Origin of the sequence: Pseudomonas mandelii (assembly GCF_006438925.1) — a bacterium.
Classification (GTDB): Bacteria; Pseudomonadota; Gammaproteobacteria; order Pseudomonadales; family Pseudomonadaceae; genus Aquipseudomonas; species Aquipseudomonas mandelii_C.
Genome location: NZ_RCZA01000011.1, coordinates 1 through 55,047, shown reverse-complemented (window position 1 = coordinate 55,047; position 55,047 = coordinate 1). Strand labels below are relative to the sequence as shown.

Here is a 55,047-nt window from a genome sequence, read left to right as displayed (position 1 = left end):
GTTGTGCTGATTGAATCAGGTCGCTGGATTGGCTCATGTCAGAAATCGTATAGCCTGATGAAAAGGCGGCGATTATAACGGTAATGATCGAAACCCTCACGCAAGTTTGTCGCGCTTTGCCATTCCTTGTTACCGAATTCCACTGAATGGATGCTTTTAGCCTGTCATGTTCCTCAACATGGCCCGGCTTGGGCCTTGGGCGCTTGGCCTTTGCAGTGATATAGTTCGCCGCCAGTTCGGCCTGCCCGGGATGTATGTGCTTTCGCCAGAAAGTCAGGCGTCCGAGTGAGAGGCTGCATCGCAAGGAGTTTAGATGAGTGCCGATAAAGCCTACGCGGTCGAGCTGAAGGGACTGACCTTCAAGCGCGGAACGCGCAGCATTTTCAATAACGTCGATATACGTATCCCGCGCGGCAAGGTCACCGGCATCATGGGGCCTTCCGGGTGTGGCAAGACTACGCTGTTGCGGCTGATGGGCGCACAGTTGCGGCCCACCAAAGGCGAAGTCTGGGTCAATGGACAGAACCTGCCAAAACTGTCGCGCAGTGATCTGTTCGATGCGCGAAAGCACATGGGCGTGCTGTTTCAGAGTGGTGCACTGTTCACCGATCTTGATGTGTTCGAGAACGTCGCCTTTCCGCTACGCGTTCATACCGAACTGCCGGAAGAAATGATCCGGGACATTGTCCTGCTCAAATTGCAGGCCGTGGGATTGCGTGGCGCCATCGACCTGATGCCTGACGAGTTGTCCGGCGGCATGAAGCGTCGTGTCGCTCTGGCCCGGGCGATTGCCCTCGATCCGCAGATCCTCATGTATGACGAGCCCTTTGTCGGCCAGGATCCCATCGCCATGGGTGTGCTGGTGCGTCTGATCCGCCTGCTCAACGATGCGCTGGGCATCACCAGTATCGTGGTCTCCCACGACCTGGCCGAGACTGCGAGCATCGCCGATTACATCTATGTCGTCGGCGAAGGCCAGGTGTTGGGGCAGGGCACTCCCGAGGAGCTGATGAACTCGCAGGAGCCACGCATCCGTCAATTCATGACAGGCGAGCCTGACGGTCCGGTCGCCTATCACTTTCCAGCGACGGATTACCGCGCAGATCTTCTGGGGCAGCGTTGATGCGCAAGATTTCACTAATAGAACGGGTTCGCCGGTTCGGCCACGCTGGCATCGACGTGCTGGGGGTATTCGGTCGTTCGGCGATATTCCTGTTTCATGCTTTGCTTGGCCGTGGCGGCATTGGCGGCGGTTTTGGCTTGCTGATCAAGCAACTGCATTCGGTGGGCGTAATGTCCCTGGTGATCATCGTGGTCTCCGGGGTATTCATCGGCATGGTGCTGGCGCTGCAGGGCTTTAACATTCTGTCCAGCTACGGTTCGGAGCAGGCCGTCGGGCAGATGGTTGCGCTGACGCTGTTGCGTGAACTGGGTCCGGTGGTCACGGCCTTGCTGTTCGCCGGCCGCGCGGGTTCTGCCCTGACCGCCGAAATCGGCAACATGAAGTCCACCGAGCAGTTGTCCAGTCTGGAAATGATTGGTGTCGACCCGCTCAAGTACATCATTGCCCCGCGCCTGTGGGCCGGCTTCATTTCCCTGCCGGTGCTGGCGATGATCTTCAGCGTGGTAGGTATCTGGGGTGGTTCATGGGTGGCTGTCGACTGGCTGGGTGTCTATGAAGGTTCCTACTGGTCCAATATGCAGAACAGCGTGACGTTCACTGATGATGTGCTCAACGGCATCATCAAAAGCATCGTTTTCGCCTTTGTCGTGACCTGGATCGCCGTATTCCAAGGCTATGACTGCGAGCCCACTTCCGAGGGGATCAGTCGTGCCACTACCAAGACCGTGGTGTATGCCTCTTTGGCTGTACTCGGCCTGGACTTTATTCTGACCGCCTTGATGTTTGGAGATTTCTGATGCAAAACCGCACCCTGGAAATCGGTGTCGGCCTTTTCTTGCTGGCTGGCATCCTGGCTTTGCTGTTGCTGGCGTTGCGGGTAAGTGGCCTGTCCCCGAGCGCAACCACCGACACTTATAAACTTTATGCGTATTTCGACAATATCGCCGGTTTGACGGTCAGAGCTAAAGTGACCATGGCCGGTGTGACCATCGGCAAGGTCACGGCGATCGATCTGGATCGCGACAGTTTCACCGGTCGAGTGACCATGCAGCTGGAAAAACGCGTAGATAATCTGCCGACTGACTCCACTGCATCTATCCTGACCGCTGGCCTGTTGGGCGAGAAGTACATCGGTCTCAGCGTGGGCGGGGAAGAAGCCTTGCTCAAGGAGGGTTCAACCATCCACGACACGCAGTCGTCGCTGGTACTTGAGGACCTGATCGGTAAATTTCTGCTCAATACCGTTAGTAAAGACGCCAAATGAGGAGCTTTTGAATGATATCTACCTTGCGACGTGGCCTGTTGGTACTACTCGCGGCCCTGCCGTTGATGGCTAACGCCGTGGCAGCGCCCTCGGCGCACGATATCGTGCAGGACACCACCAGTCGGTTACTTGCCGATCTGTCGGCCAACAAAGAGAAGTACAAGCAAGACCCGCAAGACTTCTATACGGCGCTGAACACCATCGTCGGGCCTGTGGTGGATGCCGAGGGCATTTCCAAGAGCATCATGACGGTCAAGTATTCACGCAAAGCCACGCCTGCGCAGATGAAGACCTTTGAAGAAAACTTCAAAAAGGGTCTGTTTCAATTCTATGGCAACGCTTTGCTTGAGTACAACAATCAGGGGATCGTCGTCGATCCAGCCAAGGACGAGTCGGGAGACCGTACAAGCGTTGCCATGACGGTCAAAGGCACCAACGGCGCGATCTATCCTGTGTCCTACACACTCGAAAAGATCAATGGCGAGTGGAAACTGCGCAACGTGATCATCAATGGCATTAACATCGGCAAGCTGTTCCGTGATCAGTTCGCTGATGCGATGCAGCGCAATGGCAACGACCTGGACAAGACCATCAATGGTTGGGCCGGGGAAGTTGCCAAAGCCAAGGAAGCCAGCCAGAAGCAAACTCCTGAGAAGCAAGCTCAATGAGTGTGTCGGCCATTCGCATGAGCGAATCCGGCGAGCTGGCACTTAGCGGCATGCTGGATTACCGCACTGGCCCCGGTTTGCGCAAGCAGGGGCAGGCGCTGATCAAATCCAGCAAGGCCGCGGCACTGGTGGTCGATTGCTCGGCAGTGTTGAAGTCCAGCAGTGTCGGCTTGTCGCTGCTGCTGTGCTTCATGCGTGATGCGGAGGCGGCCGGCAAGGCGTTGAGCATCCGCGGAATGCCAGAAGACATGCGCGAAATCGCTCAGGTCAGCGAATTGACCGAGCTGTTGGCGCATCCCTAACCGCATCTATAAAGAAGCCCCCCGTCAGAGTCCTGCTTCGCGGGGTTCGCAGGCGCGGGGCTTTTTTGTATGATGTCCGACCCGCGCGCACAGGGCGCCGATTGAGGTTGAGCATGCAGGCCGTAGAAGTGAAGAGCTTCCTTGAAGGAAAGCTGCCAGGAACCCTAGTAGAAGTCGAGGGTGAAGGCTGCAACTTTCAGCTGAACGTGATTAGCGATGAACTGGCGGCGTTGAGCCCGGTGAAGCGTCAGCAGCAGATCTATGCCCATTTGAACCCATGGATCACCGATGGCAGCATCCATGCGGTCACTATGAAATTTTTCAGCAGCGCGGCCTGGGCCGAGCGCACCTGAGCCCAAGGGCGTCGAGATTCTTATGGATAAATTGATAATTACCGGTGGCGTTCGTCTTGATGGCGAAATCCGCATCTCCGGGGCAAAGAACTCTGCCCTGCCGATCCTGGCTGCAACGCTGCTGTGCGATGGCCCGGTGACCGTGGCCAACCTGCCACACCTGCACGACATCACCACCATGATCGAGCTGTTCGGTCGTATGGGCATCGAGCCGGTGATCGACGAGAAACTCAGCGTCGAAATCGATCCGCGCACCATCAAGACCCTGATCGCTCCGTACGAACTGGTGAAAACCATGCGTGCGTCGATCCTGGTGCTGGGCCCGATGGTTGCGCGTTTTGGTGAAGCCGAAGTTGCACTGCCCGGCGGTTGCGCCATTGGTTCGCGTCCGGTTGACCTGCACATTCGTGGCCTCGAAGCCATGGGCGCGGTCATCGACGTCGAAGGCGGCTACATCAAGGCCAAGGCGCCTGAAGGTGGCCTTCGCGGTGCGCACTTCTTCTTCGACACCGTCAGTGTGACCGGTACCGAAAACATCATGATGGCGGCCGCTCTGGCCAAGGGCCGCAGCGTTCTGGCAAACGCCGCTCGCGAGCCTGAAGTCATCGACCTGGCGAATTTCCTGATCGCCATGGGCGCCAAGATCACTGGCGCAGGCACTGACACCATCACCATCGATGGCGTCGAGCGTCTGCACCCTACCACTTACAAAGTGATGCCTGACCGTATCGAGACCGGCACTTACCTGGTCGCAGCTGCTGTGACCGGCGGTCGTGTGAAGGTCAAGGACACCGATCCGACCATCCTCGAAGCCGTTCTTGAGAAACTCAAGGAATCGGGTGCCGAAATCACCTGCGGCGAAGACTGGATCGAGCTGAACATGCATGGCAAGCGGCCAAAAGCCGTTAACGTGCGCACCGCTCCGTACCCGGCATTCCCGACCGACATGCAAGCGCAGTTCATCTCCCTCAACGCCATTGCCGAAGGCACCGGCGCGGTGATCGAGACGATCTTCGAAAACCGCTTCATGCACGTGTACGAACTGCACCGCATGGGCGCCAAGATCCAGGTTGAAGGCAACACCGCCATCGTCACTGGCACCGAAACGCTGAAGGGCGCGCCAGTTATGGCCACCGACCTGCGTGCATCGGCCAGCCTGGTGATCTCGGCGCTGATCGCCGAAGGCGACACCCTGATCGATCGCATCTACCACATCGACCGTGGTTACGAGTGCATCGAAGAGAAACTGCAGATGCTCGGCGCGAAGATCCGCCGCGTACCGGGCTAGTTTCTGCTGCATGGGCGCAGGGACGCGCCCGTTGAATTCGTTTCAAATCGGGGCTGTCTTTTCATTATTGAGAAAGCCTCGAAGTGTGTCCGGCGCCATTTGCGACCGGGCATGAGTACCTTGATAAGGACTGACGTTTCCCATGTTGACCATCGCACTGTCCAAGGGCCGCATCCTTGACGACACCCTGCCGCTTCTGGCTGAAGCGGGCATCGTGCCGACCGAGAATCCGGACAAGAGCCGCAAGCTGATCATCCCCACGACTCAGGCCGATGTACGTCTGCTGATCGTGCGCGCCACCGATGTGCCGACTTACGTCGAACATGGTGCCGCTGACCTGGGCGTCGCCGGTAAAGATGTGCTGATGGAATATGGCGGCCAGGGTTTGTACGAGCCGTTGGACCTGCGAATTGCCCTCTGCAAGCTGATGACCGCCGGCCGTGTCGGCGATGTCGAGCCCAAGGGCCGCCTGCGTGTGGCGACCAAATTCGTCAACGTTGCCAAGCGCTACTACGCCGAACAGGGTCGTCAGGTTGACATCATCAAGCTCTATGGCTCGATGGAACTGGCGCCGCTGATCGGTCTGGCAGACAAGATCATCGACGTAGTCGACACCGGCAACACCCTGCGCGCCAATGGTCTGGAACCCCAGGATTTCATTGCCGACATCAGCTCCCGGCTGATCGTGAACAAAGCTTCGATGAAAATGCAGCACGCCCGTATCCAGGCGTTGATCGACACCCTGCGCAAGGCAGTGGAGTCTCGACACCGCGGCTGATTTACCTGCGCGACCTTGAGTCGCGCCCGTCTATCCGCCTCATAGCCAGAATTCTCAGGTGCCCAAGCGGATCGATGGTAGCTTCGGGCGCCTGAGTTTTTTGCCAATCCTATGAGGCTCTCGCTATGACCGCACCGACTGCAATTCGCCGACTCAACGCTGCTGACCCGGATTTCGCACATCATCTGGATCATCTGCTGAGCTGGGAAAGTGTGTCTGACGACTCGGTCAATCAGCGGGTGCTGGATATCATCAAGGCCGTGCGCGAGCGTGGCGATGCGGCGCTGGTGGAATTCACCCAGAAGTTCGACGGCCTGCAGGTCGCGTCCATGGCGGACCTGATCCTGCCACGCGAGCGCCTGGAACTGGCCCTGACCCGAATCACCGTGCCTCAGCGTGAAGCGCTGGAAAAAGCCGCGTCCCGAGTACGCAGCTACCACGAGAAACAGAAGCAGGATTCCTGGAGCTACACCGAAGCCGACGGCACCGTGCTGGGCCAGAAAGTTACTCCGTTGGATCGCGCCGGCCTGTATGTACCGGGCGGCAAGGCGTCTTATCCGTCCTCGGTGCTGATGAACGCGATTCCGGCCAAGGTGGCCGGCGTGACCGAAGTGGTCATGGTGGTGCCGACGCCTCGTGGCGAAATCAACGAACTGGTGCTGGCCGCAGCCTGCATCGCCGGCGTCGACCGCGTGTTCACCATCGGTGGCGCTCAAGCGGTCGCCGCGCTGGCTTACGGTACCGAAAGCGTGCCGAAGGTCGACAAGGTGGTCGGCCCGGGCAACATCTATGTCGCCACCGCCAAGCGCCACGTATTCGGCCAGGTCGGTATCGACATGATCGCCGGCCCCTCCGAGATCCTGGTGGTCTGCGACGGCCAGACCGATCCGGACTGGATCGCCATGGACCTGTTCTCCCAAGCCGAGCACGACGAAGACGCCCAGGCGATTCTGGTCAGCCCGGACGCCGAGTTCCTCGACAAGGTCGCCGCCAGCATTGCCAAACTGCTGCCGACCATGGAACGCGCCGAGATCATCGAAACATCGATCAATGGCCGTGGTGCTCTGATCAAGGTCCGCGACATGGACCAAGCCATCGAAGTGGCCAACCGCATCGCACCGGAACACCTTGAGTTGTCCGTTGCTGATCCGCAGGCCTGGCTGCCGAAGATTCGCCACGCTGGCGCGATCTTCATGGGCCGTCACACCTGCGAAGCCTTGGGCGACTACTGCGCAGGTCCCAACCACGTGTTGCCAACCTCCGGCACCGCGCGTTTCTCCTCGCCGCTGGGTGTGTACGACTTCCAGAAGCGTTCGTCGATCATCTTCTGCTCCGAGCAGGGTGCGTCGGAACTGGGCAAAACCGCTTCCGTGCTGGCCCGTGGCGAGTCGCTGACCGCCCACGCCCGCAGCGCTGAATACCGCATCGTCGACGACAAGCAGGGGAACTGAAGATGAGTAAATTCTGGAGCCCGTTCGTCAAGAATCTGGTGCCTTACGTGCCGGGCGAACAGCCGAAACTGGCGAAGCTGGTGAAGCTCAACACCAACGAAAACCCGTACGGACCATCGCCAAAAGCCTTGGCGGCGATGCAGACCGAACTGAATGACAATTTGCGTCTGTACCCGGACCCGAACAGTGATGTGCTCAAGCAAGCGGTCGCCAAGTACTACGGCGTGCAGAGCAATCAGGTGTTTCTCGGCAACGGTTCCGATGAAGTCCTGGCGCACATCTTTCACGGTTTGCTGCAACACGATCAGCCGCTGCTGTTCCCGGACATCAGCTACAGCTTCTATCCGGTTTACTGCGGGTTGTACGGCATCGCCTTCGACGCGGTGCCGCTGGACGAGCAGTTCCAGATCAACCCGGCGGACTACGCCAAGCCGAACGGCGGGATCATCTTCCCTAACCCGAACGCACCGACCGGTTGCCTGTTGGCGCTGGACGCCGTGGAGCAAATCCTCAAGGCCAGCCCGGACTCGGTGGTCGTGGTAGATGAGGCTTACATCGACTTTGGCGGTGAGACGGCGATCAGTCTGGTGGATCGTTATCCGAACCTGCTGGTGACCCAGACCCTGTCCAAGTCCCGTTCGCTGGCCGGCCTGCGTGTGGGGCTGGCGGTGGGGCATCCGGACTTGATCGAGGCGCTGGAGCGGATCAAGAACAGCTTCAACTCCTATCCGCTGGATCGTCTGGCGATTGTGGGAGCTGCGGCGGCGTTCGAGGATCGTGAGCACTTCGACAAGACATGCCGATGGGTGATCGAGAGTCGCAACAAGGTGATCGGGCAGCTGGAAGCGAAGGGCTTTGAAGTCCTGCCGTCGGCGGCGAACTTCATCTTCGCCCGTCATCCGAAACACGATGCGGCAGGGCTGGCGGCGAAGTTGCGTGAGCAAGGCGTGATCGTTCGGCACTTCAAGCAGGAAAGGATTGCCCAGTTCCTGCGGATTTCGATTGGCACGCCGGAGCAGAATCAGGCGTTGATCGACGGCCTGGGCGACCTCTAAAGCAACACTGATCCTGTGGGAGCGAGCCTGCTCGCGAAAGCGTCGGCACATTCAACATGAATATGTCAGGGAAACCGCTTTCGCGAGCAGGCTCGCTCCCACAAGGTTTTGTGTTGGCTGCTTACTCTTCTTCTTTCTCTTTGACCGGCGCAGGCGGTGGCCGCAAACCGATCTCGGCGGTGAGCTTGAGCTCTTTGCCGTTGCGCATCACCTGGATCGTGACCTTGTCGGTCGGCTTGATCCGCGCGACCTGGTTCATCGAACGACGACCATCGCCGGCCGGTTCGCCGTCGATGCTGAGGATCACGTCACCCAGTTGCAGGCCGGCCTTCTGCGCCGGGCCGTCACGGAAAATCCCCGCGACCACAATGCCCGGGCGCCCCGACAGGCCAAACGATTCCGCCAGTTCCTGGCTCAACGGCTGCACTTCGATACCGAGCCAACCGCGAATCACCTGGCCGTGCTCGATAATTGACTTCATCACTTCCATGGCCAGTTTCACCGGGATTGCAAAACCGATGCCCTGCGAACCGCCGGACTTGGAGAAGATCGCCGTGTTGATGCCGGTCAGGTTGCCGTTTGCATCCACCAGCGCACCGCCGGAGTTGCCGGGGTTGATCGCAGCATCGGTCTGGATGAAGTCTTCGTAGTTGTTCAGGCCCAGCTGATTGCGCCCGGTGGCACTGATGATGCCCATGGTCACGGTCTGGCCGACGCCGAACGGGTTGCCGATGGCGAGGGCCACGTCGCCGATGCGGATGTTGTCGGAGCGCCCGACAGTGATCGAAGGTAAGTTCTTCAGATCGATTTTCAATACTGCAAGGTCGGTTTCCGGATCGCTGCCGATCACTCGGGCCAGGGTTTCACGACCGTCCTTGAGCGCCACCACGATCTGGTCGGCACCGCTGGTCACATGGTTGTTAGTCAGCAGGTAACCTTCCGGGCTCATGATCACGCCGGAGCCGAGGCTCGACTCCATGCGCTTCTGTTTGGGCGAGTTGTCGCCGAAGAAGCGGCGGAACTGCGGATCCTCGAACAGCGGGTGGTTCGGTTTGTTGATGACTTTGGTGGTGTACAGGTTGACCACCGACGGTGCGGCCGTGGTCACCGCGTCGGCATAGGACACCGGACCCTGTTGCATGGTGGTGGATTGCGGGGCTTGTTGCATGTTGACGTCAAGGCTTGGGAGCCCGACCCACTGCGGGTAACGCTGGATGATTAACAGGGCAATAAGCACGCCGGCCAACAGCGGCCAGCCGGAAAAACGCAGCGCCTTGAGCATTAAGCACGTCCTGAGAGGTTGCAGGCGGTATGAGACCGCCCATAATGTCGCGCATTATACGAGGCGAAGCGTGCCTCTGAACGGGATATTTAGGAGTCTTTTATGGCCGTCGCCTTGAGCACCCTGGTCGAAGAAGCCGACCGTTACCTTAACAGTGCAAAGATTGCCGATTACTGCCCCAACGGGTTGCAGGTCGAAGGCCGGCCGCAGGTCATGCGCATCGTCAGTGGCGTCACCGCCAGCCAGGCGTTGCTCGACGCCGCTGTGGAAGCCAGTGCCGATCTGATACTGGTGCATCACGGCTATTTCTGGAAAGGCGAGAACCCGTGCATCACCGGCATGAAGCAGCGTAGGTTGAAAACCCTGCTCAAGCACGATATCAGCCTGTTGTCCTACCATCTGCCGCTGGATCTGCACCCGGAAGTGGGCAATAACGTTCAGCTGGCACGTCAGCTCGATATCACTGTGGAAGGCCCATTGGATCCGGACAATCTCAAAGTTGTCGGCCTGGTCGGTTCATTGAACGAGCCGGTGACGGCCCGCGATTTTGCCCGTCGCGTACAAGAAGTCATGGGCCGCGAGCCGTTGCTGATCGAAGGCAGCGAGATGATTCGTCGCGTTGGCTGGTGCACCGGTGGCGGTCAGGGGTACATCGATCAGGCCGTGCTGGCGGGCGTCGACTTGTACCTCAGCGGTGAGGCGTCCGAGCAGACCTTCCACAGCGCCCGGGAAAACGACATCAGCTTCATCGCCGCCGGCCATCACGCCACCGAGCGCTACGGCGTGCAGGCGTTGGGCGACTATCTTGCCCGGCGCTTTGCCCTCGAGCACATCTTCATCGATTGCCCGAATCCCATCTGAATCACCCCCCCTATCCACTGTGGGAGCGAGCCTGCTCGCGATGGCTGCGTCACATTCGACATTGATGTGACTGACACACCGCTATCGCGAGCAGGCTCACTCCCACAGGACCCAGTACACCCGAACAGGCAGGTATATTCATATACCCTTTCGATCTAGTCGACGTCCTGATTAGAAGAGGTCGCTGTGCTAGGATTCCCCGCTCGAACACGGCCCGCTGGCCGTCCATAAGATCGTTTTCGTGAGTAGCCATGGTCGACAAACTGACGCATCTGAAACAGCTGGAGGCCGAAAGCATCCACATCATCCGCGAGGTCGCCGCCGAGTTCGATAACCCGGTGATGCTGTACTCCGTCGGTAAAGACTCCGCCGTGATGCTGCACCTTGCGCGCAAGGCATTCTTCCCGGGCAAACTGCCGTTCCCGGTGATGCACGTCGACACCCGGTGGAAGTTCAAGGAAATGTACGCGTTCCGCGACCGCATGGTCGAAGAACTGGGCCTGGACCTGCTGGTGCACGTGAATCCCGAGGGTGTTGCGCAGGGTATCAACCCGCTCACCCACGGCAGCGCCAAGCACACCGATATCATGAAAACCGAAGGCCTCAAGCAGGCCCTCGACAAGTACGGTTTCGACGCTGCTTTCGGTGGTGCCCGTCGCGACGAAGAGAAGTCCCGTGCCAAAGAGCGCGTGTATTCCTTCCGCGATACCAAGCACCGCTGGGACCCGAAAAACCAGCGTCCCGAGTTGTGGAACGTCTACAACGGCAAGGTCAACAAGGGTGAATCGATCCGTGTTTTCCCGTTGTCGAACTGGACCGAACTGGACATCTGGCAGTACATCTACCTCGAAGGCATCCCGATTGTGCCGCTGTATTTCGCCGCCGAGCGCGACGTTATCGAGATGAATGGCACCTGGATCATGATCGACGACGAACGCCTGCTCAATCACCTGAGCGATGAAGACAAGGCGCGCATCGTCAAGAAGAAGGTCCGCTTCCGCACACTCGGCGACTACCCGCTGACCGGTGCGGTCGAGTCCGAGGCCACCAGCCTGACCGACATCATTCAGGAAATGCTCCTGACGCGAACTTCCGAACGCCAGGGCCGGGTCATCGATCACGATGGCGCAGGCTCGATGGAAGAAAAGAAACGTCAGGGTTATTTCTAAGGGGTTGTCATGTCGCACGCATCTGATTTGATCAGCGAGGACATCCTCGCCTACCTGGGCCAGCACGAACGCAAGGAAATGCTGCGCTTTCTGACCTGTGGCAATGTCGACGATGGCAAGAGCACCCTGATCGGGCGCCTGCTGCACGACTCCAAAATGATCTACGAAGATCACCTGGAAGCCATTACCCGCGACTCGAAAAAAGTCGGCACCACCGGCGATGACATCGACCTGGCATTGCTGGTCGACGGCCTGCAGGCCGAGCGTGAGCAGGGCATCACCATCGATGTCGCTTACCGCTACTTCTCCACCGCCAAGCGCAAATTCATCATCGCCGACACCCCTGGCCATGAGCAGTACACCCGCAACATGGCCACCGGTGCATCCACCTGTGACCTGGCGATCATCCTGGTCGACGCCCGTTACGGCGTGCAGACCCAGACCCGTCGCCACAGCTTCATTGCCTCGTTGCTCGGCATCAAACACATCGTTGTCGCCATCAACAAGATGGACCTCAACGGTTTCGACGAAACAGTCTTCGAGTCGATCAAGGCCGATTACCTGAAGTTCGCCGAAGGCATCGCGTTCAAGCCGACCACCATGGCCTTCGTACCGATGTCGGCACTGAAGGGCGACAACGTGGTGAACAAATCCGAGCGCTCGCCGTGGTACACCGGCCAGTCGCTGATGGAAATTCTTGAAACCGTCGAAATCGCCAGCGACCGCAACTACACCGACCTGCGTTTCCCGGTGCAGTACGTCAACCGTCCGAACCTGAACTTCCGTGGTTTCGCCGGCACCCTGGCCAGCGGCGTCGTGCACAAGGGCGACGAAGTCGTTGTGCTGCCGTCGGGCAAGAGCAGTCGCGTGAAGTCCATTGTCACCTTCGAAGGTGAGCTGGAGCACGCCGGTCCTGGTCAAGCGGTGACGCTGACCATGGAAGACGAGATCGACATCTCCCGCGGCGACTTGCTGGTGCATGCCGACAACCAGCCGCAAGTGACTGATGCCTTCGACGCCATGCTGGTGTGGATGGCCGAAGAACCGATGCTGCCGGGCAAGAAATACGACATCAAGCGCGCTACCAGTTACGTGCCGGGTTCGATCACCAGCATCGTCAACCGCGTTGACGTGAACACCCTGGAAGAAGGTCCGGCCAGTTCGCTGAACCTGAACGAGATCGGCCGGGTCAAGATCAGCCTCGACGCGGCCATCGCGCTGGACGGCTACGCGAGCAATCGCACCACCGGTTCGTTCATCGTCATCGATCGTCTGACCAATGGCACCGTCGCGGCCGGCATGATCATCGCTCAGCCGTTGAGCCATGGCACCAGCACGCATCACGGCAAACTGGCGCACGTCGCCACCGAAGAGCGCGCCCAGCGTTTCGGCCAGCAACCGGCCACCGTGTTGTTCAGCGGCTTGTCGGGCGCCGGCAAAAGCACCCTGGCTTACGCGGTTGAACGCAAGCTGTTCGACATGGGCCGTGCGGTGTTCGTACTCGATGGCCAGAACCTGCGTCACGACCTGAACAAAGGTCTGCCACAGGATCGCGCCGGGCGTACCGAGAACTGGCGTCGTGCGGCACACGTTGCGCGTCAGTTCAACGAAGCGGGTCTGCTGACGCTGGCAGCCTTCGTTGCGCCGAGTGCCGAAGGTCGTGAGCAGGCCAGGGAACTGATCGGCAAGGAGCGTCTGCTGACGGTCTACGTCCAGGCTTCTCCGACGGTCTGTGCCGAGCGTGACCCGCAAGGCCTGTACGCGGCGGCCGGGGATAACATCCCGGGTGATTCCTTCCCGTACGACGTGCCGCTGGACGCCGACCTCGTGGTCGATACCCAGTCGCTGTCGCTGGAAGAAAGCGTCAAGCAAGTGCTGGATCTGCTGCGCAAGCGTGGCGCGATCTAAGCGTTAGCCGTTAATAAAAAACCCGCCGATGAGTGATCATCGGCGGGTTTTTTTGTGTCCCTGAAACCGCCTTCGCGAGCAGGCTCGCTCCCACAAGTTCAGTGTTCGCCGAAGATCCACTGTGGGAGCGAGCCTGCTCGCGAAGGGGCCGGTACGGGCGACTCAAGACTTCGCTGGATACTCGCGATGCATCTGCGCAAGCAACGCGTCCTTGTCCTGCCACAACTGGTTGATCCAGCCCTGAAACTGCAAGCGATACTCGCCGTCCTGATCGTAGTTCTTGCCGATGAACTGCGGCGGAATCTTCAGTTCCTGAAAGTGCACCACTACGTCCTTCACGTTCCCACAGAGCAAATCCCAATAACCGGGACGGCCGGCCGGATAGTGAATGGTCACGTTGACGATGGCTTCCAGCTGCTCACCCATGGCATCCAGCACAAACGCAATGCCGCCAGCCTTCGGTTTGAGCAAATGATGGAACGGCGATTTCTGCTGGGCATGCTTGCCTTCGGTAAAACGCGTGCCTTCGACGAAGTTGAAAATCCCCACCGGGTTATGGCGGAACTTGTCGCAGGTCTTGCGGGTGGTTTCCAGGTCTTTGCCTTTCTTCTCCGGGTGCTTCTCCAGGTAGGCCTTGGAGTAGCGCTTCATGAACGGAAAGCCGAGCGCCCACCACGCCAGACCAATCACCGGCACCCAGATCAGTTCCTGCTTGAGGAAGAACTTCAGCGGACGAATCTTCCGGTTCAGCACGTATTGCAACACCATGATGTCGACCCAGCTCTGGTGGTTGCTGGTGATCAAGTACGAGTGCTGATAGTCCAGACCTTCCAGGCCGCTGAGTTTCCAGCGCGTGTGTCCGAGCAAGTCCATCCAGGCCTTGTTGTTGCTGATCCAGGCTTCGTGGATATGGCTCATCAGCCAATCGGTAAAACGTTGGGCGGCGGGGAAGGGCAATAGCAGTTTGAAAATCGCTACGATGAACAGCGGTGTGCAGCAGGCAATCGTGTTCAGCGCCAACAGCAGCGAGGCAATGACGCCTCGCAGCGGTGCAGGTAGGGAATCCAGCATTTAAAGATCCAAAGGTCGGTTGGCAGCTTGAATCGCGGTCAACGCGATGGTGTAGACGATGTCGTCGACTTGCGCGCCGCGCGGCAGGTCGTTCACTGGTTTGCGCAGGCCTTGCAGCATCGGCCCGAGGCTGACGCAGTCGGCGCTGCGCTGCACGGCTTTGTGGGTGGTGTTGCCGGTGTTCAGGTCGGGGAACACGAACACTGTGGCGCGACCGGCGACCTGGCTGTTCGGCGCCAGTTGCCGGGCAACGGTTTCGTTGGCGGCGGCGTCGTATTGCAATGGGCCATCGATCAGCAGCGAGTTCTGTTGCTCATGGGCGAGCAACGTCGCTTCGCGCACCTTCTCGACTTCTTCGCCGCTGGCCGATTCACCGCTGGAGTAGCTGATCATCGCCACGCGCGGGGTGATGCCGAAGGCGGCTGCCGAGTCGGCGCTTTGCAGGGCGATCTCGGCCAGTTCGCTGGCGCTCGGGTGCGGGTTCATCACGCAGTCGCCGTAGACCAGCACTTCCTCGGGGAAGAGCATGAAGAACACTGACGACACCAGCGTGCAGCCCGGCGCGGTCTTGATCAGTTGCAAGGCCGGGCGGATGGTGTTGGCGGTGGAGTGAATGACCCCGGACACCAATCCGTCGACCTCATCCAGCGCCAGCATCATGGTGCCGATCACCACGGTGTCTTCCAGTTGCTGCTCGGCCATCGGCGCGTTGAGGCTTTTGGTTTTGCGCAGGGCGACCATTGGCTCGACGTAACGCTCGCGAATCAGGTCCGGGTCAAGAATTTCCAGTCCCGGAGGAAGTTCGATGCCTTGGGCGCGAGCGACGGCTTCGACGTCCGCCGGTTTCGCCAGCAAGACACAACGGGCGATGCCGCGGGCCTGACAGATCGCTGCGGCTTGCACGGTCAGTGGCTCACTGCCTTCGGGCAGGACGATGCGCTTGTTGGCGGCTTGGGCGCGCTGGATCAATTGATAACGGAACACGGCGGGCGACAGGCGCATTTCCCGTGGCGTACCGCAGCGTTGGTGCAGCCACTTGGCGTCGAGGTGGCTGGCAACGAAATCGGTGATGATTTCCGCGCGCTCGCGGTCGTCGATCGGGATTTCCTTGTTTAAACCGTTCAACTGGTTAGCGGTGTCGTAGGAACCGGTGCTCACCGACAACACCGGCAGGCCCGCCTGCAAGGCGCCACGGCACAGGTCCATGATGCGCGGGTCGGGCAGGGTGTCGCTGGTCAGCAACAGACCGGCCAGCGGCACGCCATTCATGGCCGCGAGGCTGACGGCGAGGATGATGTCGTCGCGATCGCCGGGCGTCACCACCAGCACGCCGGGCTTGAGCAGCTCCACGGTGTTACGCACGGTGCGGGCGCAGATGATGATGTTGGTCATGCGCCGGGTTTCGTAATCACCGGCATTGAGAATTTGCGCGCCCATCAGGTCGGCGACGTCGCGGGTGCGCGGGGCGTTCAGTTCCGGCTGGAACGGGATGCAACCCAGAAGACGGAAATCGCCGCTGCGCAGCAACGGCGAATGCTCTTTCAAGCGCGAGGCGAAGGCCTCCATGCTTTCCTCGGTTTTGACCTTGTTGAGGATCACGCCGAGGACTTTCGGGTCTTTTGGGCCGCCGAACAATTGCGCCTGCAATTCCACTCGGCCGGACAGTTCGGTCAGCACTTCGTTTTCTGGTGCCGAGACCAGGATCACTTCGGCGTCGAGGCTTTTCGCCAAATGCAGATTGACCCGTGCGGCGTAACTGGCGCTGCGGGTCGGGACCATGCCTTCGACGATCAGCACATCCTTGCCGACTGCCGCCTGCTGATAGAGGGTGATGATTTCTTCGAGCAACTCGTCCAGCTGACCGTCGCCGAGCATGCGCTCGACGTGCGCCAGACCAAGCGGCTGAGGCGGTTTCAAACCGTGAGTGCGCGCCACCAGTTCAGTGGACCGTTCAGGCCCGGTGTCACCCGGGTGCGGCTGGGCAATCGGTTTGAAAAAGCCGACTTTGAGGCCGGCCCGCTCAAGGGTACGTACCAGCCCAAGGCTGATGGAGGTCAGACCCACACCAAAATCGGTGGGCGCGATAAAAAAAGTTTGCATGCGGATTCTCTAAAGGTGCATGGCAATGGTGAACGCCTATGACTGGCCTTCTACCGAAATTCAGTCGCCAAGGTTAGCGCTAACCGAGCCTTGTGCGCACCAACCGCAATCAAAGGGCTGGCCTATTTTTTCAATACGTTGCGCGGGGTCCAGCACCCAGGCGCGCGATTGCCACGGTGGCTGGTGGCGCAGGTGCTGGGTGTGACCGCAGGAAAGCTCGGCTACCCAGTGCCCGTCCTCATCTTGATGGAAGCCTGTGACCGTCGAGCCTTTCGCCGTCACCCGTCTGTCCGGGTTGTGTTCGCTTTCGGGCGATTGCTTCGCTAAACTTGGCCATTCTTCATTCTTATGCAAAAGGTCTCGCCCCATGCTGATCGCCGCCAATAAGGCTGTCTCCATCGACTATACCCTGACCAACGACGCTGGTGAGGTCATCGACAGCTCCGCCGGCGGCGCGCCGCTGGTTTACCTGCAAGGCGCAGGTAACATTATTCCGGGCCTGGAAAAGGCTCTGGAAGGCAAAACCGTCGGTGACGAACTGACGGTTGCCGTAGAACCTGAAGATGCCTACGGCGAATACGCTGCCGAACTGGTCAGCACGTTGAGCCGCAGCATGTTCGAAGGCGTCGACGAGCTGGAAGTAGGTATGCAGTTCCACGCATCCGCTCCGGACGGCCAGATGCAGATCGTCACCATTCGCGATCTGGACGGCGACGATGTCACCGTCGACGGCAACCACCCGTTGGCTGGTCAGCGCCTGAATTTCCAGGTCAAGATCATCGACATCCGTGACGCCAGCCAGGAAGAAATCGCTCATGGTCACGTCCATGGCGAAGGTGGCCATCACCACTGATTTTCTGCGCTAAGCTTTCGAGTACTGGAGAGGCGCCCGAGGGGCGCCTTTTTAGTCCGCGGCTGTCCCTGGTGACACCGCCAAGTGGCTGTTTCGAGAAGAACACGGGAATCTGGAGTTCGTCATGAGTGCTTTTCACGACCTTAAATTGACAGGCCTGGATGGTCAGGAGCTACCTCTGGCGCCCTTCAAGGGGCACGTCGTGCTGGTGGTCAACGTCGCCTCCAAATGTGGCTTGACCCCACAGTACGCGGCGCTGGAAAACCTCTACCAGCAATACAAGGACAAAGGCTTCAGCGTGCTGGGCCTGCCGTGTAACCAGTTTGCCGGGCAGGAGCCGGGTACCGAGCAAGAGATCCAGGAGTTTTGCAGCCTCAACTACGGCGTGAGTTTTCCGTTGTCCAGCAAGCTGGAAGTCAACGGTCACGATCGTCATCAGTTGTACCGTCTGCTGGCGGGCGAGGGGGCTGAATTTCCCGGTGACATTACCTGGAACTTCGAAAAATTCCTGCTGGGCAAGGATGGTCGCGTGCTGGCGCGGTTCTCGCCGCGCACGGCGCCGGATGATCCGTCTGTCGTTCATGCGATCGAAAAAGCGCTGAGCTAAAAGAACGTTCAAAAGATCGCAGCCTCGTTTCACTCGACAGCTCCTACATGAACCGCGTACCCGTGTAGGAGCTGTCGAGTGAAACGAGGCTGCGATCTTTTGCTTCTGTCTTTTGATCCTTAATCACCAAAATCAATAGTGCTGTTCAGCACGACCGGCTCTCCATATTATCGCCGTCATAAAGTCATTTCCCGTGGAGCGTCCCATGCCCGTCAAAGCCCTGTTCAAACCGTTCCACCTTGGCACCCTCGAACTGCCGACCCGCGTCGTCATGGCGCCGATGACCCGCTCGTTTTCGCCGGGTGGCGTTCCCAATTCCAAAGTGATCGAATACTACCGTCGTCGCGCCGCTGCGGGTGTGGGTCTGATCATCACCGAAGGCACCACCGTCGGCCACAAGGCTTCCAACGGTTACCCGAACGTACCGCATTTCTACGGTGAAGCGGCGCTGGCCGGCTGGAAGAAAGTTGTCGACGCGGTTCATGCTGAAGGCGGCAAGATCGTTCCTCAGCTGTGGCATGTCGGCAGCGTGCGCCGCATCGGCACCGAGCCGGACGCCAGCGTGCCGGGTTACGGTCCGTCGGAGAAATTGAAGGACGGTCAGGTCGTGGTTCACGGCATGACCCAACAAGATATCCAGGACGTGATCGGCGCATTTGCCCAGGCCGCCAAAGATGCCCAGAGCATTGGCATGGACGGCGTGGAAATTCACGGTGCCCACGGCTACCTGGTGGACCAGTTCTTCTGGGAAGGCAGCAACCAGCGCACCGACGAATACGGCGGCAGCCTGGCTAACCGTTCGCGTTTTGCCATTGAACTGATCCAGGCTGTGCGTGCTGCGGTCGGCGAAGGCTTCCCGATTATTTTCCGTTTCTCTCAATGGAAGCAGCAGGATTACACCGCGCGTCTGGTGCAAACATCCGAAGCGTTGGGCGAATTCCTCAAGCCGTTGTCTGACGCCGGCGTGGATATTTTCCACTGCTCGACGCGTCGTTTCTGGGAGCCGGAGTTCGACGGTTCCGAGCTGAACCTGGCCGGCTGGACCCGTAAGCTCACCGGTAAACCGACCATCACCGTGGGCAGTGTCGGCCTGGATGGCGAGTTCCTGCAGTTCATGGTCAACACCGACAAGATCGCGCAGCCGGCCAGCCTGGAAAAACTGCTGGAGCGTTTGAACAATGATGAGTTCGATCTGGTGGCGGTAGGTCGTGCGCTGCTGGTGGATCCGGACTGGGCGCAGAAAGTGCGTGACGGCCGTGAAGAAGACATCCTGCCGTTCAGCCGTGAGGCGTTGATGACCCTGGTTTAAGCGGCGCTTGGCGGGGCCCTTTCGCGAGCAGGCTCGCTCCCACTTTCAACCGAGTTCTACCTGAAGAATGCGGTCAACTGTGGGAGCGAGCCTGCTCGCGAAGGCGGACTCAAGAACACTGAAGAATCAGAGTGCCGTCGGTGCATTCGGAACCATCTGCTCCCCAGCACAAGCCCCGCGCAACTGCCCTTCAAACTGCTCGATAATCGCTGCCCAGCCCTGACGACTCGCATGTTGACGCGCATTGAGCCGCACGCAGCGCAACGTTTCGCGCTCCTCCAACAGCCAACACGCCGCATCGCAGAACGCCTCTTCGTCCCCCGGCATCGCCAGTACGCCGTTGTAGGCATGGCGGATGTGCTGAGCCGCCGCCGCTTGATCGTAAGCCACCACACCCAAACCCGAAGCCAGTGCCTCAAGCACCACGTTGCCGAAAGTCTCGGTCAGGCTTGGAAACAGAAACACATCCCCCGACGCATAGTGACTGGCCAAGGCCTCGCCGCGTTGAGAGCCACAGAAAATCGCCTCGGGCAGTTCTTTCTCCAGGACCACTCGTTGTGGGCCGTCGCCGATCACGATCAACTTCAGGTTTTTCTGTGGATAAGTCGTACGCAGCCTTTCGAAGCTGCGCCTAAGCAAGCCGAGATTTTTCTCCGGTGCCAAGCGACCTACATGGATGACGGCAATGTCACTGTCGGCCAAACCCCACTGTTCGCGTAGCGACGTCAGCCGCTTGGTCGGGTGAAACAACTGGCTGTCGACCCCACGCGACAGCAACGCCAGGCGCTCGAAATGCCGGCGTTCCAGTTCCATTCGTTGACTCACGCTCGGCACCAGGGTCAGCGTCGAACGATTGTGAAACCAGCGCAGGTAGTGGGTCAGCAATCGCGTCAGCAGTCCAAGCCCATACTGACGGGAGTACTGCTGGAAATTAGTGTGAAAACCGCTCACCACCGAAATCCCCAAGCGCCGCGCCGCGCGCAACGCGGACAATCCCAGCGGTCCTTCCGTGGCGATGTACAGCACGTCCGGCCGATGACGCTTCCAGCGCCGCAGCAGCTTGTGCATCGACGACTGACCCCATTGCAAGCCGGGATAACCCGGTAGCGGCCAGCCCCGGCACAGCAACAACGCATCGTCGCTGCCCCGCTGCTGATCGCAACCCTGACGCGGTCGCACCAATTCCACCTGATGCCCGCGCGCGCGCAAGCCTTCGTACAAGCGGCCGAGGGTATTGGCCACTCCGTTGATTTCGGGAGGGAAGGTTTCGGTGATCAGAGTGATATGCAGAGCTGTCGTCATGACCTCAGTGTCGGCTGAGGCCATGTCGTCAATGTGACGGTGGGATGATGAATTTGTGACCGAGTCAGCGCTGAACCACCAGGTTTTCCGCACCGCGTTCACGCACCCAGAACAAGGTTGCACCCGCCACGGCGGCCGGCATCATCAGGATGTTGACCACCGGAATCAGCAGCACCAGATAAACACTTCCGCCAAAACTCATGCTCTGCCAGCGCTTCTCGCGCAGCCAGGCGAGCATCTCGTTCCAGCCCAGTTTGTGGTTATCCGCCGGGTAGTCGATGTACTGGATCGCCATCATCCACACCCCGAACAGCAGCCACAACGGCGCAGCGATGATGTTCACCACCGGAATGAACGAGAGGATGAACAGCCCGATGGCGCGTGGCAGGAAGTAGCCGAGTTTGCGCATTTCCCGGGCCAGGGTGCGGGGGATCATGGCGATCAGTTCACCCCAGCTGAAGGACGGGAAATCGTCGGTGCCGCGCACCACCACTTCGACTTTTTCCGCGAGGAAACCGTTGAATGGCGCGGCGATGACGTTGGCCAGCATGGTGAAGGTGAAGAACACCATCAACACCACCAGCACCACGAACAACGGCCAGAGCACATAACTGAGAAAACCCAGCCAGTCGGGCAGGGACGGCATCAACGTATCGACCCACAGGCTGAATTGATGGCTGGCCAGGTAGATCAATCCGACGAACAGCACCAGGTTGATCATCAGAGGCAACAGCACGAACAAACGCAGGCTTGGGCTCAGGACCAACTTGAGGCCTTCGCGCAGGTATTGCGGGCCGGACAGAACGGGGGCGGGCATAACGTGCTCCGAGCAAAGGGGAAACGCGCCGACCTTACCGGCTTTGCCTGACGGGCGAAAGCGCGGTAGCAGCATCGACATTAACTGTAACAAAGGCGCCTATGTATCCATCGTGATGGGATAGAGACCGCCTATGAGCTGGATTGTTAAACCGTATTTCCTTAATCTTCGCCCCCTCGATACGCTGCACCCCATACTTTTTACAGGACTGTCGAGCTCAAGCCTTCCCCAAGTGCTTTCAACGGTCCTTTTTTATTCCCGCCGGCAACCCGGCGTTCCGCGCCAGAAGTTTCGGGCCGGTCAACAGGAGCAGGTCATGTCTGAAGTCCGTCATTCGCGAGTGATTATTCTCGGTTCCGGCCCTGCCGGTTACAGCGCCGCGGTCTATGCCGCCCGTGCCAACCTCAAGCCACTGTTGATCACCGGCATGCAAGCCGGCGGTCAACTGACCACCACCACCGAAGTCGATAACTGGCCTGGCGACGTCCACGGCCTGACCGGCCCGGCGCTGATGGACCGCATGAAAGAGCACGCCGAGCGCTTTGAAACCGAAATCGTCTTCGATCACATCAATGCCGTGGACTTCGCTGCCAAGCCGTACACCCTGACCGGCGACAGCGCGACTTACACCTGCGACGCGCTGATCATCGCTACCGGCGCCAGCGCTCGTTACCTGGGCCTGCCGTCGGAAGAAGCGTTCATGGGCAAAGGCGTTTCGGCCTGCGCGACCTGCGATGGTTTCTTCTACCGCAACAAGCCAGTGGCCGTGGTCGGTGGCGGCAACACCGCTGTTGAAGAGGCGCTGTACCTGGCCAACATCGCCAGCAAGGTCACCCTGATCCACCGTCGCGAAACCTTCCGCGCCGAGAAGATCCTGATCGACAAGCTGAATGCCCGGGTTGCCGAAGGCAAGATCGTGTTGAAGCTGAACTCGACTCTGGACGAAGTCCTGGGCGACAACATGGGCGTGACCGGTGCCCGCCTGAAGAACAACGACGGCAGCTTCGACGAGCTGACAGTCGACGGCGTGTTCATCGCCATCGGCCACACCCCGAACACGTCGTTGTTCGAAGGTCAGCTGACCTTGAAAGACGGCTACCTGGTTGTGCAGGGCGGCCGTGACGGTAACGCCACTGCCACCAGCCTCGAAGGTATCTTCGCGGCCGGTGACGTGGCTGACCACGTTTACCGTCAAGCCATCACCTCGGCCGGCGCTGGCTGCATGGCAGCACTGGACGCCGAGCGTTACCTCGACGACCTGCAGAACGCCAAGTTCTGAGAGCGTTGAAATGAAAAAACCGGCTTCGGCCGGTTTTTTTGTGCCCACAGAAGATCCCTGTAGCAGCTGGCGAAGCCTGCGTTCGGCTGCGAAGCAGTCGCGAAATCAGACAACGCGGAGTGTCAGGCAGAACTCGCACTCAAGTTTTACGACTGCTGCGCAGCCGAACGCAGGCTTCGCCAGCTGCTACAGGGGTTGCGTTTACCTTGGAGTTCAGCCGCGAAATCGCTCCTGGACAAAGTCCATAACCTTCAACGATTGATAGATGGCATTGGCGGCAATCCGCCCGAACGGTCCGCCGTTCCAGTCCAGCAAGTACGGTTTGAACAGCTGATAACGCACACTTTCCCCACACACCGCTTCGGCGATGACCCTGCCGCCAATCGAGCCGGTATTCAAGCCATGGCCACCAAACGAGGTGCAGGCCCAGACGCCCGGTTCGAGCAATCCCAGGTTGGGCATCTTGTTGGTGGAGTAACCCATCAGGCCGGACCAGGCCAATTCGATTTTGACCGGGGCCAGTTGTGGATAGACCGACACCATGTCGGCCTTGAGCATGGCGGCGAGGGCCTTTTCATTCTGTTCGTTGCGGGTGGTGATGCGTCCGCCCCAGAGCAGGCGGTCGCCTTCAACCACGCGGTAGTAGTCCGAGGCGCGGCGGTCGTCGGAGAACGCGGCACCGGAGTCCAGGACGTTTTTTATCGAGTCGCCCAGGTGTTCGGTCAGCACCACATAGGTAGCAATGGGCAGGTAGGCGCGGCTGAGTTTTTGCAGTTCCGGGCCGCCATAACCGCCGGCGCAGAACACCAGGTTCTGGCAGCACACGGTGCCGTGAGCGGTCTGGACAATTTTGTCGTCGCCTTCGCGATGCCAGGCCAGCATTTTTGATTGTTCGAAAATCCGGCCTCCCGCTGCTTCGATGGCGAGGGCCAGGCCCAGGCAATAGTTCAGCGGGTGGAAGTGCAGCGCCTTCGGATCCTCGATGCCCTGGAAATAGCGCAGGGTGTGAGCCCGTTCGCGGACTTGGCCTGTGTCGAGGAAGTTGAGTTCATAGCCGAAGTCGCGGCGTATTGTGTCGATGTGGTTTTTCACACCAGCACCGTCGTCGTAACGCTTGACCTGAATCGTACCGGCGGATGGATCGCAACCGGGCAATGCCAGTTCGGCGATGTTGCGGCGGACAATCTCCACGCCCTCGACCGATAGTTGAAAGAGCGCCTTGGCTTGTTCCAATCCAAGTTTCTTGCGGATCGCCCCCGACCCTTCAGCCCAGCCCGGCGAGACCACGCCACCATTTCTACCGGACGCGCCCCAGGCGACTTGCTGGGCTTCGAGGATGATCACGCGTTTGCCGCGCCGGGTCAGTTCCAGGGCAGCGGTCAGGCCTGCGATACCAGCACCGATGATGCAGACGTCGCAGGTTTCATCAGTGTTCAATTCGGACCTGGCCGCGCGGGGTAGCGAGGTTTGGGAATACCAGGTGGTGGGGAAGGACATGGGTCGATCCTTGATAGATTGCCGGTCATTTAAGCGAACACCTGGCCTTTGTGGGAGCGAGCTTGCTCGCGATGGCGGTCGAACATTCAACATCAATGCTGAATGTGATGGCCTCATCGCGAGCAAGCTCGCTCCCACAGGGGTTGGGTGGTTATTTGATGGTCGAGTAGTCGACGCCGTACCACTTGTCCGACAGCTTGGTCAGCGTGCCGTCCTTGTGCATCTCACCTACGATTTCACCGAGCTTGGCGGTCAGTTCCGGGTCACCCTTGTCGGTGGCGATGGCCAGCGGCTCGTAGAACGCCACAGCATTGTCGACGGCCCGCAATGGGTAACCCTTCTTGACGGCGGCATCCAGTGTGCTGCGTTGAGTGAGGATGGCGTCGAGCCGTGCACCGTCGCCCAGGCGCAGGTCGTCCAGCGGTCCGACGGAACCGGAGTAGGTCTTTATTTTTGTGGTCTTTACGTCATAAACGACGGGTGGCACGTCAGTGGTTTCAATGGCCAGCGCCTGGCTGAAATAGTCCTCGGACGTGGTGCCACCTTCGACGCCGATGGTTTTGCCATTCAGTGCTTTGTGGTCGGTGACAGTGGATTTGTCGTGCACTGCAAAGACGTAGGGAACGTAGTAATAGGTCCCGGGGAAATCGAGGATTCGTGAGCGGCTCTTGGTCGCAGTCATCGAGCCCACGGACACGTCCCAGCGCCCACTCCACTTGCCGGCGGTGATCACGTCCCAGTCAGGCGTGATGAACTTGACCGCGACGCCGAGACGCTTGGCGATCTCCTTGGAAACGTCGATATCAAACCCGTCGATTTCATTCTTGTCGTTGATAAACCCTTGGGGTGGCCAGGTCGCCGACGTGGCGACGGTCATTGTTTTGCTGCTCTGGATTTTGTCCAGAACGGCTCCGGCGTTGGCGGCACCGACGAACACCAGCGACATTGCGGCTGCGATTACGTGTTTTTTGCTGACCATGTCCATCTCCACTTATCGTTATTGTTATGAAGGGGCGAAGCGGTGCTCAGTGACCAATGATCTGTGACAGGAATTTCTGCGCGCGTTCGGTTTGCGGGTTGTTGAAAAATTCGGAAGGGGTGGCTTGTTCGATGACCTGGCCCTGGTCCATGAACAGCACGCGGTCGGCGACCTTGCTGGCAAAACCCATTTCGTGGGTTACGCAAATCATGGTCATGCCGTCGGTGGCCAACTCACCCATCACGTCCAGCACTTCGTGGACCATTTCCGGGTCGAGGGCCGAGGTGGGTTCGTCGAACAGCATCACTTTGGGGTTCATGCACAGCGCCCGGGCAATCGCCACGCGCTGCTGCTGGCCGCCGGACAGTTGCGAAGGGTACTTGTCGGCGTGTTCGGCAATTCGCACCCGCTCCAGGTAGACCTGAGCGCGCTTTTTCGCCTCGGCGCTCGACACGCCTTGCACCAGTTGCGGGGCCAGGGTCAAGTTGTCGATCACACTCAAATGCGGGAACAGGTTGAAGCTCTGGAACACCATGCCGATTTCCCGGCGCACCGCGCTGACACTTTCTGCCTCGCTGGTGAGGGTGATGCCGTTGACCTGAATGTGGCCTTTCTGGAAATTCTCCAGATGGTTGATGCAACGAATCATCGTCGACTTGCCCGAGCCTGACGGCCCGCACACCACCAGGATTTCGCCCGTGGCGACGTTCAGGTCGACATCGCGCAAGGCGTGGAAGTCGCCGTACCACTTGTTCAAACCGATGATGGAAATCATCGAAGGGCTGGCCTGCGCAACAGGTGCCAGGTCGAGTCGTTCTGCCGTAGTCATCACCCATCAACCCCTTGCAATGGATCGGTTGACCCGTTTTTCGATCCGCGCCTGCACCCGTTCGAGGATGAACGACAGGGCCCAGTAAATCATTGCAGCGGTAATCAGCATTTCCAGGTGGCGGAAGTCCGCGCGGCCCTGGGTCTTGGCCAGGTACATCAATTCCCAGACACCGATCACCGACACCAGCGAACTGTCCTTGAGCATGGCGATGAACTGGTTGCCGGTGGGCGGGATGATCACCCGCAAGGCTTGCGGCATGATCACCCGGCTCAGGGTCTTGAACGGGCTAATGCCCAGGGCACGTGAGGCCTCCCACTGACCCACCGGAATGCTCTGGATGCCCGCACGAAAAATCTCGGTCATGTAGGCGCCGTAGCACAGCGACAACGCGAGGATGCCGGCCGGCACTGCATCCACCACATAACCCAGTTGCGGCAGTCCGAGGTAAATCAGGTAGATCTGGATCAGCAGCGGAACACCGCGAAAGAACGAGGTGTAGAACGAGGCGATGGCATTGGCCAGGCCGTTGTTCGACAGCTTGGCCACGGCACCGATCAACGCCAGCACGAAGGCAAACACAATCGCGATGGCGGAGATGTATAGCGTGGTCGCGGCGCCCTGGATGATCAGGAAGCCGATCTTGTCGAGGATGAAGCTGTAAGAGAGATCGAAGGTGTCGAAGAACGCCAGGAACAGGATCAGCAGTTCGATCCAGACCACGGTGGTCTGCACTTTGAATTTCAAGCGTCCGAGGACGTGAAAGTTCAGCGTGCCCAGTGCGGCAATCGCCAGGCCGATGGCGATATTGCGAGCTGTCAGGCTGTCCGGGGCATTGCCCAACAGCGGATGCAGGAAATGACTGAGGGCGCTGTTGCCCAGGTTCATCAGGTAGGAGCCGAGAAACAGCACCACGGCTACGCCAAGCAGGAATTGAGGATCATTGGACTTTTTTTTATAAATTATATTGTCGTGATACATGACGGCCTCAGGCTTGTAGGTGGTAGTGATCTCGCTTGGTAAAAGGGGTATTTGGCCAGTATTGCGACGCAAAATCGGGGACTACAAGCGAACATAATTCGCTATGTCAGTCCCTGATCGTAGTTTGCTTTTCAGGAAAGCTTCGCCAGACAGGCCTCAAGGATATCCAGCCCTTCTTCCAGCACCGCTGCCTCAGTGGTCAATGGCGCCAAAAGCCGAATGATGTGGCGCGACTTGCCGCTGGGCATCAGCAGTAAACCCGCGTCTCGCGCCAGCGCCAGCAGCTGCGTCAATTGCGCCGAGGCCGGCGTGCCGTCGGCATTGGTCAGCTCGATGCCGCGCATCGCACCGGCGCCGGTCAAGCGGCCCAGAAACGGGGAAAGCTTGTTGGCGCGCCAGGCCTCGTAGCGGCTGACGATGGCTTCTTCCTGTTGCGAGCCCCAGGCGTGAAGGTTCGCATCGGTCATCTCGTCCAGGGTTGCCAGTGCCGCGGCGCAGGCAATCGGGTTGCCCGAATAGGTGCCGCCCAGTCCGCCCTTGGGCAAGGTGTCGAGCAGCGACTTGCGCCCGACCACCGCACCCAGCGGCACACCGCCAGCGATACTTTTGCCCAGCAGAATCAGGTCCGGCTCAATGCCCAGTCGCGAAAATGCAAAGCGCTGGCCGGTGCGACCGAAGCCGGACTGGATTTCATCAGCGATCAGCAGGATGTTTTTTTCATCACAGAAGCGGCGTAGCGCCTGGGCGAACTCCACGTCCAGCGTCAAGAAGCCCGATTCGCCCTGCACCGGTTCGACGATAAAACAGGCGACGTCATCGATGTCGATCTCGACGCTGAACAGCCGGTCCATGGCTTTCAGGGCCTCGGAGCAGGTCACGCCGTTGTCCTTGCTCGGGAAGGGCAGGTGAAAAACCGGGCCCGGCAGCACGCCGACTTTCTGTTTGTAGGGCGCGACTTTGCCGTTGAGGTTAAGCGTGGCGAGGGTGCGGCCATGGAAGGCGCCGTCGAAGGCGATGACGGCCGTGCGACCGGTGGCGCCACGCACGATCTTCAGGGCGTTTTCCGCCGCTTCCGCACCGCTGTTGGTGAGCATGCCGCTGACCGGGTAGTCCACCGGAATAAACGCGGTGAGACGATTCATCAGTTCGATATAGGGCACATGCGGGGCGGCGTTGAACGCGTAGTGGGTCAGCCGGGTGGCTTGTTCGCGAATGGCCTCGACGATGCGCGGATGGCAATGGCCGAGGTTCAATACACCGATGCCGCCGACGAAGTCGATGTAGCGTTTGCCATCGGTGTCCCAGACCTCGGCATTTTTGCCGTGGCTGAGCGTGACGGGATGAACGATGTTGATCGACTGGCTGATGGTTTCGCTGTTCATGGATGACCGACTCTGAAGAAGGGATGCTTCTTTTTATCTAAGCCGTGAGCAGCGGTGCCCGGCAAACGAAATAAAGTTGCCGGATCAATCTTAAAAGTCGGGATGTGCTGTAGAAGCGAAAAGATCGCAGCCTTCGGCAGCTCCTACCGGACCGCGTAGAACCGCAATATTGGCGGTGAACGCGAACGTGTAGGAGCTGCCGAAGGCTGCGATCTTTTGATTTTGATCTTGCGTGAATCAGCGGCGAGTCAGCGGCTGCTGAGCGAACTTCACGCCAGCCAACCCATGCGCAATCAACGCACGGATATTACCGTGATCGCTGCCCTCAGGCATGGCCACCACCGAGCGGTAATGCTCGCCGAACGCCAACAGTGCTTCTTCATCGCTCAAGCCTTCCAGCAGCGCCAGACCCAGGGTCTTGCACGAGCCTTCATTCTGCCCGGCTGCGTTTTCCACGCCGCCGTTGTTGAAAGCCTGAGGCTGATAGTCGTAGCCGGCGGCGATGAAGGCCAGGGTATCGGCAAAAACGTGTTCGCCGCTCTTGAGGCTGGCGCGCAGGGTGTTCAAATCACTCATTGGGTTTTCCTTTGGCGAACGCCGCTTGTTGTTCGGCGTTGGCTTCTTGCTGGTATTGGGCTTTCCACTCGGCGTACGGCATGCCGTAAACCACTTCGCGGGCGTCATCGAGGCTGACCTCGATCTGGCGTTCGTCGGCAGCGGCCTTGTACCACTTGGACAAGCAGTTACGGCAGAAACCGGAGAGGTTCATCAGGTCGATGTTCTGCACATCCTTGCGGCTGTCCAGGTGGGCGACCAGCCGGCGAAAGGCGGCGGCTTCGAGTTCCAGGCGTTGTTGATCGGTCATGGCGGGCTCTGTGCAATCAATTCGTGCGCGGATGATAAAAGTCTGACGAGCAATGTGCCAGACGGTCAGCGGCTCGCGGCCAGGGTAATCGACACCGACTCGGCGAATCGCAGGGCATGGGGCTTGTCGACTTCGACCTCGGCGTACAACACCGACTCGTTGGCCATGACCAGATCGAGAATTTCCTGGGTCAGGCGTTCGAGCAGGGCGAAGCGATTGCCTTCCACGTGGGCGATGATCGCCTTGGTGATGGTGCGGTAGTTCAGCGCGTGATCGATGTCGTTGTCACGCACCGCTTCCTGAGCGGCATACAGGATGGTCAGGTTGATCTGCACATCCTGCTTGTTGAGGATTTCATCCTCGTTGATCCCGATGAAGGTCCGCAGGCACAGGTTCTTGACCCGGATGCGTGCCGTTCCTGGTTGAAGTTGTGGCATTGCTACTTGCTCCGTCCAATCAATTGCAGGAACTCCTGGCGGGTATTGCTCGACTCGCGGAAGGCGCCGAGCATCACCGAGGTGTTCATGGTCGAATTCTGTTTCTCGACGCCGCGCATCATCATGCACATGTGCTTGGCTTCGATGACCACCGCAACGCCCGCCGCGCCGGTCACTTGCTGTACCGCTTCGGCGATTTGCCGGGTGAGGTTTTCCTGGATTTGCAGGCGACGGGCGAACATGTCCACCAGTCGTGCAATCTTCGACAGGCCCAGCACTTTGCCCGTTGGAATATAAGCCACATGCGCCTTGCCGATGAAGGGCAGCATGTGATGTTCGCAGAGCGAGTACAGCTCGATGTTGTCGACGATGATCATTTCATCGTTATCGGAAGCGAACAGCGCGCCGTTGACGATCTCTTCGACACTTTGCTCATAACCACGGCAGAGGTACTGCATGGCTTTTGCCGCGCGAACCGGGGTGTCCTGCAGACCCTCGCGGTCGGGGTTTTCACCGAGGCCGATGAGGATTTCGCGGTAGCTCTGGGACAGGGCGTTCTGGGGCAGGGATAACGTCATGGAACATCCTCGCGGGGGCCGCTTATTTGATGTGCCGTCCGCCGTTGACGGTCAGGGTCGTGCCGGTGACATAAGGGTTGTCGAGTAAATAACGCAGGCTCTGGTAGATCACTTCGCTGCCGGGTTCGATACCCAGCGCGGACTTGGCCAGTGCCTTGGCGCGGTATGCCGCGTCGTCGTCGGGGTTGAACATTAGCAGGGCTGGCGCGATACCGTTGACCTTGATTGTCGGCGCGTATTTCGCGGCGAAGGACAGGGTGAGGCTGTCGAGCCCGGCTTTGCTGGCGCAGTAGCCAATGTGCTTGCTGCTGCCCTTGCGGGTCACGTCGTCGCTGATGTGCACGATGTCGGCGGGGCTTGAGCGTTGCAGCAAGTCGGCACAATGCAGATTGATCAGGTAGGGCGCCAGCATGTGTACGTTGAACATGCGGGTGAAGGCAGTGGCGTCGGTGTCCGGGGTTTCGGCCAGCCATTCGGAGGCGTTATGGACAATCGCCCGCAGGCTGCCGGTGTGGTTTTTCAGTTCGCTGATGAACGCGAAGATCCCGGCTTCAGTGGAGAAGTCGGCAAACACCGCGGTCGCCCCCAGGTCGCGCAGGATTTGCACGCCGGGGCGTTCACTGCGGTAGCTGAAGATCACCGGCTGGCCATCCTCGAGCAAACGCTGCGCGCAGTGCAGGCCGACACGTTGGCCGGCACCGGTGATGAGGATTGGAGCTACGAAAGAGGTCATGAACGGCTCGCGTCGCGGTAAGAGCAAAACTATACCAGCGACGGGAGGTGTCTTGCCCCTGAAAAGATCGCAGCCTGCGGCAGCTCCTACAGGGCGCGGTACGGTCACGCTTTTGTAGGAGCTGGCGAAGCCTGCGATCTTTTAGCTGTTTTGAGAGGAGGGTGCGGCGGGCAACGGCCGTGCCGGCGTGGTGTTCAGCCAGCTGGCCAGCAGGCGGGTCGACAGCGGAATGAAGAAGTAGACCATCAGCGGGGTCAGGCACAAGGTGCTGATGAACACCCGGCTCAGCAGCCCCATGTCGCCCAACAACGGGCTCAGGACAAAGTTGAACAGCAGGGACACCGGAAAGAATGCCAACCAGATCGCCACGGCCTGTTTCCAGCGTGGTGGTCGCTGGCCGGCCGCGCCGAACCAGCCTTCGATGCCGCTGACACGATGTTCCGTTGGATGGGCAAACAAGTCACTGCCGCGTGCCAGCCATGCGGTGCGCGATACAGAATGCTCCCAGGCGTGCAGCGTCTGCTCGTCGGCAAAGCGGAAAATAATCTGGAATTCGTCATCGTCGGGCGGCGGAGCGAGTACGCCAGAACCGAGATAGCCGGGAAAATCGGTGGCCAGTTGTTCGCCTTCGCGCAACCAGGCGATCAGGTCTTGATAACGCCCATCGGCGACGCGGCGCGCAACCATCAGCGTGACGGGTGAGGTAGACATTGTGCATCTCCGTATAACAATCGCGTCGCTCCGGATAGGAGTTTCGCCAGGCGCAGCGCCGGGGTGGTGGTCTGCGCCTTGGAACAAGCAAGGATTATTCCTGATTCTGTCGGGTACGTCAGTGATATTCGTCGCCATTAACGTCTTGAATGGTGTGGGGGCAGGAGAGGTAGAATGGGATCCAATTTCATACATGGACGTAGAAAATCAAAATGCCTGTCCTGACTGACGTGGTCACGGGATTACAGTCCAGTCTTCCTCTCGTACAGGAAGAACTGTTTCCGATTCGCGAAGTCGCGCGCCTGACCGGGGTCAACCCGGTCACGCTACGTGCATGGGAACGCCGCTATGGGCTGATACAGCCCGCGCGTACCGAAAGTGGGCACAGACTGTATTCGATGACCGATATTGAACGTGTCCGCAGCATCCTTGGCTGGATCGAACGCGGCGTTGCTGTCAGTAAAATCGGCAAGATCCTGGCCAGGATTGCACCGCTTCAAACCCTGTCGCACATCATCCCGAATGAACTCGTACACGCTGACTACACGCAATGGCAGCAACAGGTTCAGGCGGCAGTGAATGCCTTTGACGAGGTTCGACTGGAGCAGGTTTATGGACAGATCTTTTCCAGTTATCCCCTGACTGTCGCGTTTCAGGACATTCTGCTTCCACTCTGGAAGCAATTGCTGCAACGCCATGAAGCGTTCGGTCAGGCCAGCGAGTGGTTGTTCCTGGATGGTTTTCTGCGTTCTCGAGTGTTGCAACGCCTGCTGCTGGTGCGTGTCATGCAGCCGCGACGGGTGATTGTCTGCGCCTTGAACGATCAGTGTCGTGAACTCGAAGTGCTGGTCACGGCGCTGTTTCTGAGCAGTGTCGATTCGGCTATTCAAGTGTTGGCTATTGGTCAGCCATTCGATGAATTGACCCTGGTCTGCGAAAGAGTCAAACCCCGGGCGCTGGTGCTGGTTTCCAATCACGCGCCTACGCCCGAGTTTCCACGGCGATTGAAGCGCCTGGCCTTGAGCCTGGAGTGTCAGTTGATGCTGGCGGGGGATGCGTCCGATCTGGTGCAGGAAAGCCTGGCTGGATCGTCGATTGGATGTCTGGGTAACGAAGGATTGGTCATGCGTCAGCGTTTGAAACAGTTCCTGACAGGCAACCTGGACACTTGAATCAGAGATGCATGGCCGGATGCGTCAGCCGATGCTGTTGAAGGATGTACTGGCGCAGACGCTCGGTTTCGTCCTTGTCACCCTGATTCAACTGGTAGGCAAAGAAGCCGTGCTCGGTTTCTTTCTCGAAGGTGCCGCGCAATGCGATGCGCTCATAGCCAGACGGGCTGAACCACAAGGCGAAATGTTTGGGCGGTTTGGTCTTGTTGCGAACTTCCAGCAAAACCCCTTTGAACGACACTTCGTGCACCCACATCGTACCGGGCTGGCCATTGGCATTCTCCAACGCTACCGGTTCTTCGAGTACCAGGCGCCATGGCCGGACCATCGGTCCGTCTTCATAGATGCTGGGGACGCCGAGGCGTAAATGCATTGCGTGAAATTCGTCTTCCACCAGGTGCAGCGGGAAAGTCATTTGCTGATTTTCGAAGTTGGCCTGGATGGTGACTTGCTCATGAGCGGCAAGGCGCGTGAGCAAGTCACGGATTTGTGAACCACCGTTGACGAGCAGGCTCGACGTCGCGTCCCGCACATTGAGTTGCGGGTTGTGTTGCATTGTCTGGATAAAATCCAGCTCATCCTGAGTCAGGAGTGCGTCGCGTTGCATGATCTGCTCGACAGAAATAGTTACAAAGTCACTGGTGATTGTAGTTAATGACAATCAATTCTTCGATTTGTTTTCGCCGTTCGTCGCTTTTAGTGCGGCAAGCTCGGCCTGGACCGCAGCCAATTGCGGCTCCAACTGCGCAACTCGCTGCTGCGCCTTGACCTGAAGGGTGACGTCTTTCTGTACACCGATGAAATAAGTCTGTCCGTCATCCGGGTTCTTCACCGTCGAAAGGGATAGCTCGTTCCAGAACGGCGTGCCGTCCTTGCGGTAATTCCTGAGGATTTCCCGGCAGGAACCGCCACTGCTCAAGGCCTCGCGAATCAACGGGAGTGCTTCCTGGTCGCGGTCACCAGACTGAAGAAAACGGCAATCCTGGTAGAGGATTTCTTCGCTGGTGTAACCCGTCAGGCGTTCGAATGCCGGGTTGACGTAAATCAGGATGTTGTCCTGCTCGCCTTCCTTTTCGGCAATCACGATGCCGTCGTTGGAAGCGTTGATCACCATTTGCAGCAGTTGGGCGTTAATCATCGGAGAATCCTTTCCAATTTGATTGAGCGCTGCATTCTAGAAGAACACTGAGCACTGTCTACTGGCCATCAGCGTTAATTGAGAGTCAATCGCAGCTTTTTTGCCACGGCTGTTAATATCCCCCGTCTTTTTACTCAGCTTCAGGATTAGATTGATGAAAGTCGCCATCCTTTCCGGCTCGGTGTACGGCACGGCTGAAGAAGTCGCCCGCCACGCCGCCAATATTTTAAAAGCTGCGGGTTTCGAAACCTGGCACAACCCGCGTGCAGGCCTCGCCGATGTTCAGGCCTTTGCTCCCGAAGCTTTCCTGGCGGTGACCTCGACCACCGGCATGGGCGAGTTGCCGGACAACCTGCAACCGTTGTATTTCGCCATTCGCGACCAGTTGCCGGCTGCCTGGCGTGGCTTGCCGGGCGCTGTGATTGGTTTGGGCGATGCGAGTTACGGCGATACGTTCTGCGGCGGCGGTGAGCAAATGCGCGAATTGTTCAGCGAACTGGGCCTACGCGAAGTCCTGCCCATGCTGCGCCTGGACGCCAGCGAAAGCGTGACGCCGGAAACCGACGCCGAGCCTTGGCTGGCGGAGCTGGTCAGCGCTCTGCGGGGCTGACCGGTCGCTCGCGTAGCAGGGCGAGCCAGGCTTGCGCGGCTTTTGACAAGTACGCGCCCTGACGCCAGATGAAGGCGATATCCCAACGCAGATAACCCGGTGCGTTCAAGGTCAGGCGCACCACGCCTGGCCGCACCAGCCCGCGAGCCACCACGCGCGGCAACAGCACCACACCTTGACCGGCAGCCACCAGCGCCGCAAGAAAGTCAGCCTGGCCGCTGCGACCGCCTTCCTTCGGCGTAAAACCCAGTTGCTGGCAGGCTTGCAGCAAGCGGTCGTTGAGCACGAAGCTGCGCTGATACAGCAGGAATGGCGTGTCGGCCAATTCCTCCAGCCCAATCACCGTCTTCGACGCCAGCGGATGATCGGCCGGCAGCAGGGCGTCCAGCGGTTCATCGCAGAAAGGCTGGAAGGCGAACTGCGGGTCCTTCGTCAACAGGCTGCCACCCAGTTCCAGCTCTCCACTCAAAACGGCCTGTTCGATGTTCAGGCTACCGCCCTCAAGCAATTGAATGCTGATGTTGGGGTAGCGTCGCCGGTACTCGGCGAACAGTCCGGCGAACAGCGCGTCGCTGCCCAGAAGCGGCAAACCCAGGCGCAATTCCCCGCGGGCCAGTTGGCTCAAGTCATCCAGCTCACTGAGCAGTTCGTTGCGCAGCCGCAACATGCCTTCGGCCCGTAGAAGGACCACGCTGCCGGCGGCAGTCAGGCGCAGCTGCGAACCCTGCCGTTCGAGCAGCGCAGTGCCGAGGCTCTGTTCCAGCTGAGCGACCTGTTTGCTCACCGCCGATTGACTGATGTGCAGGGTCTTGGCGGCTTGAGTAAAACCACCCTGATGCATGACCTCGACGAAGCTGCGTAACTGTTTGAATTCCATGTGCATGATTCCATATTGGAATAGTGTCGAGTCTAACAATTCGTTTCTGGTATGGAAGCCCGCTCCGTAAAATGAGCACCAGCGAGGACCGAAGACATGAACGCATCAACCTTGAAAAGCTTGGCTCGACTGGCGACAGAATTGGCGGTGCTGCTCGCCATCTACCTGCTCGGCTGCCAGATGGCCGTGTGGTTTGCCTGGCCGATTCCCGGTGGTGTCATCGGCATGGTGCTGTTGCTGCTGGCGTTCGCTTTGGGTGTGGTCAAACCGGCAGCGCTGCAAATGGGCGCCGGCCTGTTGATGGCCGAGATGCTGTTGTTCTTCATTCCGGCGCTGATGAGCCTGCTCGATTACGGCGGTCTGCTGCGCAGCGACGGTTGGCGAATTTTGCTGGTGATTGGCGTCAGCACACTGATGGTGATGCTGGTGACCGCATTTACCGTGGAACTGGTGGTGCGGTTGAGGAGGTCTCGTGAAGCTTGAGCTGATGCCGATGTTCTGGCTGGCCTTCACGCTGCTGGCTTATTTGTTCAGCCGCTGGATCTACCGTCGCACCGGGCGCTATGTGCTGTCGCCACTGATTCTGGTCCCGGCCCTTTTGTTGGCACTCGCTGTGCCGCTGCACACCGCGTATGCCGAATACTCGAGCAACACCCATTGGCTGATGCTGGTGCTGGGGCCGGTTACCGTCGCTTTTGCAGTGCCGATCTGGCAGCAGCGGCAGATGCTGATGCGGCATTGGTCGGCGTTGTTGCTGGGGATGCTGGCGGGCAGCGCGGCGTCCATCGGCAGTTCGTTCGGGCTGGCCAAGGCGCTGGCGCTGGACAGTTCGGTGACGATGTCGCTGGTGCCGCGCTCGATCACCACGCCTTTTGCCATGCCGCTGGCCCATGACCTGGGCGGCGTACCGGAACTGACCGCGGTGTTTGTGATGTTCACCGGCGTGTTCGGGGCGATGCTCGGTGGCATTCTGCTCAAGTGGTTGCCCCTGCGCAGTGCCTTGGCTCGGGGGGCGCTGTTTGGTGTCGGTGCCCACGGTGCCGGGGTCAGTCGGGCACATGAAGTGGGGGGGGAAGAGGGCTCGGTGGCGGGGTTAGTCATGGTTCTGACGGGGCTGCTGAATCTGTTCGCCGCACCCTTGTTGGCGGCAGTACTTTGACATGGATCCACGTTCATTGGCGTACTGACTCGCTAGGCCATCAAGCTGGCTGCCAATGCAACTACACGATTCCCGGGGCGTGACTAGACTGTTGTAACGTCGGTAAACAATAGAAACCCCAAGAATAAAAATTAGAGGTTCCTTGCCGTGTACGTAGCCCCCGTCCAATCGCCACACAGTGTCAAAGACCAGGTCAGCGCCGCCGAGTGGCAAACCCGCGTCGATCTTGCCGCCTGCTATCGTCTGGTCGCCCTGCATGGCTGGGATGACCTGATTTTTACCCACATCTCGGCCAAGGTCCCCGGTACCGAAGACTTTCTGATCAACCCGTTCGGGCTGATGTTCCACGAGATTACTGCGTCCAGCCTGGTCAAGGTCGATCAGGCCGGCAACAAGCTGATGGACAGCCCTTACGAGATCAACCCGGCCGGTTACACCATCCACAGCGCGGTGCACGAGGTTCGTCACGATGTCGTCTGCGTGCTGCACACCCACACCGCTGCCGGTGTCGCCGTGTCGGCGCAGAAACAAGGCATTTTGCCGATCAGCCAACAATCGTTGTTTGTCCTGTCCAGCCTGGCTTATCACGCCTACGAAGGTGTTGCGCTTAACCATGAAGAGAAAGCGCGGCTGCAAGCCGATCTCGGCGAAAACAATTTCCTGATGCTGCACAACCACGGTCTGCTGACCTGCGGCGGCACCATCGCCGACACATTCCTGATGATGTTCACCTTCCAGCGCGCCTGCGATATCCAGGTGCTGGCGCAGAACGGTGGCGCCGAGTTGATCGCCATCGAACCGCAGATTCTGGCGGGCGCCAAGGCGATGATCGCCGGCGTCACCAAAAGTGCTCAAGGGATGGGCGGCGCACTGGCCTGGCCAGCGATGCTGCGCAAACTCGATAAACAAGACCCGGGTTATAAACTCTAATGCCTCTCGCCGAGATCCCCCTGTGTGTCTGGCGCAAACGCGGCCAGACGTTCGTCTTCCGTGGCCAGACCATCCGTTACTGGACGGCGGGGCAGGGTGAGCCACTGTTGCTCATTCATGGCTTCCCGACCGCCAGTTGGGACTGGCATTTCCTGTGGCAGCCACTGACCCAGCGCTATCGGGTGATTGCCTGCGACATGCTCGGCTTTGGCGACTCCGCCAAACCGGTGGACCACGAATACAGCCTGCTGGAGCAGGCCGATCTGCAACAGGCCTTGCTGGCACACCTGAAGGTCGAGCAGCCGGTGCACCTGTTGGCCCACGATTATGGCGACAGCGTGGCTCAGGAACTGTTGGCCCGGCATTACGAAGCGCGCATTCATATCGCCAGTTGTGTGTTCCTCAATGGCGGCCTGTTTCCCGAAACCCATCGCCCGATACTGATGCAAAAACTCCTGCTCAGCCCCTTGGGCTGGATGATCGGGCGAGCCTTTTCCCGTGACGGTCTGGTGAAGAGTTTCCGGCAGATCTTCGGCCCCCAGAGCCGCCCCACCGAGAGCGAGATGGACGATTTCTGGAGCTTGATCGAGAGCAATCACGGGCCACGGATCATGCACAAATTGATCGCCTACATCCCTGAGCGGCGTGCCCAGCGCGAGCGTTGGGTCAGCGCGATGCAGCGTGGTGAAGTGCCGTTGCGGGTGATCGATGGTGAGGTCGATCCGATCTCCGGCGCGCACATGGTCGAGCGTTATCGGGAACTGATCCCGAACCCGGACACGGTCTTGTTGCCCGGTATTGGCCACTACCCTCAAACCGAGGCGCCGGGGCAGGTGCTCAAGCATTATCTGGAGTTTCGCGATCAGCTGGTTTCACCGCCGCGCAAGGTCGCCTGTTCCTGATTATCCCGCTGCCTTATCACGCAACATTCAGCCTCACCCCAGTTCATTGTGACCCGCATCGCCGTGCCTGACACTCGGACTCATTGTCCCCTGGCCTGCTGGAGTCCCCCCAATGAATGAGTCTGTGCGCTTCGAAGATAAAGTCGTGATCATCACGGGTGCAGGCGGCGGCCTGGGCCGGGCCCACGCGCTGCTGTTCGCCAAACAGGGCGCCAAAGTGCTGGTCAACGATCTCGGCGGTTCGGCTCAGGGCGAAGGTGCAAACGCTTCGGCGGCCGACCGGGTGGTGGCCGAAATTCGTGAGGCCGGTGGCATCGCCGAGGCCAACCATGACTCCGTCACCGACGGCGACAAAATCGTTCAGAACGCCTTGGACACCTTCGGCCGTGTCGATGTAGTGGTCAACAACGCCGGGATCCTGCGGGACAAGACCTTCCACAAAATGGAAGACGGCGACTGGGACCTGGTTTACCGCGTCCACGTCGAAGGCGCCTACAAAGTCACCCGCGCCGCCTGGCCGCACCTGCGCGAGCAAAACTACGGCCGCATCATCTTCACCGCTTCGACCTCGGGCATTTACGGCAACTTCGGTCAGTCCAACTACGGCATGGCCAAACTCGGCCTCTACGGCCTGACCCGCACCCTGGCCATCGAAGGTCGCAAGAACAACATCCTGGTCAACGCCATCGCCCCCACCGGCGGCACCCGCATGACCGAAGGCCTGATCCCGCCGCAAGTCTTCGAACAACTCAAACCGGAACTGGTCAGCCCGCTGGTGGTGTACCTCGCCAGCGAGAACAGCCAGGAAACCTCCGGGCTGTTTGAAGTCGGTGGCGGCTGGATGGGCAAGGTGCGCTGGGAACGAAGCCTCGGCGCGGGGTTTGATCCGCGGATTGGGTTCTCGCCGGAAGATGTGGCGGCGCATTGGCAACAGATCTGCGATTTCGAAGGCGCGGCGCATCCGCAGGACAACCTTGAAGCGCTGAAGGAAATGATGGCGAATTTGCAGAAATATTCGCTTTGATGGAAGCCGGCAAGGTCACCGTGCTTGACCTTGCCGGTTCTGGATAGTCGCCCCCGACATCTGGTTTGCAGCGGTCTTCAAGGAAAATACTTGTGAACCAATGCCGCCAGATTCGCGGCCGTTTGCGCATCCATGATCCCGTCGTACGTGTTCGGGCGAAAGTGCAGCTGAAAGGCCCGAACAAGGTGTGTGAAGCCTTGTTCGGTCGACGCATCGGAAACGTCATACCCGTAAGTCTTGAACAGTTTGAGCAATTCGGATCGGGCTGGAATGCCGGTCTCGCAATATTGCTGCAGATAGGTATCTCGGGTGGCATCGTCGAACCAGGCACCGACGCCTTTCAAGTAAAGGGCATGCCAGGGAAATTTCGGCCCTGGGTCACTCTTGCGACCGACCGCAATATCCGAGTGCCCCAGAACAAGGGTCGGGCTGATATCCGGGTAACGCTCAAGGATGTTTAACGCCAACTCTTCAATGGCGGCAATTTGTTCTGGCTGATACGGCGGAAAGTTGAAAACCCCTTGGCTAAACGTTGCTAGGTTGACGATTTCAACACCGATAGACGTGTCGTTCAGATTGCTTCTGTTGCCCCAGTGACTGACCCCCGCGTGCCACGCGCGCTTGGTTTCGTCGACGAGGTTGAAGACTTCCTGCCCGGTATAACCTGCTTTCAAGTAGCTCGGATCGGTGATGTCGGGAACCAGATAGTGGGCGCTGACATTCGGGCCGGTGAGTGCATTGACTGAGCTGGAGAAGTTACCGGCTGTATAGTGGAAGATTAGAAAGCGTACGCGGGTGTTGAAGCTTTTAGTGGCGCGGTACTTGTTGTAATCAATGGGTTTCATGGAAAGAATGCTCGCAGTGAATTAGGTTGAAGTCAGCAAGGTTTTAAACGAGTGGCTGACTTGTGATTAACCTTAATCGCTGGGACGCTTCGCGTGATTACAAAACTATGTAGTCGCTTTCCGAGAAATGTGTAGGTGGTAGGAAGTCTCGCGAGTTTGCATAAGGACTGGCTGTAAATGTGCAGTATAAGAAGCAAGCACGAATGCTTGCTTCTTTGTTTGGATTACTTTATTTCAGTTTTGAATCCCGGTTTTCCGTTGATTAATCGCCATTGTTTTATTGCGTTTATTACTCCGTTTGGATTGTCTTCGATACCCTCTCTTGGGTCATATAAAACGCCTGTGCCGTCGGGGTGTTCTGACGTGAGTACTATGTTTTCTACAATTGCATCATGCTCATCCTCTGATGAGTAGTCTCCTTCAAATAACGAGCCTACAAGGATTAGGTATTCGTGCTCTGTGTAATCTTCAAACTTGTTTTTTAAAATCATGTTTAATCTCCATGGCTCTTTTTTAGTGAGTTTGGATGTGCGGCTTTGGTGTCGATGCACGAAGTTTGTCTATGTCGTAGGCCGAGCCGCTTTCACTGATCTGCTTAACGTACCGTTTGACTTTCTATGCCTCAGAGGGCAAGAACATGTTCTTGCCCCGACTCGTTTGATTATTCAGGCTTGAAGCCTGGCTTGCCGTTAGCGGCTCGCCACTGCTTGATGGTGCTCAGCACCCCGTCGGGACTGTCCTCAACCCCTTCCTCGGGAAAGTACAGTATGTTTGATCCGTTGGGATGTTCAGATGTGTTTACGATGTTCTCAACGATCTCCTCTAGCTCTTCTTCTGATGAATAATCACCCTTGAATAAGCGAAATATAAGATCCTTGAATTCAGATTCTGTGTAGTCTTCGAGCTTGTTTTTTAAGTTCATTTTAAAGCTCCTGTTTTCTGGAGTGAGTTTTAATATGCTGCTTCGGTGTCAGTACCCGAAGGTTATCGATGTCGTAGACTGCTCCTCCCTCACTAATCGGTATTACATGGTGAAGGTCGTATTTTCTCTTTTTTCCGACGTGATCCGCGATGTCTGCTCTTGCAGCAAGCCCTTTTTTAGTTTCAATTTTGCTGAGCTGGAATAGCTGTGAGCTTAGTTCAGGGTCGGCAGATACCGCCTTCCAAAACGCCCTGCGAAATGATTTAAAACTCGAAAACTCCCGCCCTCGAAATTTATCCGCTATCTGCGTCGGAATCGCTGCTCCTTCTCCCGTCGAGGCTGCCCCCAGCCAATTTCCTGAAACTGGTTGTCCAGCGCCGCTGGCGACACCGGGATCTTGCCTCCGATCCCTGAACACCGTGAATGTCGGAGGGATCCCGGATTCGATCGGGAAGACGGTGATGAAACCACCAAATCCGTAGCGATCCAGCTCCGGAAACGGATCGATTCGTCCCGCGCCTGGGGTGACAGTAGCGCCTTCATAGATCGGCAGGTCAGTGTCGATCAGCGGAAATTCTGTTGAAGGATCCTGCGGTTCTACCAGCGGCGTCCAGGTGATGACGGGACCGTTGGAGACGGTGCTGCCGGAAACGTAAACATTCTTGCGCGCGTCAAAGTGAGCAAGCCTTACCGGCACACTGGCGGGTACTGTCACTCCGTCAGTGGCAACAACGACAATCTCTACGCTATTGCCTATCGTCCTCGAGCCGAGTCTCACCGGCAGGTCGATTTCCCCTCCGACGGCTGCCAGTTCATACAGATCGGGCGTTGAATCAGGAGCGAGTTCTGACAGCGGAACACTTATGGAGAAAAGATCACCGTTACCCAGCCTTGAGGGAGCCAATAGAGCGGCGAACCCGACCAGGACTGGCGTTGCTATTGACGCGAGTGCTGCGATAGCCGCGGATACCGCTGCACGTAGCGCGGTCCTGAGCGCCAAGGAGGTCGCTGGACTAACGCCGACAGTTCCGAGTGTGCCGGTAAACGTTGGGCCGAATGCCGACATCGAACCGACATTGGCAAACGTGGGGCTTTGCCACCGATCCTCTGTTTCCTCTCGCCATTGCGCCAGGAGGCGTGCCTGCTCGAGTTGTCGTTGGGTATCAGCCTCTGCCGCCAGATGAGCCTGTTGCCGCTCGCGCTCTTGCGCCTGCTTTTCCTTTTGCTGCTGTATCTTCAGATTCGTCAGTTGAGCTTGGCGTTGAGCCACGGCAGTAGCTGTATCAATGACTTTCCTGCGAGTCTCCAGACTCTGTCTTTCTGTTTGCAGTTGCTTTTGTATCTGCTCGATTCGCTGTTCCATTTCGGCTTGGAGACGAGCCTGCTCGGCTGCGAAATGCTGTGCGGCTGCTTCTGCATTAGCTTCAGCCTCGGCCAGCGCTGTTTTCAATGTAGCGATTCGTGCTTTTTCTTGAGCCTGATTCCGAGCCTGAAAATCAGCCAGCGCTTTAAGTTGTGCCTCTCGGTGTGCCTTGTCGGCAGCCATTCGAGCTTGCTCGACGGCCAATCGTTTGGTTTCTGCCAGCGCTGCAAGCCGATCTTGTTCGCGCCTTCGAACTTGTTCTTGTTCTCGGCGTGCCGCGTCAGCGATTTCGTTCAGACGTTGCTGTTCAGCTGCGATCCGGGCGCGCTCGGCAGCTACTCGTTGGGCTTCCGCCGCTGCCGCTTGCGCTTGATCATTGGCCTGCACGGCGGCCAGCCGATTGAGTACCTGCACTTGTTGCTGGTTCAGTATCTGAATGGACTGCGCCAGCAGCCAGGCCTCGTGAGCAGCACGGTATGAGGCCGTCCATGCTTGCATTGCAATACCATCGGGCATGACCCGTTGTCCCATGGTCGATGCCTTTTGATAGAACTCAATCAAGCTTCGGTTCAGCGGGTCACCGCCATAAAACTGATTGGCGAGGGCTGTTTTCTGATGGAATTCAGCGGTCTTTCGGCTCAAAAGAATGTTACGAACGCCTAGTTCACGAATGATCGCGTCTGCGGGAGGGAGCGGATGAGTCGGACCTTCCAGTCTTGTGGCAGCCAGTTCTTGTTCGATAGTCTGTGGTAGTTGATTGATGCGGGTTTGATATTCCTGCTCTAGTGACTTTTTGGTGGCGTCTATTTTATGTGAGTTGGCAATAACAATATGATTGGGGCCAAAGTTGTGAGGGCCAAACATACCGCTAGGGGGAATGACCGATGAAGTTCCATATGGGATCGGATTGTGTAACGGTGCAATTGCAGTCGTGTGAACAGCTTCAGTCAACTCCCATGTTGGAGGCTTTTGCATATTCATATCCTTTTGAATGTGCTTGTTGAATGGAATGGTTGGAAATTATTCGGTTGGCATCGACTCACTTTTGCCAGCAAGTAGTCGATATGTTTCAAGTTACAGCAAAATTTTGGTTCATGATTCTGGTAAGGCTGTAAGTAAATACGTATGAGATTGAGTGAACTTTCGGCTGGCTAAAACGATCGAGAGTAAATGCTTCTGTTCAAGAAGAAATTTCCCATGTCGTTTCCGGAAGTTTCTCGGAAGGGGGGGCGTTCGGTTTTTCAACAGGCATAAAAAAGGCCGCTGCAAACGCAGCGGCCAAAGTAAGACGATTGATCAAGGAGCAATAAATCAACGTCAGTGAACACGGGGCGATGAGTCGAAAACCTTCAACTCCTCTGAAATCTGTCACCAATGGCGTGGACGGGACACTCGCCATTGCTTCCTGCTTTTCGGCCCGATTGCCGTGAAAGCCCGGCAAGAATAAGCGCTTGAGCCCAAAGGAAAAATAGCAATTCACGACATGAACTGTTGCAGCATGAGTAACAGTGCTGACAGACCCCGCCTACACGCCATGCGCGACGTTGATAACCCCCCATCCAGCCCATCCATAACCCGCGCAAATCCCCGTCCCATGCGGGCATTCATCCTTTGGAGGTACATCGCGAATACCTCCTTGGTGCGCTTATCGCTCCCAACCTGCGGCAGTAGGGTGTGGCCTTCTGTCACTCACCGGGGAAGACGCATGACAAAAACAACAATGCGCGCCATCTTCACGCCGCAAGCGCTGGCCGCTGCGGTTGCCTTGGGTTGCTGCGCCCAGGCGCAGGCTGTTTCATTCAACATCGGGGAAATCGAGGGGACCTTTGACTCTTCGCTGTCCATCGGCGCGAGCTGGGGCATGCGCGATGCCGACAAATCCCTGGTGGGCATCGTCAATGGCGGGACCGGCCAGTCTTCGACCGGGGATGACGGGCGGCTGAACTTCAAGAAGGGCGAAACCTTCTCCAAGATCTTCAAAGGTATTCATGACCTCGAATTGAAGTACGGCGACACCGGGGTGTTCGTGCGTGGCAAGTACTGGTACGACTTCGAACTCAAGGACGAGGACCGCGAGTTCAAACCGATCAGTGACAGCGGCCGTAAAGAAGGCGCCAAGTCCTCCGGAGCACAACTTCTCGACGCCTTCGTCTATCACAACTATTCCATCGCCGATCTGCCGGGCACTGTGCGCGCCGGCAAGCAGGTGGTGAGTTGGGGTGAAAGTACCTTCATCGGCAACTCGATCAACAGCATCAACCCGATCGACGTTTCAGCGTTCCGCCGTCCCGGCGCCGAAATCAAGGAAGGCCTGATTCCGGTGAACATGCTGTTCGCCTCCCAAAGCCTGACCGACCAACTCTCGGTGGAAGGTTTCTATCAACTGGAGTGGGATCAGACTGTCGTCGACAACTGCGGCACCTTCTTCGGTAACGACGTGGTGGCAGACGGTTGCAACAAGAACTACACCGTTGCCAGCCCGGCGATTGCACCGTTGCAACCGATCGCTGCAGCGTTTGGCCAAGGCTTCGAGGTCAGCCAGGAAGGTGTGATCGTCCCGCGCGGTGGTGACCGCGATGCCCGCGACTCCGGGCAGTGGGGGACGGCGCTGCGCTGGCTCGGCGACGACACCGAGTACGGCCTGTACTTCATGAACTATCACAGCCGTAGCCCGACGGTCGGCACCACCACTGCCGGCCTGACAACGCTGGCACGGATCCCGGCCATCGTCGGTGCCGCCAACAGAATCGCGCCCGGTACCGGGTCTGCACTGGCTCAGAGTGTGATGCTTGGACGCGGCCAGTATTACCTTGAGTACCCGGAAGACATTCGTCTCTACGGCGCGAGCTTTTCCACCACCTTGCCTACCGGCACGGCGTGGACCGGCGAGATCAGCTATCGCCCCAATGCCCCGGTGCAAGTCAACACCAACGACCTGACCCTGGCCTTGCTCAACCCGATCGCAGGCGGCGCGGCATCGCCTATCGCGACCACGCCAGGTGCCGACAACAAAGGCTACCGCCGCAAGGAAGTGACGCAGGTGCAGAGCACCCTGACGCACTTCTTCGATCAGGTGCTGGGCGCTCAACGGCTGACCCTGGTTGGCGAAGCGGCGGTGGTGCACGTCGGTGGTCTGGAGTCGCGCACCAAATTGCGTTACGGCCGTGACTCGGTCTATGGCCAGTACGGTTTTGGCGGCGATACCGACGGCTTCGTCACCTCGACCTCCTGGGGCTACCGCGCCCGGGCGATCCTCGATTACGCCAACGTCATCGGCGGGATCAACCTCAAGCCCAATCTGTCCTGGTCCCACGACGTCGCCGGCTACGGTCCCAACGGGCTGTTCAACGAAGGCGCCAAGGCGGTTAGCGTCGGCGTCGATGCCGACTACCGCAACACCTATACCGCGAGCCTCAGTTACACCGATTTCTTCGGCGGTGACTACAACACCCTGGAAGACCGCGACTTCCTGGCGCTGAGCTTCGGCGTGAACTTCTGATCTGGCTGAGAAGGATGATTTTAATGCGCAAGATGATTCTGCAATGCGGCGCCCTGGCCTTGAGTCTGTTGGCTGCCAACGTGATGGCGGCGGTCTCGCCTGAAGAAGCCAACAAGCTTGGCACCAGCCTCACCCCGTTGGGGGCCGAGAAGGCCGGCAACGCCGACGGCTCGATCCCGGCCTGGACTGGTGGTATCCCGAAAAACGCCGGCGCGGTGGACAGCAAGGGTTTCCTGGCTGACCCGTTCGCCAGCGAGAAACCACTGTTTATCATCACGGCCGCGACAGTCGATAAGTACAAAGACAAATTGTCGGAAGGTCAGGTGGCGATGTTCAAGCGCTATCCGGAAACCTACAAGATCCCGGTCTACCCGACCCACCGCACCGTGGCCGTACCCCCGGAGATTTACGAGTCGGCCAAACGCAGCGCGCTGAACGTGAACAGCATCAACGACGGCAACGGCCTGGCCAACTTCACCGGCAACCGCTACTACGCCTTCCCGATTCCGAAGACCGGCGTCGAGGTGCTGTGGAACCACATCACCCGCTATCACGGCGGCAACCTGCGCCGCATCATCACTCAGGTGACCCCGCAAACGAACGGCAGCTACACGCCGATCCGCTTCGAGGAAGAGATCGCCGTACCGCAACTGATGAAGGAGCTGGACCCGGAAAAAGCCGCCAACGTGCTGACCTTCTTCAAGCAATCGGTGACGGCACCTGCGCGTCTGGCGGGTAACGTGCTGCTGGTGCATGAAACCCTCGATCAGGTGAAAGAGCCGCGCCTGGCATGGATCTACAACGCCGGCCAGCGCCGTGTGCGTCGCGCACCGCAAGTGGCTTATGACGGGCCGGGTACTGCTGCTGATGGCCTGCGCACGTCCGACAACTTCGACATGTTCTCCGGCGCCCCGGATCGCTACGACTGGAAACTGGTCGGCAAGAAGGAAATGTACATCCCTTACAACAGCTACAAACTCGACTCGCCGAGCCTCAAGTACGATGACATTGTGAAAGCCGGGCACATCAACCAGGACCTGACCCGCTATGAATTGCACCGGGTCTGGGAAGTGATCGGTACGGTCAAGCCGAGCGAACGGCATATCTACGCCAAACGCCACATGTACCTCGACGAAGACAGCTGGCAAGTGGCGCTGGCGGACCACTACGACGGTCGCGGTCAGCTGTGGCGGGTGGCTGAGGGTCACGCCCAGTACTACTACGATCACCAGACCCAGGCCTACACCCTCGAAGCGCTCTACGACATCATTGCCGGCCGATACATTGCCCTGGGAATGAAAAACGAAGAGAAGCACAGTTTCGAATTCGGCTTCGAAGCCAAGGCCGCCGACTACACGCCATCGGCCTTGCGCGCCGAGGGCGTTCGGTAAGGGTTTTGATACATCGACAGTACAAAAGGCGACCGGGTGGTCGCCTTTTTTATGGCTGCCAATCAGCGTGCTGAATACTTCTCAACAAGCGGGTTAGAGAGGGCTAGGGTTGCCGGACAATTATAAAAAGGCACGCCGCAATGACCGCCATGATCCCGTGTCTGGACCGTTCTGGATTCCTGCCCCGTCTGTCCACTCATCACCAGTCTCGGGCTCGCTTGACCGAGCCGTTGCTGGCCTCCACGGCACGGGTGAAATTGCTCTGCGCGCCCGCCGGCAGTGGCAAGAGCGCGTTGCTCGCCGAATGCCTGTTGCAGGCGCCAACCCAGTGCCAGGTGCATTGGTTGCCATTGTCTGGCGTGGCGTCGAGTGCGGCGCAGTTTCGTCAGCGTCTGGCAGAGACGCTGGGGCAGGCCTCGTCGACTGAAACAGAGTTGCTGGGCTATCTGGCGCGATTGCAGACGCCGACCTGGTTGTTTCTCGATGACTATTGCCGTCTGCCAAACCCGGAGCTGGACCTGTTACTGGATCGCATCCTGGCGATCAGCAGCCCGATGCTGACCTGGTGGCTGGGTACTCGCCGCCGGCCGCCCTGCAACTGGCCAAGGTTGCTGCTCGACGATGAGTTGTACGAGTGCGAAAGCACTTCGCTGGCTTTCACGCCAGGTGAAGTCGAGCAGATAGTGCAGCCCTGGGTACCGGAGCAGGCCAGCAAGGTGGCCAGTCGGATCATCCAGCGCACCGGCGGCTGGTGTGCCGGTGTGCGGATTGCATTGCTGCACAAGTGCGACTGGTCGCGTCAGGACAAACCCCTGGGACGGGCGGACACCTTGCTCGATTACCTGGAGCATGAGTTGTTCAGCTCGCTGACGCCTGAGTTGAGCGAGGCCTGGCGCGTGCTGGCCCACTTACCCCGCTTCAATGCCCGGCTGTGCGATCACCTGTTCGGGGCCGGAGAGGGCGCTCAGTACTTGCGGAACTTGCAAGCGCTGGGCTGTTTTATCGAACCTTGGGGGGACTCCACCGATTGGCTGCAGATATTCACCCCGTTCACGCAGTTGTTGCGCGATGAGCAATGGCCGGCGGGACGCTCCTGGCATCGGCGTGCCTGCCAATGGTTCTGTACCGAACAGGACTGGAAATCGGCCTTCGAACAGGCATTGCTCGCCGAGGAATACGAAGTGGCGGTCAGCCTGTTGCAGCACTTCAGTTTCGAGCATTTGTTCGAGGAGCAAACGGTGGTGCTGTTGTTGCGTTTGCATGAGCAGCAAGGCGAGGAACTGACGCTGGGCAGCCCGCAGTTGGTCGGATTGATTACAGCTGCGCTGTTATTCGCCGGACGTTTCGAACAGGCGACTGCCTGTATCGCTCATTTGGCGCATTTCACACCTCAACCCTCGGCGGTGCTTCAGCGTCAACTGATTGCACGTTGGCAGGCCCTGCAGGGTTGGTTGCTGCATTTACAGGGACGAATGGAGGCTTCGCGCGCGCACTTTCTTGACGCGTTGAGCGCGCTCGATCCCGAATGCTGGACGGCGCGCCTGATGTGTTTGTCCGGTTTGACGCAACAGGCATTGCTAAGGGGCGAACTCGACGTGGCGCAAGCCCACAACCGCGAGGCACTGTGCCTGGCGCGGGCGCAAGGTTCGCTGGTGTTCGAGGGCCTGATGGAGCTTGATCATGCGCAATGGCTGGAGCAGCGTGGCGCCCCGGCTCGCGCCGAGAGTTTGTTGTTCAACATACATGAACTGCTCTGCCAGCAGGCCGACCGGCACGCGCCGTTGCTTGGGCGTATCGCTTTGCGACGTGGGCGACTGGCGTTAACCATGGGCCAGGATGAACACGCGCGCGAGTGCTTTCAGCGCGGTCTCGAGTTGTGTCTGCGCAGTCACGACAAGCGTGTGTTATATGGATTTCTTGGTCTCGCGCAACTGGCGGCCAATCAGGGTGATTACACCCACGCGTTTGTCCAATTGCGCGATGCTGAACGGCTGATGCAGCAGCGACAAATTCCGGAGACCGTCTATCGTGGCGTCCTGTTGCAAGTCAGCAGTCAGTTCTGGTTGCAGCAGGGGCGACCGCAACTGGCCCATGAGGCACTGACGCGGGTATTGCGTCATTATTGTGGGCCGCAGGCTCGCCAGGCTCCCCCGGCAACACTGGAGCTTATTCCGCGGATTGAGTATCTGTTGATTCTGGCCGAGGTTTATCTGCAACAGCTCAGCAACGCCGCAGCGTTGCTTCAAACTCTGATCGACAATGCGCACACCAACGGTATGTACTCCCTCGAAGCTGAAATACATCTGGCGCGGGCCGAAGTGATCTGGCTTCAGGGTGAATCGCATCTGGCCACTGCAGCTTTGCAAGAAGGGGAGCAAATGATCAGCCGTTGCCAAGGGCGGCAAGCGTGGCGCGAGTTGCAATTGCGACAACCCCAGTGGCTGCGTACATCTGCAGCGCAGGTGTCGATCACCGAACTGTCTGTTGAGGCTCACAGTTCCAGTCCCCTCAGTAAGCGGGAACTTGAAGTTTTGAAGTTGATCGCACAGGGCAACTCCAATCAACAGATTGCCGATGTATTGTTCATCTCGTTACATACAGTAAAAACTCACGCCCGTAGAATTAATGGGAAGTTGGGGGTTGAACGCAGAACGCAAGCTGTGGCCAAGGCTAAGTTGTTAGGTGTGTGCTCGTAAAGTTGCCTGTATTTGATTTTGTTTATATGTGCTTGCTCTTGTGTGTTTTTGTTTCCGGTAATAAGTTGTTGGTGTCTATAATATTTTGTGCTTTTTGATTCGTGTTGCTTTGCATTGTTCTGGAGTAAGTTCTCGCTAAGTGCTTTGACACCAAGTCAGGCATAAACGTGTTAACAAGGGACGATGAATATGAATAGTTTATTTAATGCAAAGACGTTGGTTGCCAACGCAATACGCTCGTGGCTGGACGGAATAACTCAGTATGATCGCGAACTCTATTTAGCGCATGAAGCATCGCTGGTTGCGAGAGAGACTGAGTTGAAAAAACAGTTGGGGCACTTCAGCTCGCTCAAAGACTATGCCCGTAGTATCGCCAATCTGAACATTAAATGGGAGTTTGGCCAGGACTTGGATGCCGATGAAATTGTGTGTAATGCCCGTTATACATTCCAGGCAGGAGGGCGGGAGATCGAGCAGGAAGATACTCGCACCCTGACCGAGCAGTTCATCTACGGTCTTTACGAGGAGGGGCAAAGGGCCAAACTCGTATTCAAGGGTGACGGACTTCCCGCCGAGCTGAATCAGCAATGGTTTGAAGAGATGATGACCAACGATGCCCAGGCTTCCTACGGTGCCCAGTTTCGTTCTCGGTATCAGCGTCAAGAAGTCATGCAAGCCTTGAAGAACGTCATGAGCCAGCGCCTGTTGCTGAGTGCGTTGGCTGCTCGCCATCAGGGGCACATCAACGACAAGAACTTCGCACGGATTCTCTCTGCCTTGAACGGCGACCTGGTATTCACCATTGATGGGGTGCGCCTCATCGACAACACGCGTGCGCTTCAGCAGTTGATTCTGGTCGCAAGACGCGATGGTCAGGACGGTTTCTTGCTGTATGCGCCAGGCTCGCCAGGTGGACAGGACTGGTACGAATGCCAGGATTTGCGAGGAGTAGGCGTGCGGGTTGGCGAATGGACAGAAGATGGCAAAGGTCGGGACTACCTGACCTGGCAGTCCCACGCTGTGGATCGAGAAGCCATTGCCACCTATCTGAAACAGGTCGAACGTCTACCGAGTACCTGGAAAGGAGTGAGCCTGGTTGCATCGCCTTACAAAGGCGCTGAAGTCCTGACTGCCACCATTGAAAACATTCGCGCCTGGCGAGTGGCCGAGGAAGAGTCCCGGACACCTTACGGTTATCGCACGGCTTCCGACGCTCAACGCCAGAACTTTGCCCGCACTCGGTGCGAACTCAAGGCCTTGCAGGTCATTGCCACACGTGAGGGCGGTTTCATTCCCTACGGCCAGTTCTGCTTCGATCTGATTAAACAGCGTATCGAGCAAGTGCTGGCTGACAGGGGGGAGCGGGCAACGGTCAATCCTGATCGCATCTTTGTATCCGTCAGTCCGCAATTGGGTATGACGCTGACCGAACTGATCAGCACCGAAACGCATTTTTACGCCAATGAAAAACAAACGCCTTGGAGCTATCCGCGATTTACCCTGGAACATGATCATCCGCCGATCAGCACACTTGATATCCGGGATATTGCCGGCTTGTCGCGTACGCTGCGCCCGGGCGAAAAGTACATCGAAATGCTGCGTTCGAAGCATTTAGATAGTAGCCATCCCGAGGGTGCGCTTAAACGAATGGTTCACCTGGAAGTCCAGCGCCGCCAAATGAAAGTGGGGGTGATGCAGGAACGTTTTAACGGTCGTTTGACTGACGAGCAGTATCGGGAACTGTTGAAGGTGATTGAAGCCCTGGAAAAAATTGATACACGAAGGAGTCCCATGACTGAAGAACCGCGTCATGTTCCCTTCAGCGCAATGTTCAAGTTGTATTTGCAAGACCGACTGGTGGTCGGCGTATTCGTTTTCCGATTGGTCTTTGGTGATCGGATTGAGGAGTTCCTGTATACGCCTGAAGCACCTGACGGCCGACTGATTCGTCCGCATTCGGAATTTGTATCCGCCGTCAAGAAACTCAAATTCGGCAACTATTTCTATGACCGGGTTCGTAATAAGGATCAGCGGGTGGTGGGTACGTACATCACCGATCTGGAACAGCTTGGCAACTTCAATGAGGCCCCGGTTCTGCCACGCGACAGTCGCGTCATAGACCTGGGCAGCAGCTATAACGATGTGATTCTTCGCACGATTTCCGATGTCGATGAAAAGACCGAAAGCCTTGACGAGATCATCTTCAAGCTGTCGTTCGGCGCGGTGCAGGCTGCGGCCACTGTTGTTAGCGTGGTGATTCCGCCGGTGGGCATTGCAATGAGTGTGATGTTGTTCACCAAAAGTGTGCTGGACGGTGTCGAAGCCTATAACGTAACCGCTCCATGAACCCCACATTCAAAGCCAGCAGTTGATCCCCGAAGCTGTACTCCGATTTCTCTCTGGAGCCAGCACGTCATGATGCGACCCGACGCTAAAGTCGAAAAAGTGTACCTCTACCCCAAGGCCGTGGACTTCCGAAAATCCATCGACGGCCTGGCCGCCTTGGTCGAGCTGGATATCAAGGTCGCGGTGTTCGACCCTGTACTTTTCGTCTTTCTGAATCGCCACCGTAATCGAGTGAAAATCCTTTACTGGGAGCGCAACGGCTTCTGCCTTTGGCTCAAGCNGTAACCGCTCCATGAACCCCACATTCAAAGCCAGCAGTTGATCCCCGAAGCTGTACTCCGATTTCTCTCTGGAGCCAGCACGTCATGATGCGACCCGACGCTAAAGTCGAAAAAGTGTACCTCTACCCCAAGGCCGTGGACTTCCGAAAATCCATCGACGGCCTGGCCGCCTTGGTCGAGCTGGATATCAAGGTCGCGGTGTTCGACCCTGTACTTTTCGTCTTTCTGAATCGCCACCGTAATCGAGTGAAAATCCTTTACTGGGAGCGCAACGGCTTCTGCCTTTGGCTCAAGCGCCTGGAATCCGAACGCTTCAAAACATCCCCCGACGCTACCGATGAAGCCATCGTATTAACTGTTCAGGAATTGAACTGGTTGCTCGACGGTTTTGACCTGTGGCGCAATCGCCCTCATCAGGTTTTGACTCCAAGATTCGTCGCCTGACGGGTATAATCCGGGGCATGATTTCGATGCCCGAACACCTTCCTGATGACCCAGAACTTCTCAAGCAAATGCTGCTTGATGCGTTCGACGCGCTCGCTCGCCAGCAGGAAGTGGGTCAGGCTTACGAAACGCATATTGTTGACCTGAAAGAACAGATCAAGTTGTTACGCGACCGTTTGTTCGGTCGTAAATCCGAGCAAACAGTCGAGCCCAACACGCCGCAACTGGCCTTATTCAACGAACCCGAAAGCGAACCAATGCCCGTCGTCGGCGATGCCGATGAGGAAGTCGTTGCTCCAGTTCCGCGCCGTGGCAAGCGCAAGCCACTGTCGGCTGATCTGCCGCGTATTGAAGTCATCCACGAACTGCCTGAACACGAACTGACCTGTGCCTGCGGTTGCCGCAAGCATGTGATCAATGAAGAAACCAGCGAGCAGCTGGACATCGTGCCGATGCAGATCCGGGTGATCAGACACATCCGCAAAGTCTACGGTTGCCGCGGTTGTGAAACGGCTCCGGTCACCGCAGACAAACCCGCTCAGTTGATCGAGAAGAGCATGGCCAGCCCGAGCGTGCTGGCGATGCTGCTGACCACCAAGTATGTCGACGGCCTACCGCTGCACCGCTTCGAGACGGTACTCAGCCGGCATGGCATCGATATTCCACGCCAGACCTTGGCCCGCTGGGTCATCCAGTGCGGCGAGCACCTCCAGCCGCTGTTGAATTTGATGCGCGACCGGTTGCTGGAAAGCCCCGTCATTCACTGTGATGAAACCCGCGTCCAGGTACTTAAAGAACCGGATCGAGACCCGACTAGCCAATCCTGGATGTGGGTACAGGCCAGCGGGCCGCCGGATCGAAAAGTCGTGCTGTTCGACTACACCTCCAGCCGTGCGCAGGATGTGCCGTTGCGCCTGCTGGAAAGTTATCGCGGCTATGTCATGACCGACGATTACGCGGGATATAACGCGTTGGCGTTACAACCGGGCGTGGAGCGTCTGGCGTGTATGGCCCATGCCCGGCGCAAGTTCGTCGATGCTCAAAAAGTGCAGCCCAAGGGCAAGACGGGACGTGCCGATATCGCGCTGGCGATGATCAACAAGCTGTACGGCATTGAGCGCGAACTCAAGGATGTCAGCGATGAACAGCGTTTTATTGAGCGTCATGAAAAGAGCCTGCCGATCCTGGCTCAGTTGAAAAGCTGGATGGATAAAACACAGCCTCAGGTGACGCCGCAAAGTGTGCTTGGCAAGGCCGTTAATTATCTGGCCAGCAACTGGAGCCGGCTGGAGCGCTACGTGGAGGCTGGCTTTTTACCGATCGACAACAACCCGGCAGAGCGTGCAATTAAACCGTTTGTGATCGGGCGCAAGGCATGGCTGTTCAGTGATACACCCAAGGGCGCCACGGCCAGTGCTCAGATCTACAGCCTGGTCGAGACCGCCAAGGTCAACGGCCAGGAGCCCTATACGTGGCTGCGCCATGTACTGGAGCGGTTGCCGCATGCGGAGTCGGTAGAGGACTTTGAAGCCTTACTGCCGTGGAACTGCTCGCCAGAAATGCCACGGTAAACGAGGTAAATATCTTTGGGTATGTGGGGTTCATGGATCGCATAC

The 55,047-nt window shown here is 58.3% G+C and carries 56 protein-coding genes (1 of these 56 only partly in view); 31 read left to right on the top strand and 25 right to left on the bottom strand.

The genetic code is table 11. The features are described 5' to 3' along the window. A protein-coding gene (locus EAH74_RS23915; protein WP_140681546.1) for a KpsF/GutQ family sugar-phosphate isomerase crosses the window boundary here: on the bottom strand, positions 1-37 show its start. 938 nt of this gene lie to the left of the window's left edge; 37 of the gene's 975 nt are visible here — the first part of the coding sequence; its start codon is at positions 35-37; its stop codon lies beyond the left edge, outside the window. A gap of 276 nt (positions 38-313) precedes the next feature. Here EAH74_RS23915 and EAH74_RS23910 point away from each other — a divergent pair, with 276 nt between their 5' ends. From EAH74_RS23910 to hisC, 10 genes are all read left to right on the top strand, one after another. Beyond that, positions 314-1,123, top strand: coding sequence for an ATP-binding cassette domain-containing protein (locus EAH74_RS23910; RefSeq protein ID WP_008150748.1), 810 nt, complete (start codon positions 314-316; stop codon positions 1,121-1,123). Then, entirely contained in the window at positions 1,123-1,920 is a 798-nt protein-coding gene (mlaE, locus tag EAH74_RS23905; RefSeq protein WP_140681544.1) for a lipid asymmetry maintenance ABC transporter permease subunit MlaE, read from the top strand. The genes EAH74_RS23910 and mlaE overlap by 1 nt, the downstream gene beginning before the upstream one ends. Continuing rightward, positions 1,920-2,387, top strand: a complete 468-nt coding sequence (gene mlaD / locus EAH74_RS23900) for an outer membrane lipid asymmetry maintenance protein MlaD (RefSeq protein WP_140681542.1) — start codon at positions 1,920-1,922, stop codon at positions 2,385-2,387. The genes mlaE and mlaD overlap by 1 nt, the downstream gene beginning before the upstream one ends. Positions 2,388-2,398: 11 nt before the next feature. Continuing rightward, positions 2,399-3,055: an MlaC/ttg2D family ABC transporter substrate-binding protein gene (locus EAH74_RS23895; protein ID WP_140681540.1), complete on the top strand. Its 657-nt coding sequence runs from the start codon at positions 2,399-2,401 to the stop codon at positions 3,053-3,055. Continuing rightward, positions 3,052-3,357, top strand: coding sequence for an STAS domain-containing protein (locus EAH74_RS23890; RefSeq protein WP_076028637.1), 306 nt, complete (start codon positions 3,052-3,054; stop codon positions 3,355-3,357). The genes EAH74_RS23895 and EAH74_RS23890 overlap by 4 nt, the downstream gene beginning before the upstream one ends. Positions 3,358-3,470: 113 nt before the next feature. Then, positions 3,471-3,710, top strand: coding sequence for a BolA family protein (locus tag EAH74_RS23885; protein ID WP_007912386.1), 240 nt, complete (start codon positions 3,471-3,473; stop codon positions 3,708-3,710). Between the two features lie 22 nt (positions 3,711-3,732). Next, positions 3,733-4,998 carry a UDP-N-acetylglucosamine 1-carboxyvinyltransferase gene (murA, locus tag EAH74_RS23880; RefSeq protein ID WP_111450400.1) on the top strand — a complete coding sequence of 422 codons (1,266 nt, stop codon included), beginning with the start codon at positions 3,733-3,735 and terminating at the stop codon, positions 4,996-4,998. A 142-nt stretch (positions 4,999-5,140) separates the two neighbouring features. Beyond that, on the top strand, positions 5,141-5,776 hold the full coding sequence (gene hisG / locus EAH74_RS23875) for an ATP phosphoribosyltransferase (protein WP_007901570.1): 636 nt from the start codon (positions 5,141-5,143) through the stop codon (positions 5,774-5,776). A 125-nt stretch (positions 5,777-5,901) separates the two neighbouring features. Then, on the top strand, positions 5,902-7,227 hold the full coding sequence (gene hisD, locus EAH74_RS23870) for a histidinol dehydrogenase (RefSeq protein WP_140681538.1): 1,326 nt from the start codon (positions 5,902-5,904) through the stop codon (positions 7,225-7,227). A 2-nt stretch (positions 7,228-7,229) separates the two neighbouring features. Next, positions 7,230-8,282, top strand: coding sequence for a histidinol-phosphate transaminase (gene hisC, locus EAH74_RS23865; protein ID WP_140681536.1), 1,053 nt, complete (start codon positions 7,230-7,232; stop codon positions 8,280-8,282). Between the two features lie 121 nt (positions 8,283-8,403). On the opposite strand, the gene algW is transcribed toward hisC, so the two are convergent. Beyond that, positions 8,404-9,564: a Do family serine endopeptidase AlgW gene (gene algW, locus EAH74_RS23860; protein WP_123365282.1), complete on the bottom strand. Its 1,161-nt coding sequence runs from the start codon at positions 9,562-9,564 to the stop codon at positions 8,404-8,406. A 102-nt stretch (positions 9,565-9,666) separates the two neighbouring features. Here algW and EAH74_RS23855 point away from each other — a divergent pair, with 102 nt between their 5' ends. From EAH74_RS23855 to cysN, 3 genes are all read left to right on the top strand, one after another. Continuing rightward, the gene (locus EAH74_RS23855; RefSeq protein ID WP_123365283.1) at positions 9,667-10,425 is read left to right on the top strand and encodes a Nif3-like dinuclear metal center hexameric protein; all 759 of its coding nucleotides are present in this window, start codon (positions 9,667-9,669) and stop codon (positions 10,423-10,425) included. A 251-nt stretch (positions 10,426-10,676) separates the two neighbouring features. Beyond that, a complete protein-coding gene (gene cysD, locus EAH74_RS23845; RefSeq protein ID WP_030128620.1) occupies positions 10,677-11,594 on the top strand; it encodes a sulfate adenylyltransferase subunit CysD in 918 nt (305 codons plus the stop codon). Positions 11,595-11,603: 9 nt separating this feature from the next. Continuing rightward, positions 11,604-13,502 carry a sulfate adenylyltransferase subunit CysN gene (cysN, locus tag EAH74_RS23840; RefSeq protein WP_140681532.1) on the top strand — a complete coding sequence of 633 codons (1,899 nt, stop codon included), beginning with the start codon at positions 11,604-11,606 and terminating at the stop codon, positions 13,500-13,502. Between the two features lie 162 nt (positions 13,503-13,664). Here cysN and EAH74_RS23835 read toward each other — a convergent pair whose 3' ends face one another. From EAH74_RS23835 to EAH74_RS23825, 3 genes are read right to left on the bottom strand one after another with little or no spacing between them, the layout of a single operon-like run. Then, a complete protein-coding gene (locus tag EAH74_RS23835) occupies positions 13,665-14,573 on the bottom strand; it encodes an acyltransferase (protein ID WP_140681530.1) in 909 nt (302 codons plus the stop codon). Next, complete coding sequence (pta, locus tag EAH74_RS23830) at positions 14,574-16,673, bottom strand: phosphate acetyltransferase (protein ID WP_140681528.1); 2,100 nt, start codon at positions 16,671-16,673, stop codon at positions 14,574-14,576. It lies immediately after the preceding gene. Positions 16,674-16,733: 60 nt separating this feature from the next. Continuing rightward, positions 16,734-17,072 carry a DUF3565 domain-containing protein gene (locus EAH74_RS23825; RefSeq protein WP_140681526.1) on the bottom strand — a complete coding sequence of 113 codons (339 nt, stop codon included), beginning with the start codon at positions 17,070-17,072 and terminating at the stop codon, positions 16,734-16,736. Between EAH74_RS23825 and EAH74_RS23820 the strand changes: the two genes are divergently transcribed. The 3 genes from EAH74_RS23820 (at position 17,041) to EAH74_RS23810 (ending at position 19,442) form a co-directional block, all read left to right on the top strand. Continuing rightward, positions 17,041-17,526 carry an FKBP-type peptidyl-prolyl cis-trans isomerase gene (locus EAH74_RS23820; RefSeq protein WP_008150718.1) on the top strand — a complete coding sequence of 162 codons (486 nt, stop codon included), beginning with the start codon at positions 17,041-17,043 and terminating at the stop codon, positions 17,524-17,526. The genes EAH74_RS23825 and EAH74_RS23820 overlap by 32 nt on opposite strands. A 124-nt stretch (positions 17,527-17,650) precedes the next feature. Further along, complete coding sequence (locus EAH74_RS23815; RefSeq protein WP_140681524.1) at positions 17,651-18,133, top strand: glutathione peroxidase; 483 nt, start codon at positions 17,651-17,653, stop codon at positions 18,131-18,133. A 205-nt stretch (positions 18,134-18,338) separates the two neighbouring features. Then, positions 18,339-19,442 carry an NADH:flavin oxidoreductase gene (locus tag EAH74_RS23810; protein ID WP_140681522.1) on the top strand — a complete coding sequence of 368 codons (1,104 nt, stop codon included), beginning with the start codon at positions 18,339-18,341 and terminating at the stop codon, positions 19,440-19,442. A gap of 126 nt (positions 19,443-19,568) precedes the next feature. On the opposite strand, the gene EAH74_RS23805 is transcribed toward EAH74_RS23810, so the two are convergent. Both EAH74_RS23805 and cysZ read right to left on the bottom strand, forming a co-directional pair. Beyond that, positions 19,569-20,768, bottom strand: coding sequence for a glycosyltransferase family 4 protein (locus EAH74_RS23805; RefSeq protein ID WP_140681520.1), 1,200 nt, complete (start codon positions 20,766-20,768; stop codon positions 19,569-19,571). 40 nt (positions 20,769-20,808) lie between these two features. After that, complete coding sequence (gene cysZ / locus EAH74_RS23800) at positions 20,809-21,561, bottom strand: sulfate transporter CysZ (protein ID WP_140681518.1); 753 nt, start codon at positions 21,559-21,561, stop codon at positions 20,809-20,811. A gap of 316 nt (positions 21,562-21,877) precedes the next feature. On the opposite strand from cysZ, the gene trxB reads away from it, so the two are divergent. Then, positions 21,878-22,840 carry a thioredoxin-disulfide reductase gene (gene trxB / locus EAH74_RS23790; RefSeq protein WP_140681516.1) on the top strand — a complete coding sequence of 321 codons (963 nt, stop codon included), beginning with the start codon at positions 21,878-21,880 and terminating at the stop codon, positions 22,838-22,840. A 213-nt stretch (positions 22,841-23,053) separates the two neighbouring features. Here the strand turns inward: trxB and EAH74_RS23785 are convergent, their stop codons facing one another. From EAH74_RS23785 to EAH74_RS23735, 11 genes are all read right to left on the bottom strand, one after another. After that, on the bottom strand, positions 23,054-24,337 hold the full coding sequence (locus tag EAH74_RS23785; RefSeq protein WP_140681514.1) for an NAD(P)/FAD-dependent oxidoreductase: 1,284 nt from the start codon (positions 24,335-24,337) through the stop codon (positions 23,054-23,056). A gap of 151 nt (positions 24,338-24,488) precedes the next feature. Next, positions 24,489-25,316, bottom strand: coding sequence for a transporter substrate-binding domain-containing protein (locus EAH74_RS23780; protein WP_140681512.1), 828 nt, complete (start codon positions 25,314-25,316; stop codon positions 24,489-24,491). Between the two features lie 46 nt (positions 25,317-25,362). Continuing rightward, positions 25,363-26,091, bottom strand: coding sequence for an amino acid ABC transporter ATP-binding protein (locus EAH74_RS23775; RefSeq protein WP_140681761.1), 729 nt, complete (start codon positions 26,089-26,091; stop codon positions 25,363-25,365). Between the two features lie 60 nt (positions 26,092-26,151). Continuing rightward, on the bottom strand, positions 26,152-27,126 hold the full coding sequence (locus tag EAH74_RS23770; protein WP_140681510.1) for an amino acid ABC transporter permease: 975 nt from the start codon (positions 27,124-27,126) through the stop codon (positions 26,152-26,154). Between the two features lie 131 nt (positions 27,127-27,257). Next, positions 27,258-28,508, bottom strand: a complete 1,251-nt coding sequence (locus tag EAH74_RS23765; RefSeq protein ID WP_140681508.1) for a 2-aminoadipate transaminase — start codon at positions 28,506-28,508, stop codon at positions 27,258-27,260. A gap of 237 nt (positions 28,509-28,745) precedes the next feature. Beyond that, entirely contained in the window at positions 28,746-29,084 is a 339-nt protein-coding gene (locus tag EAH74_RS23760; RefSeq protein WP_140681506.1) for a HopJ type III effector protein, read from the bottom strand. Further along, positions 29,077-29,373 (bottom strand): DUF1244 domain-containing protein, encoded by a 297-nt coding sequence (locus EAH74_RS23755; RefSeq protein WP_008150700.1) that lies wholly within the window; start codon positions 29,371-29,373, stop codon positions 29,077-29,079. Before EAH74_RS23755 ends, EAH74_RS23760 begins: the two co-directional genes overlap by 8 nt. 65 nt (positions 29,374-29,438) lie before the next feature. Beyond that, a complete protein-coding gene (gene folX, locus EAH74_RS23750) occupies positions 29,439-29,810 on the bottom strand; it encodes a dihydroneopterin triphosphate 2'-epimerase (RefSeq protein ID WP_008150698.1) in 372 nt (123 codons plus the stop codon). Positions 29,811-29,812: 2 nt separating this feature from the next. Beyond that, entirely contained in the window at positions 29,813-30,388 is a 576-nt protein-coding gene (gene folE, locus EAH74_RS23745) for a GTP cyclohydrolase I FolE (RefSeq protein ID WP_123365296.1), read from the bottom strand. Positions 30,389-30,410: 22 nt separating this feature from the next. Further along, positions 30,411-31,121 carry a dihydromonapterin reductase gene (folM, locus tag EAH74_RS23740; protein ID WP_140681504.1) on the bottom strand — a complete coding sequence of 237 codons (711 nt, stop codon included), beginning with the start codon at positions 31,119-31,121 and terminating at the stop codon, positions 30,411-30,413. 141 nt (positions 31,122-31,262) lie between these two features. Continuing rightward, entirely contained in the window at positions 31,263-31,832 is a 570-nt protein-coding gene (locus EAH74_RS23735; RefSeq protein WP_140681502.1) for an antibiotic biosynthesis monooxygenase, read from the bottom strand. A gap of 212 nt (positions 31,833-32,044) precedes the next feature. Here EAH74_RS23735 and EAH74_RS23730 point away from each other — a divergent pair, with 212 nt between their 5' ends. Further along, on the top strand, positions 32,045-33,004 hold the full coding sequence (locus EAH74_RS23730; RefSeq protein ID WP_140681500.1) for a MerR family transcriptional regulator: 960 nt from the start codon (positions 32,045-32,047) through the stop codon (positions 33,002-33,004). 1 nt (position 33,005) lies between these two features. Here the strand turns inward: EAH74_RS23730 and EAH74_RS23725 are convergent, their stop codons facing one another. Both EAH74_RS23725 and EAH74_RS23720 read right to left on the bottom strand, forming a co-directional pair. Next, positions 33,006-33,611: a hypothetical protein gene (locus tag EAH74_RS23725; protein ID WP_140681498.1), complete on the bottom strand. Its 606-nt coding sequence runs from the start codon at positions 33,609-33,611 to the stop codon at positions 33,006-33,008. 54 nt (positions 33,612-33,665) lie between these two features. Beyond that, positions 33,666-34,142: a PAS domain-containing protein gene (locus EAH74_RS23720; protein WP_140681496.1), complete on the bottom strand. Its 477-nt coding sequence runs from the start codon at positions 34,140-34,142 to the stop codon at positions 33,666-33,668. Positions 34,143-34,296: 154 nt separating this feature from the next. On the opposite strand from EAH74_RS23720, the gene EAH74_RS23715 reads away from it, so the two are divergent. Next, positions 34,297-34,752: a flavodoxin gene (locus EAH74_RS23715; protein WP_140681494.1), complete on the top strand. Its 456-nt coding sequence runs from the start codon at positions 34,297-34,299 to the stop codon at positions 34,750-34,752. Here the strand turns inward: EAH74_RS23715 and EAH74_RS23710 are convergent. Next, positions 34,733-35,629, bottom strand: a complete 897-nt coding sequence (locus EAH74_RS23710; RefSeq protein WP_123365303.1) for a LysR family transcriptional regulator — start codon at positions 35,627-35,629, stop codon at positions 34,733-34,735. The two genes, EAH74_RS23715 and EAH74_RS23710, sit on opposite strands and share 20 nt — an antisense overlap. Before the next feature lie 96 nt (positions 35,630-35,725). Between EAH74_RS23710 and EAH74_RS23705 the strand changes: the two genes are divergently transcribed. From EAH74_RS23705 to EAH74_RS23685, 5 genes are all read left to right on the top strand, one after another. After that, positions 35,726-36,112 (top strand): CidA/LrgA family protein, encoded by a 387-nt coding sequence (locus tag EAH74_RS23705; RefSeq protein WP_033057893.1) that lies wholly within the window; start codon positions 35,726-35,728, stop codon positions 36,110-36,112. Then, positions 36,102-36,788 carry an LrgB family protein gene (locus EAH74_RS23700; RefSeq protein ID WP_033057889.1) on the top strand — a complete coding sequence of 229 codons (687 nt, stop codon included), beginning with the start codon at positions 36,102-36,104 and terminating at the stop codon, positions 36,786-36,788. Before EAH74_RS23705 ends, EAH74_RS23700 begins: the two co-directional genes overlap by 11 nt. 147 nt (positions 36,789-36,935) lie before the next feature. Beyond that, entirely contained in the window at positions 36,936-37,718 is a 783-nt protein-coding gene (locus EAH74_RS23695) for a class II aldolase/adducin family protein (RefSeq protein WP_140681492.1), read from the top strand. Next, a complete protein-coding gene (locus tag EAH74_RS23690) occupies positions 37,718-38,620 on the top strand; it encodes an alpha/beta fold hydrolase (RefSeq protein WP_140681490.1) in 903 nt (300 codons plus the stop codon). Before EAH74_RS23695 ends, EAH74_RS23690 begins: the two co-directional genes overlap by 1 nt. 112 nt (positions 38,621-38,732) lie before the next feature. Beyond that, positions 38,733-39,644 carry an SDR family oxidoreductase gene (locus EAH74_RS23685; protein WP_140681488.1) on the top strand — a complete coding sequence of 304 codons (912 nt, stop codon included), beginning with the start codon at positions 38,733-38,735 and terminating at the stop codon, positions 39,642-39,644. 77 nt (positions 39,645-39,721) lie between these two features. Here EAH74_RS23685 and EAH74_RS23680 read toward each other — a convergent pair whose 3' ends face one another. The 4 genes from EAH74_RS23680 to EAH74_RS23665 all read right to left on the bottom strand — a co-directional run bounded on the left by EAH74_RS23680 (position 39,722) and on the right by EAH74_RS23665 (position 43,755). Further along, complete coding sequence (locus tag EAH74_RS23680) at positions 39,722-40,489, bottom strand: N-acetylmuramoyl-L-alanine amidase (protein WP_140681486.1); 768 nt, start codon at positions 40,487-40,489, stop codon at positions 39,722-39,724. A 224-nt stretch (positions 40,490-40,713) separates the two neighbouring features. After that, positions 40,714-40,980 (bottom strand): bacteriocin immunity protein, encoded by a 267-nt coding sequence (locus tag EAH74_RS23675; protein ID WP_140681484.1) that lies wholly within the window; start codon positions 40,978-40,980, stop codon positions 40,714-40,716. A 170-nt stretch (positions 40,981-41,150) separates the two neighbouring features. Further along, complete coding sequence (locus tag EAH74_RS23670) at positions 41,151-41,411, bottom strand: bacteriocin immunity protein (RefSeq protein ID WP_140681483.1); 261 nt, start codon at positions 41,409-41,411, stop codon at positions 41,151-41,153. A 1-nt stretch (position 41,412) separates the two neighbouring features. After that, positions 41,413-43,755 carry an S-type pyocin domain-containing protein gene (locus EAH74_RS23665; RefSeq protein ID WP_240050553.1) on the bottom strand — a complete coding sequence of 781 codons (2,343 nt, stop codon included), beginning with the start codon at positions 43,753-43,755 and terminating at the stop codon, positions 41,413-41,415. 724 nt (positions 43,756-44,479) lie between these two features. Between EAH74_RS23665 and EAH74_RS23660 the strand changes: the two genes are divergently transcribed. The 7 genes from EAH74_RS23660 to tnpC all read left to right on the top strand — a co-directional run bounded on the left by EAH74_RS23660 (position 44,480) and on the right by tnpC (position 55,002). Next, positions 44,480-46,273: a DUF1302 domain-containing protein gene (locus EAH74_RS23660; RefSeq protein WP_140681481.1), complete on the top strand. Its 1,794-nt coding sequence runs from the start codon at positions 44,480-44,482 to the stop codon at positions 46,271-46,273. Positions 46,274-46,296: 23 nt separating this feature from the next. Beyond that, positions 46,297-47,664, top strand: coding sequence for a DUF1329 domain-containing protein (locus tag EAH74_RS23655; RefSeq protein WP_140681479.1), 1,368 nt, complete (start codon positions 46,297-46,299; stop codon positions 47,662-47,664). A 140-nt stretch (positions 47,665-47,804) separates the two neighbouring features. Then, positions 47,805-50,360, top strand: a complete 2,556-nt coding sequence (locus EAH74_RS23650) for a LuxR C-terminal-related transcriptional regulator (RefSeq protein ID WP_140681477.1) — start codon at positions 47,805-47,807, stop codon at positions 50,358-50,360. Between the two features lie 189 nt (positions 50,361-50,549). Further along, a complete protein-coding gene (locus EAH74_RS23645) occupies positions 50,550-52,706 on the top strand; it encodes a dermonecrotic toxin domain-containing protein (RefSeq protein ID WP_193560149.1) in 2,157 nt (718 codons plus the stop codon). 69 nt (positions 52,707-52,775) lie between these two features. Next, on the top strand, positions 52,776-52,991 hold the full coding sequence (gene tnpB / locus EAH74_RS23640) for an IS66 family insertion sequence element accessory protein TnpB (protein ID WP_240050552.1): 216 nt from the start codon (positions 52,776-52,778) through the stop codon (positions 52,989-52,991). Positions 52,992-53,071: 80 nt separating this feature from the next. Next, positions 53,072-53,431, top strand: a complete 360-nt coding sequence (gene tnpB / locus EAH74_RS23635; RefSeq protein ID WP_240050551.1) for an IS66 family insertion sequence element accessory protein TnpB — start codon at positions 53,072-53,074, stop codon at positions 53,429-53,431. Between the two features lie 17 nt (positions 53,432-53,448). Next, a complete protein-coding gene (gene tnpC / locus EAH74_RS23630; RefSeq protein ID WP_140681475.1) occupies positions 53,449-55,002 on the top strand; it encodes an IS66 family transposase in 1,554 nt (517 codons plus the stop codon). Positions 55,003-55,047: the final 45 nt, after the last annotated feature.

What these genes read in the sequence shown, in the direction of transcription:
- EAH74_RS23910 (WP_008150748.1), top strand. Translation starts at nt 314, where the DNA reads ATGAGTGCCGATAAAGCCTACGCGGTCGAGCTGAAGGGACTGACCTTC.
- mlaE (WP_140681544.1), top strand. Translation starts at nt 1,123, where the DNA reads ATGCGCAAGATTTCACTAATAGAACGGGTTCGCCGGTTCGGCCACGCT.
- mlaD (WP_140681542.1), top strand. Translation starts at nt 1,920, where the DNA reads ATGCAAAACCGCACCCTGGAAATCGGTGTCGGCCTTTTCTTGCTGGCT.
- EAH74_RS23895 (WP_140681540.1), top strand. Translation starts at nt 2,399, where the DNA reads ATGATATCTACCTTGCGACGTGGCCTGTTGGTACTACTCGCGGCCCTG.
- EAH74_RS23890 (WP_076028637.1), top strand. Translation starts at nt 3,052, where the DNA reads ATGAGTGTGTCGGCCATTCGCATGAGCGAATCCGGCGAGCTGGCACTT.
- EAH74_RS23885 (WP_007912386.1), top strand. Translation starts at nt 3,471, where the DNA reads ATGCAGGCCGTAGAAGTGAAGAGCTTCCTTGAAGGAAAGCTGCCAGGA.
- murA (WP_111450400.1), top strand. Translation starts at nt 3,733, where the DNA reads ATGGATAAATTGATAATTACCGGTGGCGTTCGTCTTGATGGCGAAATC.
- hisG (WP_007901570.1), top strand. Translation starts at nt 5,141, where the DNA reads ATGTTGACCATCGCACTGTCCAAGGGCCGCATCCTTGACGACACCCTG.
- hisD (WP_140681538.1), top strand. Translation starts at nt 5,902, where the DNA reads ATGACCGCACCGACTGCAATTCGCCGACTCAACGCTGCTGACCCGGAT.
- hisC (WP_140681536.1), top strand. Translation starts at nt 7,230, where the DNA reads ATGAGTAAATTCTGGAGCCCGTTCGTCAAGAATCTGGTGCCTTACGTG.
- algW (WP_123365282.1), bottom strand. Translation starts at nt 9,564, where the DNA reads ATGCTCAAGGCGCTGCGTTTTTCCGGCTGGCCGCTGTTGGCCGGCGTG.
- EAH74_RS23855 (WP_123365283.1), top strand. Translation starts at nt 9,667, where the DNA reads ATGGCCGTCGCCTTGAGCACCCTGGTCGAAGAAGCCGACCGTTACCTT.
- cysD (WP_030128620.1), top strand. Translation starts at nt 10,677, where the DNA reads ATGGTCGACAAACTGACGCATCTGAAACAGCTGGAGGCCGAAAGCATC.
- cysN (WP_140681532.1), top strand. Translation starts at nt 11,604, where the DNA reads ATGTCGCACGCATCTGATTTGATCAGCGAGGACATCCTCGCCTACCTG.
- EAH74_RS23835 (WP_140681530.1), bottom strand. Translation starts at nt 14,573, where the DNA reads ATGCTGGATTCCCTACCTGCACCGCTGCGAGGCGTCATTGCCTCGCTG.
- pta (WP_140681528.1), bottom strand. Translation starts at nt 16,673, where the DNA reads ATGCAAACTTTTTTTATCGCGCCCACCGATTTTGGTGTGGGTCTGACC.
- EAH74_RS23820 (WP_008150718.1), top strand. Translation starts at nt 17,041, where the DNA reads ATGCTGATCGCCGCCAATAAGGCTGTCTCCATCGACTATACCCTGACC.
- EAH74_RS23825 (WP_140681526.1), bottom strand. Translation starts at nt 17,072, where the DNA reads ATGGAGACAGCCTTATTGGCGGCGATCAGCATGGGGCGAGACCTTTTG.
- EAH74_RS23815 (WP_140681524.1), top strand. Translation starts at nt 17,651, where the DNA reads ATGAGTGCTTTTCACGACCTTAAATTGACAGGCCTGGATGGTCAGGAG.
- EAH74_RS23810 (WP_140681522.1), top strand. Translation starts at nt 18,339, where the DNA reads ATGCCCGTCAAAGCCCTGTTCAAACCGTTCCACCTTGGCACCCTCGAA.
- EAH74_RS23805 (WP_140681520.1), bottom strand. Translation starts at nt 20,768, where the DNA reads ATGGCCTCAGCCGACACTGAGGTCATGACGACAGCTCTGCATATCACT.
- cysZ (WP_140681518.1), bottom strand. Translation starts at nt 21,561, where the DNA reads ATGCCCGCCCCCGTTCTGTCCGGCCCGCAATACCTGCGCGAAGGCCTC.
- trxB (WP_140681516.1), top strand. Translation starts at nt 21,878, where the DNA reads ATGTCTGAAGTCCGTCATTCGCGAGTGATTATTCTCGGTTCCGGCCCT.
- EAH74_RS23785 (WP_140681514.1), bottom strand. Translation starts at nt 24,337, where the DNA reads ATGTCCTTCCCCACCACCTGGTATTCCCAAACCTCGCTACCCCGCGCG.
- EAH74_RS23780 (WP_140681512.1), bottom strand. Translation starts at nt 25,316, where the DNA reads ATGGTCAGCAAAAAACACGTAATCGCAGCCGCAATGTCGCTGGTGTTC.
- EAH74_RS23775 (WP_140681761.1), bottom strand. Translation starts at nt 26,091, where the DNA reads ATGATTTCCATCATCGGTTTGAACAAGTGGTACGGCGACTTCCACGCC.
- EAH74_RS23770 (WP_140681510.1), bottom strand. Translation starts at nt 27,126, where the DNA reads ATGTATCACGACAATATAATTTATAAAAAAAAGTCCAATGATCCTCAA.
- EAH74_RS23765 (WP_140681508.1), bottom strand. Translation starts at nt 28,508, where the DNA reads ATGAACAGCGAAACCATCAGCCAGTCGATCAACATCGTTCATCCCGTC.
- EAH74_RS23760 (WP_140681506.1), bottom strand. Translation starts at nt 29,084, where the DNA reads ATGAGTGATTTGAACACCCTGCGCGCCAGCCTCAAGAGCGGCGAACAC.
- EAH74_RS23755 (WP_008150700.1), bottom strand. Translation starts at nt 29,373, where the DNA reads ATGACCGATCAACAACGCCTGGAACTCGAAGCCGCCGCCTTTCGCCGG.
- folX (WP_008150698.1), bottom strand. Translation starts at nt 29,810, where the DNA reads ATGCCACAACTTCAACCAGGAACGGCACGCATCCGGGTCAAGAACCTG.
- folE (WP_123365296.1), bottom strand. Translation starts at nt 30,388, where the DNA reads ATGACGTTATCCCTGCCCCAGAACGCCCTGTCCCAGAGCTACCGCGAA.
- folM (WP_140681504.1), bottom strand. Translation starts at nt 31,121, where the DNA reads ATGACCTCTTTCGTAGCTCCAATCCTCATCACCGGTGCCGGCCAACGT.
- EAH74_RS23735 (WP_140681502.1), bottom strand. Translation starts at nt 31,832, where the DNA reads ATGTCTACCTCACCCGTCACGCTGATGGTTGCGCGCCGCGTCGCCGAT.
- EAH74_RS23730 (WP_140681500.1), top strand. Translation starts at nt 32,045, where the DNA reads ATGCCTGTCCTGACTGACGTGGTCACGGGATTACAGTCCAGTCTTCCT.
- EAH74_RS23725 (WP_140681498.1), bottom strand. Translation starts at nt 33,611, where the DNA reads ATGCAACGCGACGCACTCCTGACTCAGGATGAGCTGGATTTTATCCAG.
- EAH74_RS23720 (WP_140681496.1), bottom strand. Translation starts at nt 34,142, where the DNA reads ATGATTAACGCCCAACTGCTGCAAATGGTGATCAACGCTTCCAACGAC.
- EAH74_RS23715 (WP_140681494.1), top strand. Translation starts at nt 34,297, where the DNA reads ATGAAAGTCGCCATCCTTTCCGGCTCGGTGTACGGCACGGCTGAAGAA.
- EAH74_RS23710 (WP_123365303.1), bottom strand. Translation starts at nt 35,629, where the DNA reads ATGGAATTCAAACAGTTACGCAGCTTCGTCGAGGTCATGCATCAGGGT.
- EAH74_RS23705 (WP_033057893.1), top strand. Translation starts at nt 35,726, where the DNA reads ATGAACGCATCAACCTTGAAAAGCTTGGCTCGACTGGCGACAGAATTG.
- EAH74_RS23690 (WP_140681490.1), top strand. Translation starts at nt 37,718, where the DNA reads ATGCCTCTCGCCGAGATCCCCCTGTGTGTCTGGCGCAAACGCGGCCAG.
- EAH74_RS23685 (WP_140681488.1), top strand. Translation starts at nt 38,733, where the DNA reads ATGAATGAGTCTGTGCGCTTCGAAGATAAAGTCGTGATCATCACGGGT.
- EAH74_RS23680 (WP_140681486.1), bottom strand. Translation starts at nt 40,489, where the DNA reads ATGAAACCCATTGATTACAACAAGTACCGCGCCACTAAAAGCTTCAAC.
- EAH74_RS23675 (WP_140681484.1), bottom strand. Translation starts at nt 40,980, where the DNA reads ATGATTTTAAAAAACAAGTTTGAAGATTACACAGAGCACGAATACCTA.
- EAH74_RS23670 (WP_140681483.1), bottom strand. Translation starts at nt 41,411, where the DNA reads ATGAACTTAAAAAACAAGCTCGAAGACTACACAGAATCTGAATTCAAG.
- EAH74_RS23665 (WP_240050553.1), bottom strand. Translation starts at nt 43,755, where the DNA reads ATGAATATGCAAAAGCCTCCAACATGGGAGTTGACTGAAGCTGTTCAC.
- EAH74_RS23660 (WP_140681481.1), top strand. Translation starts at nt 44,480, where the DNA reads ATGACAAAAACAACAATGCGCGCCATCTTCACGCCGCAAGCGCTGGCC.
- EAH74_RS23655 (WP_140681479.1), top strand. Translation starts at nt 46,297, where the DNA reads ATGCGCAAGATGATTCTGCAATGCGGCGCCCTGGCCTTGAGTCTGTTG.
- EAH74_RS23650 (WP_140681477.1), top strand. Translation starts at nt 47,805, where the DNA reads ATGACCGCCATGATCCCGTGTCTGGACCGTTCTGGATTCCTGCCCCGT.
- EAH74_RS23645 (WP_193560149.1), top strand. Translation starts at nt 50,550, where the DNA reads ATGAATAGTTTATTTAATGCAAAGACGTTGGTTGCCAACGCAATACGC.
- tnpB (WP_240050551.1), top strand. Translation starts at nt 53,072, where the DNA reads ATGATGCGACCCGACGCTAAAGTCGAAAAAGTGTACCTCTACCCCAAG.
- tnpC (WP_140681475.1), top strand. Translation starts at nt 53,449, where the DNA reads ATGATTTCGATGCCCGAACACCTTCCTGATGACCCAGAACTTCTCAAG.